General features: G+C 73.7%; 49 protein-coding genes and 3 pseudogenes (2 of these 52 cut by a window edge). 28 read left to right on the top strand and 24 right to left on the bottom strand.

Going from position 1 to position 57,671, the window contains the following annotated elements:
• Both J1792_RS23605 and J1792_RS23610 read right to left on the bottom strand, forming a co-directional pair.
• Nucleotides 1-648 carry the 5' portion of a hypothetical protein gene (locus J1792_RS23605; protein WP_086568094.1) on the bottom strand. Its footprint begins 135 nt before the window's first position, so 648 of the gene's 783 nt are visible here — the first part of the coding sequence; its start codon is at nucleotides 646-648; its stop codon lies off the left edge, out of view.
• 243 nt (nucleotides 649-891) lie between these two features.
• Nucleotides 892-2,571 carry a PucR family transcriptional regulator gene (locus J1792_RS23610; RefSeq protein ID WP_086568082.1) on the bottom strand — a complete coding sequence of 560 codons (1,680 nt, stop codon included), beginning with the start codon at nucleotides 2,569-2,571 and terminating at the stop codon, nucleotides 892-894.
• 267 nt (nucleotides 2,572-2,838) lie between these two features.
• Between J1792_RS23610 and J1792_RS23615 the strand changes: the two genes are divergently transcribed.
• The 6 genes and pseudogenes from J1792_RS23615 (at nucleotide 2,839) to J1792_RS23640 (ending at nucleotide 11,097) form a co-directional block, all read left to right on the top strand.
• Complete coding sequence (locus tag J1792_RS23615; protein WP_086568083.1) at nucleotides 2,839-3,729, top strand: FAD binding domain-containing protein; 891 nt, start codon at nucleotides 2,839-2,841, stop codon at nucleotides 3,727-3,729.
• On the top strand, nucleotides 3,720-4,202 hold the full coding sequence (locus J1792_RS23620; RefSeq protein WP_086568085.1) for a (2Fe-2S)-binding protein: 483 nt from the start codon (nucleotides 3,720-3,722) through the stop codon (nucleotides 4,200-4,202). Before J1792_RS23615 ends, J1792_RS23620 begins: the two co-directional genes overlap by 10 nt.
• 3 nt (nucleotides 4,203-4,205) lie before the next feature.
• Nucleotides 4,206-6,583: pseudogene (gene pucD / locus J1792_RS23625) on the top strand (xanthine dehydrogenase subunit D).
• Between the two features lie 79 nt (nucleotides 6,584-6,662).
• Complete coding sequence (locus tag J1792_RS23630; RefSeq protein WP_086568088.1) at nucleotides 6,663-8,108, top strand: NCS2 family permease; 1,446 nt, start codon at nucleotides 6,663-6,665, stop codon at nucleotides 8,106-8,108.
• 35 nt (nucleotides 8,109-8,143) lie between these two features.
• Complete coding sequence (locus tag J1792_RS23635) at nucleotides 8,144-9,262, top strand: XdhC family protein (protein ID WP_086568095.1); 1,119 nt, start codon at nucleotides 8,144-8,146, stop codon at nucleotides 9,260-9,262.
• 41 nt (nucleotides 9,263-9,303) lie between these two features.
• Nucleotides 9,304-11,097: an FG-GAP-like repeat-containing protein gene (locus J1792_RS23640; protein WP_207248115.1), complete on the top strand. Its 1,794-nt coding sequence runs from the start codon at nucleotides 9,304-9,306 to the stop codon at nucleotides 11,095-11,097.
• 82 nt (nucleotides 11,098-11,179) lie between these two features.
• Here the strand turns inward: J1792_RS23640 and J1792_RS23645 are convergent, their stop codons facing one another.
• On the bottom strand, nucleotides 11,180-12,268 hold the full coding sequence (locus tag J1792_RS23645; protein ID WP_086568097.1) for an endonuclease/exonuclease/phosphatase family protein: 1,089 nt from the start codon (nucleotides 12,266-12,268) through the stop codon (nucleotides 11,180-11,182).
• A complete protein-coding gene (locus J1792_RS23650) occupies nucleotides 12,265-14,631 on the bottom strand; it encodes a collagenase (RefSeq protein WP_307843070.1) in 2,367 nt (788 codons plus the stop codon). Before J1792_RS23650 ends, J1792_RS23645 begins: the two co-directional genes overlap by 4 nt.
• A 305-nt stretch (nucleotides 14,632-14,936) precedes the next feature.
• On the opposite strand from J1792_RS23650, the gene J1792_RS23655 reads away from it, so the two are divergent.
• Nucleotides 14,937-16,151: a metallopeptidase domain-containing protein gene (locus J1792_RS23655; RefSeq protein ID WP_307843071.1), complete on the top strand. Its 1,215-nt coding sequence runs from the start codon at nucleotides 14,937-14,939 to the stop codon at nucleotides 16,149-16,151.
• A 74-nt stretch (nucleotides 16,152-16,225) separates the two neighbouring features.
• Here the strand turns inward: J1792_RS23655 and J1792_RS23660 are convergent, their stop codons facing one another.
• From J1792_RS23660 to J1792_RS23680, 5 genes and pseudogenes are all read right to left on the bottom strand, one after another.
• Nucleotides 16,226-17,206, bottom strand: a complete 981-nt coding sequence (locus J1792_RS23660; RefSeq protein ID WP_207248116.1) for an ABC transporter ATP-binding protein — start codon at nucleotides 17,204-17,206, stop codon at nucleotides 16,226-16,228.
• A pseudogene (locus J1792_RS23665) lies at nucleotides 17,203-18,143 on the bottom strand (ABC transporter ATP-binding protein). The gene J1792_RS23660 and the pseudogene J1792_RS23665 overlap by 4 nt, the downstream one beginning before the upstream one ends.
• Before the next feature lie 77 nt (nucleotides 18,144-18,220).
• The gene (locus tag J1792_RS23670; protein WP_086574564.1) at nucleotides 18,221-19,207 is read right to left on the bottom strand and encodes an ABC transporter permease; all 987 of its coding nucleotides are present in this window, start codon (nucleotides 19,205-19,207) and stop codon (nucleotides 18,221-18,223) included.
• Nucleotides 19,204-20,067 carry an ABC transporter permease gene (locus J1792_RS23675; protein WP_372446167.1) on the bottom strand — a complete coding sequence of 288 codons (864 nt, stop codon included), beginning with the start codon at nucleotides 20,065-20,067 and terminating at the stop codon, nucleotides 19,204-19,206. The genes J1792_RS23670 and J1792_RS23675 overlap by 4 nt, the downstream gene beginning before the upstream one ends.
• A gap of 88 nt (nucleotides 20,068-20,155) precedes the next feature.
• Nucleotides 20,156-21,901, bottom strand: coding sequence for an ABC transporter substrate-binding protein (locus tag J1792_RS23680; RefSeq protein ID WP_207248117.1), 1,746 nt, complete (start codon nucleotides 21,899-21,901; stop codon nucleotides 20,156-20,158).
• 164 nt (nucleotides 21,902-22,065) lie between these two features.
• Here J1792_RS23680 and J1792_RS23685 point away from each other — a divergent pair, with 164 nt between their 5' ends.
• From J1792_RS23685 to J1792_RS23720, 8 genes are all read left to right on the top strand, one after another.
• Nucleotides 22,066-23,436 carry an aminopeptidase P family protein gene (locus J1792_RS23685; RefSeq protein WP_242705320.1) on the top strand — a complete coding sequence of 457 codons (1,371 nt, stop codon included), beginning with the start codon at nucleotides 22,066-22,068 and terminating at the stop codon, nucleotides 23,434-23,436.
• 101 nt (nucleotides 23,437-23,537) lie between these two features.
• Nucleotides 23,538-24,695: an NAD(P)/FAD-dependent oxidoreductase gene (locus J1792_RS23690; RefSeq protein ID WP_086572976.1), complete on the top strand. Its 1,158-nt coding sequence runs from the start codon at nucleotides 23,538-23,540 to the stop codon at nucleotides 24,693-24,695.
• A gap of 47 nt (nucleotides 24,696-24,742) precedes the next feature.
• Nucleotides 24,743-25,054, top strand: a complete 312-nt coding sequence (locus J1792_RS23695) for a (2Fe-2S)-binding protein (protein ID WP_207248118.1) — start codon at nucleotides 24,743-24,745, stop codon at nucleotides 25,052-25,054.
• Nucleotides 25,035-26,576, top strand: coding sequence for an NAD(P)/FAD-dependent oxidoreductase (locus J1792_RS23700; protein WP_207248119.1), 1,542 nt, complete (start codon nucleotides 25,035-25,037; stop codon nucleotides 26,574-26,576). Before J1792_RS23695 ends, J1792_RS23700 begins: the two co-directional genes overlap by 20 nt.
• A gap of 49 nt (nucleotides 26,577-26,625) precedes the next feature.
• Complete coding sequence (locus J1792_RS23705; protein ID WP_207248120.1) at nucleotides 26,626-27,537, top strand: dihydrodipicolinate synthase family protein; 912 nt, start codon at nucleotides 26,626-26,628, stop codon at nucleotides 27,535-27,537.
• 29 nt (nucleotides 27,538-27,566) lie between these two features.
• On the top strand, nucleotides 27,567-28,571 hold the full coding sequence (locus J1792_RS23710; RefSeq protein WP_086574872.1) for a proline racemase family protein: 1,005 nt from the start codon (nucleotides 27,567-27,569) through the stop codon (nucleotides 28,569-28,571).
• On the top strand, nucleotides 28,568-29,938 hold the full coding sequence (locus tag J1792_RS23715; protein WP_086574874.1) for an aldehyde dehydrogenase family protein: 1,371 nt from the start codon (nucleotides 28,568-28,570) through the stop codon (nucleotides 29,936-29,938). The genes J1792_RS23710 and J1792_RS23715 overlap by 4 nt, the downstream gene beginning before the upstream one ends.
• Before the next feature lie 58 nt (nucleotides 29,939-29,996).
• Nucleotides 29,997-30,734 carry a GntR family transcriptional regulator gene (locus tag J1792_RS23720; RefSeq protein ID WP_086574876.1) on the top strand — a complete coding sequence of 246 codons (738 nt, stop codon included), beginning with the start codon at nucleotides 29,997-29,999 and terminating at the stop codon, nucleotides 30,732-30,734.
• A gap of 259 nt (nucleotides 30,735-30,993) precedes the next feature.
• Here J1792_RS23720 and J1792_RS23725 read toward each other — a convergent pair.
• From J1792_RS23725 to J1792_RS23750, 6 genes and pseudogenes are all read right to left on the bottom strand, one after another.
• Nucleotides 30,994-31,281 (bottom strand): annotated as a pseudogene (locus J1792_RS23725) (histidinol-phosphate transaminase); the annotation flags it as partial.
• Complete coding sequence (locus J1792_RS23730) at nucleotides 31,278-32,069, bottom strand: alpha/beta fold hydrolase (protein WP_086574878.1); 792 nt, start codon at nucleotides 32,067-32,069, stop codon at nucleotides 31,278-31,280. The gene J1792_RS23730 and the pseudogene J1792_RS23725, both read right to left, overlap by 4 nt.
• A 110-nt stretch (nucleotides 32,070-32,179) precedes the next feature.
• The gene (locus J1792_RS23735; protein ID WP_207248121.1) at nucleotides 32,180-32,647 is read right to left on the bottom strand and encodes a phytanoyl-CoA dioxygenase family protein; all 468 of its coding nucleotides are present in this window, start codon (nucleotides 32,645-32,647) and stop codon (nucleotides 32,180-32,182) included.
• Nucleotides 32,648-32,722: 75 nt separating this feature from the next.
• On the bottom strand, nucleotides 32,723-32,938 hold the full coding sequence (locus J1792_RS23740) for a DUF6243 family protein (protein WP_086574882.1): 216 nt from the start codon (nucleotides 32,936-32,938) through the stop codon (nucleotides 32,723-32,725).
• 298 nt (nucleotides 32,939-33,236) lie between these two features.
• On the bottom strand, nucleotides 33,237-34,391 hold the full coding sequence (locus tag J1792_RS23745) for a magnesium and cobalt transport protein CorA (protein ID WP_207248122.1): 1,155 nt from the start codon (nucleotides 34,389-34,391) through the stop codon (nucleotides 33,237-33,239).
• A gap of 84 nt (nucleotides 34,392-34,475) precedes the next feature.
• Nucleotides 34,476-35,090: a TetR/AcrR family transcriptional regulator gene (locus tag J1792_RS23750; protein WP_207248123.1), complete on the bottom strand. Its 615-nt coding sequence runs from the start codon at nucleotides 35,088-35,090 to the stop codon at nucleotides 34,476-34,478.
• 66 nt (nucleotides 35,091-35,156) lie between these two features.
• On the opposite strand from J1792_RS23750, the gene J1792_RS23755 reads away from it, so the two are divergent.
• Nucleotides 35,157-35,633: a DUF1453 family protein gene (locus tag J1792_RS23755; protein ID WP_207248124.1), complete on the top strand. Its 477-nt coding sequence runs from the start codon at nucleotides 35,157-35,159 to the stop codon at nucleotides 35,631-35,633.
• Between the two features lie 65 nt (nucleotides 35,634-35,698).
• On the opposite strand, the gene lysA is transcribed toward J1792_RS23755, so the two are convergent.
• Nucleotides 35,699-36,982: a diaminopimelate decarboxylase gene (gene lysA, locus J1792_RS23760; protein WP_242705432.1), complete on the bottom strand. Its 1,284-nt coding sequence runs from the start codon at nucleotides 36,980-36,982 to the stop codon at nucleotides 35,699-35,701.
• A gap of 117 nt (nucleotides 36,983-37,099) precedes the next feature.
• The gene (locus J1792_RS23765; protein WP_307843073.1) at nucleotides 37,100-37,492 is read right to left on the bottom strand and encodes an SAV_915 family protein; all 393 of its coding nucleotides are present in this window, start codon (nucleotides 37,490-37,492) and stop codon (nucleotides 37,100-37,102) included.
• Nucleotides 37,493-37,844: 352 nt separating this feature from the next.
• Here J1792_RS23765 and J1792_RS23770 point away from each other — a divergent pair, with 352 nt between their 5' ends.
• Both J1792_RS23770 and J1792_RS23775 read left to right on the top strand, forming a co-directional pair.
• Nucleotides 37,845-39,539 carry an AMP-binding protein gene (locus J1792_RS23770; protein WP_086575076.1) on the top strand — a complete coding sequence of 565 codons (1,695 nt, stop codon included), beginning with the start codon at nucleotides 37,845-37,847 and terminating at the stop codon, nucleotides 39,537-39,539.
• A complete protein-coding gene (locus J1792_RS23775; protein WP_207248125.1) occupies nucleotides 39,536-41,182 on the top strand; it encodes an AMP-binding protein in 1,647 nt (548 codons plus the stop codon). The genes J1792_RS23770 and J1792_RS23775 overlap by 4 nt, the downstream gene beginning before the upstream one ends.
• Nucleotides 41,183-41,458: 276 nt before the next feature.
• On the opposite strand, the gene J1792_RS23780 is transcribed toward J1792_RS23775, so the two are convergent.
• From J1792_RS23780 to J1792_RS23795, 4 genes are all read right to left on the bottom strand, one after another.
• Complete coding sequence (locus J1792_RS23780; RefSeq protein ID WP_207248126.1) at nucleotides 41,459-42,169, bottom strand: hypothetical protein; 711 nt, start codon at nucleotides 42,167-42,169, stop codon at nucleotides 41,459-41,461.
• A 196-nt stretch (nucleotides 42,170-42,365) separates the two neighbouring features.
• Nucleotides 42,366-44,087, bottom strand: coding sequence for a glyoxylate carboligase (gcl, locus tag J1792_RS23785; protein WP_207248127.1), 1,722 nt, complete (start codon nucleotides 44,085-44,087; stop codon nucleotides 42,366-42,368).
• A complete protein-coding gene (locus tag J1792_RS23790; protein WP_207248128.1) occupies nucleotides 44,084-44,974 on the bottom strand; it encodes a 2-hydroxy-3-oxopropionate reductase in 891 nt (296 codons plus the stop codon). The genes gcl and J1792_RS23790 overlap by 4 nt, the downstream gene beginning before the upstream one ends.
• A gap of 64 nt (nucleotides 44,975-45,038) precedes the next feature.
• Nucleotides 45,039-45,863: a TIM barrel protein gene (locus J1792_RS23795; protein ID WP_086569271.1), complete on the bottom strand. Its 825-nt coding sequence runs from the start codon at nucleotides 45,861-45,863 to the stop codon at nucleotides 45,039-45,041.
• An 87-nt stretch (nucleotides 45,864-45,950) separates the two neighbouring features.
• Between J1792_RS23795 and J1792_RS23800 the strand changes: the two genes are divergently transcribed.
• The 8 genes from J1792_RS23800 to J1792_RS23835 all read left to right on the top strand — a co-directional run bounded on the left by J1792_RS23800 (nucleotide 45,951) and on the right by J1792_RS23835 (nucleotide 53,138).
• Complete coding sequence (locus J1792_RS23800) at nucleotides 45,951-46,229, top strand: thiamine-binding protein (protein ID WP_207248129.1); 279 nt, start codon at nucleotides 45,951-45,953, stop codon at nucleotides 46,227-46,229.
• Nucleotides 46,226-46,618 carry a helix-turn-helix domain-containing protein gene (locus J1792_RS23805; protein ID WP_086569267.1) on the top strand — a complete coding sequence of 131 codons (393 nt, stop codon included), beginning with the start codon at nucleotides 46,226-46,228 and terminating at the stop codon, nucleotides 46,616-46,618. The genes J1792_RS23800 and J1792_RS23805 overlap by 4 nt, the downstream gene beginning before the upstream one ends.
• Before the next feature lie 144 nt (nucleotides 46,619-46,762).
• Nucleotides 46,763-47,317 carry a 2-oxo-4-hydroxy-4-carboxy-5-ureidoimidazoline decarboxylase gene (gene uraD / locus J1792_RS23810; RefSeq protein WP_086569265.1) on the top strand — a complete coding sequence of 185 codons (555 nt, stop codon included), beginning with the start codon at nucleotides 46,763-46,765 and terminating at the stop codon, nucleotides 47,315-47,317.
• Nucleotides 47,314-47,664: a hydroxyisourate hydrolase gene (gene uraH, locus J1792_RS23815; RefSeq protein WP_207248131.1), complete on the top strand. Its 351-nt coding sequence runs from the start codon at nucleotides 47,314-47,316 to the stop codon at nucleotides 47,662-47,664. The genes uraD and uraH overlap by 4 nt, the downstream gene beginning before the upstream one ends.
• A gap of 3 nt (nucleotides 47,665-47,667) precedes the next feature.
• The gene (gene pucL, locus J1792_RS23820; protein ID WP_207248132.1) at nucleotides 47,668-48,546 is read left to right on the top strand and encodes a factor-independent urate hydroxylase; all 879 of its coding nucleotides are present in this window, start codon (nucleotides 47,668-47,670) and stop codon (nucleotides 48,544-48,546) included.
• Nucleotides 48,547-48,619: 73 nt separating this feature from the next.
• Nucleotides 48,620-50,014, top strand: coding sequence for an 8-oxoguanine deaminase (locus J1792_RS23825; protein ID WP_086569260.1), 1,395 nt, complete (start codon nucleotides 48,620-48,622; stop codon nucleotides 50,012-50,014).
• A gap of 127 nt (nucleotides 50,015-50,141) precedes the next feature.
• Nucleotides 50,142-51,527, top strand: coding sequence for a nucleobase:cation symporter-2 family protein (locus J1792_RS23830; RefSeq protein WP_372446160.1), 1,386 nt, complete (start codon nucleotides 50,142-50,144; stop codon nucleotides 51,525-51,527).
• Nucleotides 51,528-51,611: 84 nt separating this feature from the next.
• Nucleotides 51,612-53,138, top strand: coding sequence for a YfcC family protein (locus tag J1792_RS23835; protein ID WP_207248133.1), 1,527 nt, complete (start codon nucleotides 51,612-51,614; stop codon nucleotides 53,136-53,138).
• A gap of 54 nt (nucleotides 53,139-53,192) precedes the next feature.
• Here the strand turns inward: J1792_RS23835 and aceB are convergent, their stop codons facing one another.
• Both aceB and J1792_RS23845 read right to left on the bottom strand, forming a co-directional pair.
• On the bottom strand, nucleotides 53,193-54,791 hold the full coding sequence (gene aceB, locus J1792_RS23840; RefSeq protein WP_207248134.1) for a malate synthase A: 1,599 nt from the start codon (nucleotides 54,789-54,791) through the stop codon (nucleotides 53,193-53,195).
• A gap of 98 nt (nucleotides 54,792-54,889) precedes the next feature.
• Nucleotides 54,890-55,561, bottom strand: a complete 672-nt coding sequence (locus J1792_RS23845; protein WP_207248135.1) for a nucleotidyltransferase family protein — start codon at nucleotides 55,559-55,561, stop codon at nucleotides 54,890-54,892.
• A 178-nt stretch (nucleotides 55,562-55,739) separates the two neighbouring features.
• Here J1792_RS23845 and J1792_RS23850 point away from each other — a divergent pair, with 178 nt between their 5' ends.
• On the top strand, nucleotides 55,740-56,117 hold the full coding sequence (locus J1792_RS23850; protein WP_372446161.1) for a DUF5955 family protein: 378 nt from the start codon (nucleotides 55,740-55,742) through the stop codon (nucleotides 56,115-56,117).
• A gap of 20 nt (nucleotides 56,118-56,137) precedes the next feature.
• Here J1792_RS23850 and J1792_RS23855 read toward each other — a convergent pair whose 3' ends face one another.
• Complete coding sequence (locus tag J1792_RS23855; protein ID WP_086574763.1) at nucleotides 56,138-56,926, bottom strand: IclR family transcriptional regulator; 789 nt, start codon at nucleotides 56,924-56,926, stop codon at nucleotides 56,138-56,140.
• Nucleotides 56,927-57,130: 204 nt separating this feature from the next.
• On the opposite strand from J1792_RS23855, the gene allB reads away from it, so the two are divergent.
• Nucleotides 57,131-57,671, top strand: partial view of an allantoinase AllB gene (gene allB / locus J1792_RS23860; RefSeq protein ID WP_207248136.1) — the start only. Its footprint extends 779 nt past the window's final position; the window shows 541 of its 1,320 coding nt (coding positions 1-541); its start codon is at nucleotides 57,131-57,133; its stop codon lies off the right edge, out of view.

Here is a 57,671-nt window from a genome sequence, read left to right on the forward strand (position 1 = left end):
GGCCAGCGCCGGGGCGATACCCACCAGGTAGCCCAGCTCCTCCCGGATGCGCAGCGACTCGGCGAAGCCGTGCCGGGCGTCCGGCAGCCGGCCGTCGTGCTCGGCCATGGCCGCCACGTGCCGCCAGGTGGACGACAGCAGCAGCCGGTGGCCGTGCCTGGTCGCGCCCGTGTGGGCGCGCTGGAAGGCGGCGGTGGCGTCGGAGGGGTTGTCGGACAGGTGCTGGGCGATCAGGCCGCGCCGGAAGTCCAGCAGCGGTCGGGTCGGGGACTGCGGCGCCAGCAGCGCGGCCGCCCGCCCCAGCGCCGCCCGGGCCTCGTCGGCACGGTCGCGTACGCCCAGAAGAGTGGCGGCGTACGCGAGGTGGCCGCGCTCGCAGGCCGCCGCCCCGCGCTCCTCGTCATCGATGGCCAGGGCCTCCGCCGAGCGCAGCGAGTCCTCCGCCGCCTCCCAGCCCTCGCCGGTGAACACGCACCGCTCGACCAGCACCGCCGTGCGCCGCAGCGCCACCCCCGCCTCGGCGGCGGCCCGCGGGGCGAGCAGCGCGGCGGCGTCCTCCCAGCAGGCCCTCGAGCGCAGCCGCCAGACCGCGCGTTCGAGGGGGTCGCCCCCCTCGATATGTGGCTCCGACAACCCAGAATTCCGCATGGCGGTGTCCGCCACAGTGCCCTCCCCAAGCGCGCCGTCGAGCTGGAAGCCTGCTCCGATCTCAGCACGAGGACCCGGGCGCGGCCAAGGGTCAGGTGTGAACCGGTTCACAAACTCGGCACCGGGTGCGCGGCCCGCGACTCCCCCCGCGAAGATTACCGAAGAACTCCCGCTCCCTGAGCGGTAGTCCGCTCAGGTGATGAAGGGAAGGGCCCTCGGTCGCGAGGGGCGCGCCGGCGGCCGTCAGCTCATCCGCAGGGCCAGGAAGAAGTCGAGCTTGTCCTCCAAGCGCGACAGGTCGCGGCCCGTCAGCTGCTCGATGCGCCCCACCCGGTACCGCAGCGTGTTGACGTGCAGGTGCAGCCGCGTGGCGCAGCGCGTCCAGGAGCCGTCGCAGTCCAGGAACGCCTCCAGCGTGGGGATGAGCTCGGCGCGGTGGCGGCGGTCGTAGTCGCGCAGCGGGTCCAGCAGCCGGGCGGTGAAGGCGCGGCGGACGTCGTCGGGGACGAAGGGCAGCAGCAGGACGTGCGAGGCCAGCTCCTGGTGGCCGGCGGCGCACACCCGGCCCGGGCGGGCGGCGGCGACGCGGCGGGCGTGCCGGGCCTCCTCCAGGGCGCCGCGCAGGCCCTCCGCCGAGTGGACCGAGGCGCTGACGCCGAAGGTCAGCCGGCCGTCGTCGGCCAGGCCCGCGGTGAGCGGCTCGCGCACGGACGCCAGCAGGGCGTCGGCGTGCAGGCCGGCCGGCACGGACTCCTCGGTCCCGGTCAGCTCGGCCGGCAGCGGCACCAGGGCGACGGCCTCGTCGCCGGTATGGGCGACGGCGATGCGGTCGGAGGGCTCCGGGCCGGAGGCCCGCGGGTCGACCAGCACCTCCTCCAGCAGCGCCTGGGCCACCGGGCCGCCGGCGATGTCGCCGTCCTCCCACTCCACGCGGGCCACGACGACCTGCCAGTGCGGGGCCGTGCCCAGGCCCGGCAGCAGCACGGGGGCGGCCACCCGCAGCCGCGCCGCGATCTCGGCGGGCGCGGCGCCCGCCTGGACCAGCTCCAGGACCTCCTGGGCCAGCCGGCGGCGCACCGTACGGGCGGCGTCGCGCCGGTCGCGCTCGACGGCGATCAGCTGGGTGACGCCGTGCAGCAGGTCGAGGCGCTCCTCCGGCCAGTCGCCGGCGTCCGCCTCGACGGCCAGCAGCCAGTCGGAGAGCACCGTCTCGCGCACGTCCCGCGCGGAGGAGGCGCGGCCGCTGCTGCGAACGGGGAAGAGGGAGTACGTGCTGCCCGCCAGGCTCACCCGGTGCGGGCCGCGCCGGCCGCCGCGGGAGGCGGCCAGGTGCTCGCCGGCGAGGGCTGCGCCGACGGCGGCGGGCAGGTCGGGGCCCGCACCGGCCAGGGAGGAGCCGGCGATCTGCCGGCCGGTGGGGGAGAGCACCCAGGCCCGCAGGTCCAGGTCGGAGCCCAGCAGGTCCAGGACGACCTCGGGTCCGCCGCCCGCCGGGCCGCCCGTCATCAGCCGGCGGTGCCGGTCGACCACGGCCGCCAGGTCCCCGGCGCGCTCGCTGGAGACCTGCCGTACGACGTGCTCGGTGATGGAGGCGAAGGAGACCGTCTCGTGCACCGAGAACAGCGGCAGCCGGTGCCGGGCGCAGGCCTCGATCAGGTCGTCGGGGGTGGAGGCGATCTCCGCCTCGCCCGCGGCCAGCCCGGCCACTCCGGCGGACGTGAGGATGCGCACGAACCGCTCGGAGTCGGCCGGCTCCCGCCGCCAGGCGAGGCCGGTCAGGACCAGCTCCCCGCCGGAGAGGTAGCGGCTGGGGTCGCGCAGGTCGGTGGTCATCACGCCGCGCACCGTACGGTCCAGCTCGTCCTCGCCGCCGAGCAGCCGCAGGCCCAGCGCATCGGTCTCCAGCAGTGCGCGCAGCCGCATCGTGGGTCGCCGCCGATCTGTCTTCTTGTCACCAGTGGAATGCAGTGAGGTTTCTGAACCCCGTCTTTCGTTCGAATCTACAAGACGGGGGCCCTGGCCAGCCAACCGCTTCATGTTTTCGGTGACTGCACCGGTCGGGTGAGGCATCGCTGTACTGGCCGTGTGCCGCGCCGACAACGCCCCCGGACGCTCCCGGACGCCTCCGGGCCCCTTCGAGAACAGCCACGAGCGAGACCGCCCGCAGCCCCCCTCGAGAAGAGAACGCCCATGGACTTCCTGCGCCCCGCCGACTGGGAGGAGGCGCTGGCCGCCAAGGCCGCGCACCCCACGGCAGTGCCCATCGCGGGCGGCACGGACGTGATGGTCGAGATCAACTTCGACCACCGCCGGCCGGAGTACCTGCTCGACCTGAACCGCGTCGGCGAACTGTACGAGTGGCAGACCGACGGCCCCGACGTCCGCCTCGGCGCCGCCGTCCCCTACACCCGCGTCATGGAGCACCTGCGGGCCGAGCTGCCCGGCCTCGCGCTCGCCGCCCACACCGTCGGCTCCCCGCAGATCCGCAACCGCGGCAGCGTCGGCGGCAACCTCGGCGCCGCCTCCCCGGCCGGCGACAGCCACCCCGCGCTGCTGGCCGCCGGCGCCGACGTCGAGGTCCAGTCCGTGCGCGGCACCCGGCTGATCCCCGTCGAGGAGTTCTACACCGGGGTCAAGCGCAACGCCCTCGCGCCGGACGAGCTGATCAGGGCCGTACGCATCCGCAGGGCCACCGGCCCGCAGCAGTTCTCCAAGGTCGGCACCCGCAACGCCATGGTCATCGCCGTGTGCGCCTTCGGCGTCGCCCTGCACCCGCACGGCCGCACGATACGCACCGGCATCGGCTCGGCGGCGCCCACGCCCGTACGGGCCCGCGTCGCCGAGGAGTTCCTGGCCGCGGCCCTGGAGGAGGGCGGGCTGTGGGAGTCGGGGGGAGCCGTACCGCCGTCGGTGGCGGCCCACTTCGCCGAGCTCGCCGCCGGCGCCTGCAACCCCATCGACGACGTGCGCGGCAGCGCCGCCTACCGCAGGCGCGCCGTCGCCGTCATGGCCCGCCGCACGCTGGGCTGGGTCTGGGACGAGTACCGCCACAGCCAGGGAAGGGGAGCCCGGTGCGCGTGACCTTCACCGTCAACGGCCGCGAACAGGAGGCCGACGACGTCTGGGAGGGCGAGAGCCTGCTGTACGTGCTGCGCGAGCGGCTGGGCCTGCCCGGCTCCAAGAACGCCTGCGAGCAGGGCGAATGCGGCTCCTGTACGGTCCGCCTGGACGGCGTGCCGGTCTGCGCCTGTCTGGTGGCGGCGGGCCAGGCCGAGGGCCGCGAGGTCGTCACCGTCGAGGGCCTGGCGGGCCGCTCCGGGACGGCGGAACTCTCCGTCGTCCAGCAGGCGTTCGTCGACGCCGGCGCCGTCCAGTGCGGCTTCTGCACGCCCGGCCTGCTCGTCGCCGCCGACGACCTCCTCGAGCGCGTCCCCCAGCCCTCCGACGCCGACATCCGCGAGGCCCTCTCCGGCAACCTGTGCCGCTGCACCGGCTACGAGAAGATCCTCGACGCCGTGCGCCTGGCCGCCGCCCGCACCGGAGAGGGGGGCTGAGGCGTGCGCGACACCACCCCCGTCATCCCGGCCCAGGGCGGCCGCACCAGGGACGGCATCGGCGAGTCCACCCCGCGCCCCGACGGCGTCCCCAAGGTCACCGGCGAGTTCGCCTACGCCTCCGACCTGTGGCACGAGGACATGCTGTGGGGCTTCACCCTCCGCAGCCCGCACGCCCACGCCCGCATCCGCTCCGTCGACGTCTCCGCGGCCCTCGCCACGCCCGGCGTGCACGCCGTCATGACGCACGACGACCTGCCCGCCGCCACCCGCTACGGGCTGGAGATCCAGGACACCCCCGTCCTCGCCGACGGCGTGGTGCGCCACCACGGCGAACCCGTCGCCCTCGTCGCCGCCGACCACCCCGAGACCGCCCGCCGCGCCGCCGCCAGGATCAAGGTCGACTACGAGGAACTCCCCGTCGTCACCGACGAGAAGTCCGCCACCGCCCCCGGCGCCCCCGTCCTCCACCCCGGCCGCACGGACGCCCACGCCCCCATGTCGCGCACCCCAACATCGTCCACCGCCAGCCCGTCGTCCGCGGCGACGTGGCCGCCGCGAAGGCCCGGGCCGACGTCGTCGTCACCGGCGAGTACGAGATGGGCATGCAGGACCAGGCGTTCCTCGGCCCCGAGTCGGGCTTGGCCGTGCCCGCCGAAGACGGCGGCGTCGACCTCTACATCGCCACCCAGTGGCTGCACGCCGACCTCCGCCAGATCGCCCCCGTCCTCGGCCTGCCCGAGGACAAGGTCCGCATGACCCTCTCCGGCGTCGGCGGCGCCTTCGGCGGCCGCGAGGACCTGTCCATGCAGGCCCACGCCTGCCTGCTGGCGCTGCGCACCGGCCGCCCCGTGAAGATCGTCTACAACCGCTTCGAGTCCTTCTTCGGCCACGTCCACCGCCACCCCGCCAAGCTCGCCTACGAACACGGGGCCACCCGCGACGGCACGCTGCTCTACATGACGTGCCGCATCGTGCTCGACGGCGGCGCGTACGCCTCCTCCTCCCCGGCCGTCGTCGGCAACGCCGCCTCCCTCTCGGCGGGCCCCTACGAGATCCCCCACGTCCGCGTCGAGGCCCTCGCCCTCTACACCAACAACCCGCCCTGCGGCGCCATGCGCGGCTTCGGGGCGGTCCAGGCCTGCTTCGCCTACGAGGCCCAGATGGACAGGCTCGCGGCCGCGCTGGAGATGGACCCGGTGGAGTTCCGGCGCCGCAACGCCATGTCGCAGGGGTCGGTGATGCCCACCGGGCAGGTCGTGGACGCCCCCGCGCCCGTCGCCGAACTCCTGCGCCGCGTCAAGGCGATGCCCCTGCCGCCCGACCGCCAGTGGGAGAGCGCCGGCGGCGCCCCGGACGTACGGGCGCTGCCCGGCGGTCTGTCCAACACCACCCACGGCGAGGGCGTCGTGCGCGGGATCGGCTACGCCGTCGGCATCAAGAACGTGGGCTTCTCCGAGGGCTTCGACGACTACTCCACCGCCCGGGTGCGGCTGGAGACCACCGGCGGCGAGGCCGTGGCCACCGTCCACACCGCGATGGCCGAGGTGGGCCAGGGCGGCGTCACCGTCCACACCCAGATCGCCCGCACCGAGCTCGGCGTCGCCCGGGTCGTCCTCCACCCCGCCGACACCCGCGTCGGCTCCGCCGGCTCCACCTCCGCCTCCCGGCAGACCTACGTCACCGGCGGCGCGGTCCGGCGCGCGTGCGAGAAGGCGCGGGAGGAGGTGCTCGAGCGGGGCCGGGCGCGGTTCGGGACGTACCACCCGGCCTGGGCGACCGCCGAACTCCTGCTGGAGGACGGCAAGGTGGTCACCGACGGCGGCGAGGTCCTCGCCGACCTCGTCGACGTGCTCGGGGACGAGGCCGTCGAGGCCGAGGTGGAATGGCGGCACCGCCCCACCGAGCCCTTCGACCCGCACACCGGCCAGGGCTTCGGCCATGTGCAGTACTCCTTCGCCGCGCACCGCGCGGTCGTCGAGGTCGACACCGAGCTCGGCCTGGTCAAGGTCGTCGAGCTGGCCTGCGCCCAGGACGTCGGCAAGGCGCTCAACCCGCTCTCCGTCACCGGCCAGATCCAGGGCGGCACCACCCAGGGCCTGGGCCTCGCCGTCATGGAGGAGATCGTCGTGGACCCGGCGACCGCCAAGGTCCGCAACCCCTCCTTCACCGACTACCTGATCCCCACCATCCTCGACACCCCCGCCATCCCCGTCGACATCCTCGAACTCGCCGACACCCACGCCCCCTACGGGCTGCGCGGGGTCGGCGAGGCCCCCACGCTCTCCTCGACGCCCGCCGTCGTGGCGGCCGTCCGCCAGGCCACGGGCCTGGCCCTGACGCGGGTGCCGGTGCGGCCGGAACACCTCACGGGCACCTGACCCCACAGCGTCGTCATCCGTTTCGTCTCGGGCCGTCCCCCGGGTCGTGCAGCCCCCACCGGACCCTGGAGCAGGCACCATGACCCACGCACCCGCCCGGCACCCCACGGCGGCGGGCCCGCGCCCGTCCGCCGGACGGTCCCGGCTCGACCGGTACTTCCACCTCACCGACCGGGGGTCGACCGTCGCCCGCGAGGTGCGCGGCGGCATCACGACCTTCATGGCCATGAGCTACATCCTGCTGCTCAACCCCCTGATCCTGTCCGGCCCGGACGCCGCCGGGCGCACCCTCGGCCGGGCCGCCCTGATCACCGCCACCGCCTTCGCGGCCGCCCTCTCCACCCTGCTGATGGGCCTGATCGGCAGGGTGCCGCTCGCGCTCGCCGCCGGGCTGGGGGTCTCCGGGGTGCTCTCCACCCAGGTCGTCGCCCACCTGACCTGGCCGCAGGCGATGGGCATGTGCGTCCTGTACGGCGTGATCATCATGCTGCTGGTCCTCACCGGGCTGCGCGAGCGGGTCATGAACGCCATCCCGCAGGCGCTCAAGCACGCCATCACCATGGGCATCGGGATGTTCATCGCCCTGATCGGGCTGGTCAAGGCGGGCTTCGTGCACGCCGCGACGTCCGGCGGCCCGGTCACCCTGGGACCGGCCGGCGAGCTGGCGGGCTGGCCGGTGCTGCTGTTCTGCGTCACCCTGCTGCTGATCTTCATGCTGCAGGCGCGCGAGGTCCCCGGAGCGATCCTCATCGGCATCGTGGCCGGCACGGTCCTCGCCGTCATCGTCGACGCGGTGGCCGACCCCGGCCCGAAGACCTGGCAGAACGGCCGGCCCGCGCTCGAGGGAGGCGCGGTGTCCATGCCGGACTTCTCCCTCTTCGGGCAGGTGGAGTTCGGCGGCTGGGGCGCGGTCGGCGGGGTCACCGTCGCGATGACCGTCTTCACCCTGGTGCTGGCCGGCTTCTTCGACGCCATGGCCACGATCATCGGCGTGGGCACCGAGGCGGGCCTGGCCGACGAGCGGGGCCGGATGCCGGGCCTGAGCAGGGCGCTGCTCGTCGACGGCGCGGGCGGAGCGATCGGCGGGGCTGCGGGCGCCTCGGGCCAGACGGTCTTCGTGGAGTCGGCGACCGGGGTGGGCGAGGGCGCGCGGACCGGCCTGGCGTCCGTCGTCACCGGACTGCTCTTCACCGCCTGCCTGTTCTTCACCCCGCTCACCCGTATCGTGCCCGGCGAGATCGCGGCGGCGGCGCTGGTCGTCATCGGCGCCATGATGGCCGGCCAGGCCCGGCACATCGACTGGACCGACCGGGCGGTGTCCGTCCCGGTCTTCCTGACCGTGGTGCTGATGCCGTTCACGTACTCCATCACGGCCGGCGTCGGCGGCGGCGTCATCGCGTACACGGCCATCAAGGCGGGCCAGGGCCGGTGGCGCGAGCCCGGCGCCTTCCTGTGGGCGCTGAGCCTGGTCTTCGCGGGCTACTTCGCCCTGCACCCCATCGAGCACTGGCTCGGCGTGAAGTGACGCGAGCCCGCAGCGACATGAAGGAGAGCGACGCCGTGCTGGACATCGCCGAGGAACTGAGCCGCTGGTGCGCGGAGGGGCGCGACGCCGCCGTCGCCACGGTCGTGGCCGTACGCGGCAGCGCGCCCCGGCAGCCCGGCGCCGCCCTCGCCGTCGACGCGGGCGGCACGGCGATCGGCTCCGTCTCCGGCGGCTGCGTGGAGGGCGCGGTCTACGAGCTGTGCCGCGAGGCGCTGCGCACGCGACGGCCGGTGCTGGAACGGTTCGGCTACTCGGCCGAGGACGCGTTCGCCGTCGGCCTGACGTGCGGCGGGGAGATCGACGTCCTCGTGGCGCCGCTGGAGGCCGTGCCGGCCGCGGCGCTGCGCGCGGCGGCGCACGGCGAGCGGGTGGCGCTGGCCCGCGTGACGGCGGGCCCGCCCGGCAGGCTGGGGCGCGCCCTGCTCGTACGCCCCGACGGCACCGCGCACGGCACCCTGGGCCCGGCCGCCCTGGACCGCGCCGCGGCCGCCGAGGCCCGTGCCCTGCTGGACGCGGGCCGCACGGGCACGGTCGACCTCCGCGAGGACGGGGTGCGGCTGCTGGTCGAGTGCAGCGTGCCGCCGCCGCGCATGCTCGTCTTCGGCGCGATCGACTTCGCGGCCGCGCTGGTGCGGGCGGGGAAGTTCCTCGGCCACCGCGTCACCGTGTGCGACGCCCGCCCGGTCTTCGCGACGCCCGCCCGCTTCCCGGAGGCCGACGAGGTCGTCGTGGACTGGCCGCACCGCTACCTCGCCACCCAGGACCTCGACGCGCGCACGGCCGTGTGCGTCCTCACCCACGACGACAGGTTCGACGTACCCCTGCTGGAACGGGCGCTGCGGCTTCCGGTCGCGTACGTCGGCGCCATGGGCTCGCGCCGCACCCACGAGCGGCGGCTGGAGCGGCTGCGCGAGGCGGGCCTGGGCGAGGCGGAACTGGCGCGGCTGCGCTCCCCGATCGGGCTCGACCTGGGGGCCCGTACGCCCGAGGAGACGGCCCTGTCCATCGCCGCGGAGATCGTCGCGGTCCGGCGCGGGGGCGCGGGCGGGCCGCTCACCGGCGGGCGGACGCCCATCCACCGCGAACCGCGTCCGGCCGGGGCCCGCGGAACGGCCGTGGAGTGCCCTGTGTAACGATGCGTCGCACTCTTGTTCCCCTAGTTCAGAGAGTCACCTTGTCTCCTTCCAGATCCGGTTGGACCCGCACCCTCGCCGTGGCACTGGCCATGGCCGCGTGCGGCGGGACGGCCACCGCCACGGTGGCCGTCGCAGCACCACAGTCGACGGGCGACACCCGCGCGGCCGAGACGTACTGGACGGCCGAGCGCATGGCCGGGGCCAAGCCGCTCGAGGCGGGCCACACCACGCAGCCGGCGAAGCCGCGCTCCGGCATCACCGGTTCCCCGGGCCTCGCCGCCCCGTCCGGAACACCCAAGGGCTCCTACGGCGACGGCATACCCGCCGTCGGCACGTTCTTCAGCAGCTCCGGCCCGACCGGCGCCACCTACTGCACCGCCAGCGTCGTGCGGAGCGCGGGCCGCAACCTCGTGCTGACCGCCGGGCACTGCGCCAAGTCCCTGGCCGGCGGCGGCCAGCGCATCTTCGTCCCGCAGTACCGCAAGGGACTGGACGCGGCCCACCAGCCCTACGGCGTCTTCCCCGTCGACAAGGTCTTCACCGACCCGCGCTACACCCGCAACAGCAAGGGCGCCGACTCCGACCTCGACTTCGGCTTCGCCCGCCTGTCGCCCAACGCGCAGGGCGCCCAGGTGGAGGACCGCACGGGCGGCCTGCGGCTGACGGACACCCCCCGCTGGACCAGCACGGTCAACGTCATCGGCTACCCCGGCGCGTACAACCCCGACCAGCGGGCCATCGGCTGCACCGTGCCGTCCTCGCGGCTGCCGGGCTTCCGCCAGATGCAGATGAAGTGCGGCGGCTACTACGGCGGCGTCTCGGGCGGCCCGTGGATCACCAACTACGACGCCAAGACCCGCACCGGCGACATCATCGGCAACATCGGCGGCTACAACGGCGGCGGCGACACCGCCAACGACGACTGGCTCAGCTACTCCCCGGTCTACGACGGCGAGATCCGGGCCCTGTACGACGACGCCGTCGCCGACCGCACGCCGCAGCGCTCCGGCGCCTACACCGCGCCCTCGGACAAGGGCCGCCTGTCCGGCGCCGCCTCGACCTGGACGCACGCGAACCACCTCGCGTCCGGCGACTTCACCGGCGACGGCCACGACGACATGCTGACGATCTGGAGCGACGGCGAGGTCACCCTGTACACGGGCGACGGCGCGGGCGGCTTCGGCGCGGAGAAGCAGCTGTCCAAGGCGACCTACTGGCAGCGGGCCAAGGCGGTCACCGCCGGCGACTTCAGCGGCTCCGCGCTCCCGGACCTCATGGTGCGCTGGGACACCGGCAAGCTCAGCTACTACGAGGACGTCAAGCCCTCCGGCTTCGGCAAGGAGTACACGCTCGCGAGCGCCGGCTCCGCGTGGAAGGACGCCGCGCAGATCACCGCGGGCCGTTTCAACTCCACCTCCAAGGCGAACGACCTCGTCGTGCGCTGGGCGGACGGCAAGGTCACCCTGCACTCCTCGGTGACCTCCTCCGGCCTCGGCACCGAGCGCACCCTGGCCGCCTCCGGCTCGTTCTGGAAGAACGCCGGAGCGCTGACCAGCCTGCGCCCGGCCGGCCAGGACACCTCGAACGTGGTGGTGCGCTGGGCCGACGGCTCGCTGGGCAGCTTCGCCCTCACCTCCGGGGGCGGCCTGTCCGGCACCCGGCTGCAGGGCCCCAACGCCTCCTGGACGCCCACGGTCATGGTCGCCGGCGACTTCGACGGCGGCGACCGCCCCGACGACCTCGTCGTGCGCTGGTCCAACGGCGAGACCTCGCTGTACGGCGGGACGCGGAGCGACGCCCTGGGCACGTGGACGGCGCTGGTGCAGCCGTAGCGTCCCCTGCCGGGCCCGGGTGCCGGACGGACCGCGAGAGCGCGGCCGCCCGGCACCCGGGCTCTTTCGCGACCGGCCGCCGTCACAGCTCCAGGTCGGCGAAGAGGGAGGCGTGGTCGGAGGCCTGGTCCTGCGGTCCGTGGACGGTGTCGAACGTGACGGCGGACTCGGCGATCCCGCGCGTCTCCACCCGCACCTTGGTCACCTTGCCGAACAGCTCCGGCGAGAACATCACGTAGTCGATCTTTTCATCTGCCGTGCACTTGCCGTGGGTGCCGGGCGGCCCCTGGTAGCTGCCGTGGGTCATCGCGTCCTGCAGGCCGGCGCCCAGGAGGAACCCGAGCGCCTCGCTGTCCGGGGTGTCGTTGAGGTCCCCGGCGACCACGACACGGTCCGAGCGCCCGAGGGCGTCCCGGTAGATCTGGGCGACGCGCTCGCCCTGCAGCTTGCGCTTGTCCGCACCACCGCCGCCGCGCTTGCTCTTGAAGTGGTTCCCCAGCAGCCACAGCGGCTTGCCGCCGACGTCGATCTCGAACTCCGGGCAGTCCCGGCTGAAGATCTCCCGGCCGTTCTTGGTGTCGAAGATGTGCGAGCGCACCGAGGTGATCGGGTGCCGGCTGAGCAGCCCCACGTCGATGCCGCGGATGTCGTTGCCGTCGATCAGCAGGTTGAACGGATAGGCCGGCGCGCCGAGCTGACCGTGCAGCACCTGCTGGTTGAAGCGGTGCAGGGTGAGCCGGTCCTCGACCTCGACGGTGAGCAGTATGTCGGCGTTCACCTCGGCGATCACCTTGGCGGTGTTCCTCAGGGCGTCCAAGGTGAGGTCACCCCGGACCAGCTCGGCCCAGCCGACCCAGGTCGTCCGCCCGGTGACCTCGGCTCTGACCTGGATGTTACGGCCCTCGCCCTTGAGGAGCCTGGCCATGCCCTTGGGCTCGTTCACCAGGATCGTCTGGGTGGAGATCTCCTGGGAGACGTCGACGCTGTGCGCGAGGAGGATCGTGATGATGTCCTCTTTGTCATGCTCCGAGTACGCGTCCTGTTCGAGGATCTCGACGAGTCTTCGGAAGGCGTCGAGCACTTCGTCGCGTTTCCCGGCGTCCTGGATGCCGAAGACGACGGGCCGCCGGAAGAGGTTCTCGGCGTTGAAGGTGGCGATGCGCAGGGTCATGGTGCGCCTCCTCCCACGCCTCCCATTGTCCGGGCGCGCCTCGGCGCTGTCGAACGGAGGAGCGGGCCCTCGCAGCGGAAGTCCGCCGTTCCGGCCGGGCGGTCGGACCAGACGTCGACCTTGCCGAAGGAGCAGTTCATGTCGGCGAGGTTGTTGGAGGCGCCCTTGGTGCGGTCGAGTATGAAGTAGTCGACCGTCTCGGACATGTCCTTGAAGACCAGGTCGGCGTTGCCGGGGCTGCTCAGGTTCGCGGTGATGCGGCCCGTGCAGACGAAGCGGGGGCGGTCGGTGGTGCGGGCGGTGCCGCACTCGGGACTCTGGCCCGTCGCCGCGGCGAAGGACGAGCGGACCTGGTCGGCCGTGGCCTGCTGCAGGCGGTTGACCGGCGTGTACGTGGTCTCCGGCACGTACAGGTCCTTGACCTTGGCGATCTGCTTGTCGAGGAAGGCGTTGTAGTCCCCCTGCACGTTCCCGTCCCGGCCCATGCGGTTGCGCCAGGCGTCGAAGCCGGACACGTCGTTCGCCCGCAGGTAGCCGTACATCTCCCTGAGAGCCGAGGGGCGTTCGGTCCACAGGAACTCGAAGAAGGTGCCCGCGTACGAGTAGAACCGGAAGCCGTCGCGGTCGTACTCCGCGTGCAGCAGCTGGTCGACGGTCATCCGCGGCTTGTTGCCCGCCGTGTCGTTGATGACGCTCTGCACCAGGGACTTGCGGACCCTGATGCCGTCGTCGCGGGTGGCACCGTCGAAGAACTCGGCCGTGCCCTCGTCCATCGCGGTGGTGCGGTCGTTCTGGTACCAGGGGCCCTCGCCGAAGCTGCCGGGCACCGCCCAGCGGCCGTTGAGGTAGTGGGTGTACTCGTGGCGGAACAGCTCCTCCAGCGTGAGCGTGGAGTCCTGCGGTACGCGGCGCTCGTACGTGTAGAAGGTGGCGCCCTTCTCGATGTAGATGCCGCCGTTGTTGGTGGCCATGCCCGTCAGCAGCGGGTGGTAGATCTCGTAGTCGGCGCGCGAGGCGTACAGCACGATGTTCAGCGTGGTGTTGGTGTCGCCGGCCAGCGGCTGCTCGGTGCCCAGGACGCGGTGGTACTGCGCCTTGACCTGCTTGCTCGCGTAGTAGAGGCGGTCGACGGTGGTGCGCGGCAGGGCGGTGCGGACCTTGATGCCGCCGTTGTCGTACGTGTAGGTGTACGGGAAGATGCGGTTCTCGATGTCCGCCTTGCACACCCCGTACTGCTTGCACATCTGCAGTTCGTTCAGCCAGTTGACGATCTTGCCCCAGGGGGCGCTGCCCTGGCCGAAGTTGCGGGAGACGGTGTCCAGCACTCCGCCCAGCGAGGAGCTGATCTCGCTCTTGACCGCGGCGACCTGGCTGAGCCGGCCGTACTCGTTGAGCGCGTCGCGCACCACCCACTCGTTCTCGCCGCCCTTGAGGTGGGTGTGGCCGGCGAAGGCCTTGAGGGCGGCGCGGTAGGCGGGGTCGGCGGCCACGGCCGCGTCGAAGGCGGGGTCGTCGTTGTAGACGCCCAGGTAGCCCACGGACAGTGCGCCCAGCGCGGCGCCGCCCCAGGCCCGGTCCTTCGCGGTGTCGGGGTGGGAGGCGTCCATCGTGCCCAGGACCCGCTTCAGCAGCGGCAGCTGGTGGTGGCGCAGCCCCGGGGAGCTGGCGGCGTAGAGGGCTTCGCGCAGGGTCTCGCCGTTGGTGCGGGTGGCGTCGAAGGTGCGTGCCGCGCTGCCGAAGTAGTACACCGCGCGACGGACGGCCTCCACGGTCTGCGGGTCCGTGTGGTCGATCTCGTCGTGCGAGAAGTCGTGGTAGGCGGCGGCGTGGAGATAGGTGAACATCTCCAGCACGTGGGTGGTGTTCTTCCCGTCGTGGGAGTAGCCGTACCGCTCGGCGCGCTGGGCGACGGCCCGCACGTGCTCCTTCGTCATGACGCGGGCCAGCCGCTGGTCCCAGGTCCACAGGATGTCGCGCAGACAGCCGTCCGCGGTGACGGCCGGGTCGGCGAGGAATTCGGCGAACTGCTCGGGGCCGAGCCGGCTGACGCCGTCGAGCGTGCAGGGAACGCTGGTGCCGCCCACCTTGGCGCGCGGGGCGAGGGACTTCGCCTTGCCCTTGTCCTTGGCGTCCCCGCTCCCCTTGCCCTGCGGCGTGGCCGGGCCCGGCACACGGGCCCGCGTCAGGTCGCCCGGCCCCGCCTTGGACAGGTCGGCCGGCTTGGGGGCCTTGGCCAGGCGGGTGACCTCGTCGAAGGGGTTGGGGGCGGGGTGTCCGTCCGCGCGGCCGCCGGGGCGGGCGTGGCGGACGAGGACGCCGGCGCGGGGGAGTCCGCGAGGCCGGGCTGCACGACGGTGGCGCACAGCGTCGCCGCTATCGCGGCGGTGAGCAGGGATCTGCGCAGGGTTCTGGAGTGGTTCACCGATGACTCCTGTGGGTGGGAGGTGTGTGTGATGCGCACGCGAATTGGGGGGTGCGGGCGTGCGGGTTCACGGCGGCGCGGCGGGGGTTCCCCAACTGCCGCCTGGCGGGCGGTGCGTGAGGGGCCGCTGCGGCGCCATGTGATGCGTAACGTAGTAATGTGAAATGTTACTGACAACCCCTTAGATGTTTTGGATTTTGTCCGGCAGCAAGGGGAAGGCCATCGACGCAGGTCAACGGGGGTCCGGTGAACACCAAGCAAAAAAGCGTTATTTCAGGGCCGGGAATACCGTCTCTGGCGGCGCTGCTCGCCGCCGTCCTGCTGCTCCTCTGCACCCCGCCACCCGCCGAGGCGGCCGGCCGGGCCGCGACGCGGGACGACCCCGCCCGGTGCGCCCTGCCCGGCACCACCGGCTGGACCGACGAAGGACACGACACCGACGACACGGTCTTCCAGCGGCCCCTGGGGACCATCGCCGTCGGCATGATCTTCGTGGACTTCCCCGACGCGCCCGCCACCGAGTCGCCCGGCACCGACAGCGCCCGGATCACCCCCGGCGCCGACTGGCTGTGGTTCGCCTCCCACGGCAAGACGTGGCTGTCCATCAGCGAGCACCGGCGCTGGGTACGGATGCCGCACCGCTCCACCGACTACGGCTTCGCCCGCGGCCTCACCCACGAGACGCACGAGGCGTACATCGCGGACGCCGTGCGCGCCGCCGACCCGTCCACCGACTTCTCGCGCTACGACATGCTCTACGTCGTCCCCACCCGCAACGCCGCGGCCATCTCCTTCACCCCCACCTACCTCTACGAGCCCGGCACGCCGGGCGTCGTCGCCGACGGCAACCGCCTCAGGTGGGCCGTGACCTTCGGCCAGGACATGTGGCACTGGGACGAGCGGCTCGTGGGCCACGAGACCGCCCACACCTTCGGCCTGCCCGACCTGTACGCCTTCGACGCGGGAAGCGACGCCCACCGCTTCGTCGGCGGCTGGGACGTGATGGGCCTGATCAGCGGTGCCGGACCGCAGTATCTGGCCTGGCACGCGTGGAAGCTCGGCTGGACCGACGACGGCCAGGTCGCCTGCCGGGCCTCCACGGGCGCCGACACTGTACGCCTGACCGCCGTCGAGTACGGCGGCGGCACCGCGATGGCAGTGGTGCGCACCGGCCCCACGAGCGCTTACGTCGTCGAGTCGCGGCGGGCGGTCCGGGCGGACGAACGGGCCTGCGGGACCGGCGCGCTGGTCTACAAGGTCGACTCGTCCGTACCGACCGGCAAGGGCCCGGTCCGGGTGATGGACGCCAGGCCCGATGCCACCCCGCCGAGCGGCTGCCGCCCGCTGGACGACGCCCCCTACCGGGCGGGCCAGTCCTTCACCGACGCGGCGGCCGGCGTCCGTATCGACGTGCTGAGCTCCGACGGCCTCGGCGACACGGTCCGCGTCACCAAGTCCTAGAAACCAGCGATCGGTACGATCCGGTGGTGCCCTGAATCCCCCCATGGAGTCAGGGCACCACCGCGACGGCGGCCTCAGGCCGCCGTTCCCGGGAAGTGGCACGCCACTTCCCGCGCCTCACCCGGAGCGGCGACGCGCAGCAGCGGCGCCTCGGTCCGGCAGATCTCCTGGGCCTTGGGGCAGCGCGGATGGAACGTGCAGCCCGGTGGGGGAGCCGCCGGGCTCGGCGGGTCGCCCGCCAAAGTGATCCGCTCACGGGCCCGCTCGGCGGCCGGGTCCGGCAGCGGAACGGCCGAGAGCAGGGCCTGGGTGTAGGGGTGGGCGGGGGCGGCGTACACCCGCTCCTTGGCGCCGATCTCCACGATCCGCCCCAGATACATCACCGCCACCCGGTCGCACACCCGCTTGACCACCGACAGGTCGTGGGCGATGAAGAGGTAGGCCAGCCCCAGCTCCCGCCGCAGCCGTTCCATCAGGTTGACGATCTGGGCCTGGACGGAGACGTCGAGGGCGGAGACCGGTTCGTCGGCGACGACCAGACGGGGGCCGGTGGCGAGCGAACGGGCGATGCCGATGCGCTGGGCCTGGCCGCCGGAGAACTCGTGCGGATAGCGGTCGAGATGCTCGGGGATCAGCCCGACCAGCTCCATGAGCTCCGCCGCCCGCCGGCGCGCCTCGGCCTGCGACGTGCCCTGCACCAGCAGCGGGTCGGCGATGATCCGGGACACCGTCTGGCGGGGGTTGAGGGAGGAGTGCGGGTCCTGGAAGACCATCTGCAGCTCCCGGCGCAGCGGCTTCAGCTCGCGCCGGCCCAGCCGGCTGATGTCGCGGCCGTCGTAGGTGATCGATCCGGCCGTCGGCTCCAGCAGCCGCACGATCATGCGGCCGGTGGTGGACTTGCCGCAGCCGGACTCCCCGACCAGCCCCAGGGTCTCGCCCGGGGCGATGTCGAAGCTGACGCCGTCGACGGCGCGTACGGGCGCCGAGCGGCGGCGGCCGGGGAAGGTCATCCTCGCGTCCCGTACGGACAGCAGGGGAGCGGCGGTCGCGGTCATGGGGTGCCTTTCCGGGCCGGGGCGGGGGTGTGCAGGGGCAGGTGGCAGGCGACCAGCCGCCCGCCGGCCGCGGCGGGCCCGGGCCGCTCCCGCGCGCAGCGCTCGCGCTCGGCCGGGGCCGCGGCGGCCGCGCGCGGGCAGCGGGGCGCGAAGGCGCAGCCGGGGGCCGGGGCCAGCAGCGAGGGCGGGCTGCCGGGGATCGCGCGCAGGGGCGCGTCGTCGGCGTCGTCGAGGCGGGGAGGGAGTCGAGCAGACCGCGGGTGTAGGGGTGGGCGGGGTCGGTGAACAGGGCGTCCACCGGCGCCTGTTCGGCGGCCCGCCCGCCGTACATCACCAGCACGTCCTGGGCGACGCGGGCGATGACGCCGAGGTCGTGCGTGATCATGACGACGGCCAGTCCCCGGTCCTGCTGCAGGCGGACGATCAGATCCAGGATCTGCGCCTGGACGGTGACGTCGAGGGCGGTGGTCGGCTCGTCGGCGATGAGCAGGTCGGGTTCGCAGGCGAGCGCCATGGCGATCATCGCGCGCTGGCGCATGCCGCCGGAGAACTGGTGGGGGTACTCGCCCGCCCGCCGCGCCGGCTCCGGGATGCCGACCTCGCCGAGCATCTCGACGGCCCGCCGGCGGGCGGCGGCCCGGCGGGAGCCGAAGTGGACGCGGTGGTGCTCGGCGATCTGCTCGCCGACGGTGTAGTAGGGGTGGAGGCTGGAGAGCGGGTCCTGGAAGATCATCGCCATCCGGCGGCCGCGCAGCCGGTTCAGCTCGCCCTCGGCCAGCCCGACGAGCTCCCGCCCGTCCAGGGCGATGGAGCCGGTGACCTCGGCGCCGGTGTGCAGGCCCATCACGGCCAGGGAGGTGACGGACTTGCCGGAACCGGACTCGCCGACGATGCCGAGCGTGTGCCCGCGGCGCACCGAGAAGGCGAGCGAGTCCACGGCCCGCACCGGCCCGCGGCCGGTGCGGAAGGTGACGGTCAGGTCCCTGACCGACAGCAGGGGGGCCTCGTCGGCCATCAGAACCTCACCCTCGGGTCGACGACGGCGTAGAGCAGGTCGACGGCCAGGTTGGCGACGACGATGAAGGTGGCGGCCAGCAGGGTGACGCCGAGGATGACCGGCTGGTCGCCGGTGGACAGCGCGCCGTAGAACAGCCGACCGATGCCCGGCAGTCCGAAGATGGACTCGGTGATGACCGCGCCCGCGAGCAGGCCGCCCAGGTCCATGCCGAAGATGGTCAGGATGGGCGTCATGCCCGCGCGCAGGGCGTGCTTGACCACGACGGTCCGGCGCGGCAGGCCCTTGGCGCGGGCGGTGCGGATGTACGGCTCCGCCAGCGTCTCGATCATCGAACCGCGGCTCTGGCGCGCGTACATGGCGGCGTACAGGACGGCCAGGGCGAGCCACGGCAGGAGCAGGTTCGACGCCCAGTCGGCGGGGTCGTCGGCGAAGGGCACGTACTGCGGGTAGGGCAGCAGGCCGGCCACCCGGATCAGGCCGTAGATCAGCATCATGGAGGTGAAGTAGACCGGCATGGACGCGGCGGCGACGGCGCCGACCATCAGGGCCTTGTCGGTGAGGGTGTCCTTGCGCAGGGCCGCGGCGACGCCCGTGCTCAGGCCGAGCAGCAGCCACAGCACGGCGGCGCCCAGGGCCAGCGAGGCCGAGACCGGCAGGCGGTCCATCAGCAGGTCCCAGACGGCCTCGGAGTTCTCGTACGAGTAGCCGAGGCAGGGGAAGTCGCAGTGCAGGGCGTACTGCCCGCTGCCCATGGTGCGGCCGGTGAAGACGCCGGTGACGAAGTCCGCGAACTGCCGCCACAGCGGCTGGTCCAGGCCCATATGGGCGCGGATCGCCTCCAGCCGTTCGGTGCTGCAGGACTTGCCGCAAGCGGCGGCCGCGGGGTCGGAGGGCAGGACGTAGAAGACGGTGAAGGTGACGGCGGCGATGGCCAGGAGGACGCCGGCGACGCCGAGGAGCCGGCGGGCGGTGTAGAGGATCACGCGCGGCCGCTCCTCGGGTCGAGGACGTCGCGCAGCGCGTCGCCGAGCAGGGTGAAGGCGAGCACGGTCAGGAAGAGACAGGCGCTCGGGATGACGAAGTACATGGGGTCCGTGTCGTAGAAGGCGACGCTCTCGGCGATCATCTGGCCCCAGGAGGGGGTGGGCGGCCGGACGCCGACGCCCAGGTAGCTCAGAGCCGCCTCGGTGGCGATCATGCCGGGGATGATCAGCGTGGTGTAGGCGATGACGGGGCCGGAGACGCCCGGGAGGATGTCGCGGGTGAGGATGCGCCAGGGGCCGGCGCCGCCGACGCGGGCGGCGTCGACGTACTCGCGGTGCTTGAGGGACAGCGCCTGGCCGCGGACGACGCGGGCGACACCGGGCCAGCCGAACAGCCCGATGACGGCGGTCATCAGCGCGACGCGGTTGACGTCCTTGGCCACCGACATCATCGCGATCATGAAGATGAGGGAGGGGAAGGACATGGTGAGGTCCATCAGGCGGGAGAGCACGGCGTCGGTGCGGCCGCCGAAGTAGCCGGCCGCGATGCCGGCCGCCGTCCCGGCGACGACGACGATCGCGGTGGCGGTGAGCGCGATGAACAGCGAGACCTGCGCGCCGTGGACGACGCGGGCGAAGAGGTCGCGGCCGGTGACGGGCTCCACGCCGAGCCAGTGGTCGGCGGAGATCCCGCCGAGCGGGCCGAGTGGCCGGCCGCCGAGGTAGGGGTCGACGGCGGTCTTGTCGAACTCCTCGGGGGACCAGCCGCCGAGCGCGCTCAGCAGCGGGGCGGACGCCGCCACGATCAGGAAGAGGGCGACGACGGCGAGGGAGATCCGTACGGACGCGCGGCGGCGCAGTTCCGCGCGGGCCAGGCGCCAGGGGCCGGCGGCGGGGGGCGGGGGTCGTCTGCGGGGCGGGTGCGGTGGTGGTCATGGCGGGCGGCCCTCAGCCCTGGCCCTTGGCCGGGTCCTTGAGCCCGACGGTGGCGTAGTCGAGCTGGCCGCCGAAGGAGGTGTGCCCGTAGGCGCCGGCGATGTTGGTGCCCAGGACCAGCGGCCACCGGCGGACGAGCACGGGGACGGCGGGCGCCTTGGCGAGGATCTCGCCGTCGAGCTTCCGCCAGGCTCCGGCGGCCTCCTTGGAGTCGGTCATGGCGGCGATCTCGTCCATCCGCTTCATGGTCGCGTCCTCGCGGAAGAGCGAGTGGTTGCCGGAGTTGCCCTTCTCCTTGATGAAGCGGCCGTCGAAGACGAAGGGCAGGAAGGTCGAGCCGGAGGGGTAGTCGGGGCACCAGCCGGTGTACACCAGGTCGGTGCGGTTCTTGGTGTCGCCGATGGTGGCGTAGAACGCGGACGGGTCCACGGTCTCGATGGTGACCTTGATGCCGGCCTTGCCGAGGGACTGCTGTATCGCCTCGGCCCTGCCCTTGTCGCCGGAGGAGACGGTGAGCTTGGTGGAGAGGCCGTCCGGCTTGCCGGCCTCCTTCAGCAGCCGCTTGGCCCTCTCGGTGTCGCCGGTGGCGGGGATCTTCAGGGTGTCGGGCTGCCTGCCGCCGAAGAGCGTGGCCGGCATGTAGGCGGTCGACGGGTCGTTGAGGGCGGGGCCGCCGGAGGCGGTCAGGACGGCGTCCCGGTCGAGGGCGTACTGCACGGCCTGGCGCACCCTGACGTCGTCGAAGGGGGCCCGGCCGGTGTGCATCTGGAGCATGTCGGTGCAGTTCTGGGACTCGGCGAGCAGCCGTGAGCGCACCTCGGCGCTGGGCAGCACCTTGGCCGCGCTCTCCGGCCGCAGGGCGTACCAGGGGACGGCGGAGGCGTCGGCGCCCTGGCTGGCGATCATGCGGTCGTCGATCTGGTTCGCCTTGAGGCCCATGACGACGACCAGCTTGTCGGGGTAGGCCTTGCGGACCTCGTCCGTCTTCGGATCCCACTTGTCGTTGCGGACCAGGACCAGCTTCTTGCCCCGGTCGTAGGAGTCGATCTTGTAGGGGCCGGAGGAGAAGGGCCTGTTGTCGTACTGCGGGCCCTTGTCCCGCGCCTGCGGTACGGGCGCGAAGGTGGGCATGACCGTGGCGTAGGGGAACTCGGCGAAGGGCTTGCGCAGTTCGAAGACGATGGTGCGGTCGTCCGGCGTCTTGACCGAGTCCAGGTGCTTGCCCTGGGCGGGGCCCTGGTAGCCCTCGGCGCCCGCGAGGTAGCGGGCCGCGTAGTCGGCGCCGCCGGGCAGGTCGGGGGAGAAGGACCGTTCCACGTTGTACTTGACGTCCTGCGCGGTGACGGGCGAGCCGTCCTCGTACGTCACCCCCTGCTTGAGGTGGAACGTCCAGGTCCTGGCGCCGTTCGAGGGGGTGCCGAGGTCGGTGGCGAGGTCGGGGACCAGCGTGCCGCCCTCGTTGCCGGGCGCGCCCTTGTAGGTCACCAGCGTGCGGTAGAGCAGCCGGGTGCCGAAGTCCATGTCGCTCATGACCCAGTTGCGGGCCGGGTCGAGGTGGGTGAAGTCCTGGTTGGACAGCACGGTGAGGGTACCGCCCTTGTGCGGGGTGCCGCCCAGCACGGCACCGGCGTTGGCGGCGACGGGATTTCTGCCGCCTCCGCTCCCGCCCGCCCTCCGTTCGCCCGAGCAGCCGGCCGCGCCGAGCGCGAGGGTGGCCGCCAAGGTGGCGGCGAGGGCGGTACAGGTGCGCTTGTTCATCAGTGGTCACTCCGTGAACAGGTCGGGCAGCCAAGGGAGTCCTGTGAGCGCCAGGCGCTGGCTGAAATGTGACCCGTAACATAGTAATGTGAAATTGCACTGACAAGGCATCAGCAGTGGCATCAGTAGTTCCGTTACCCACCTGTGTCCGAGGAGGAGTCCCCGTGAACGACACCACAACCGCCGCAATCCGGACGGTAAGTCACGACCTGCCCGTCTCTCCGGAGTTCGAGGACTTCATGGCGGGCGGCTGGGCGGCCACCCCGCTGCCCGGCGACATCCGGCTGCCCGCGGCGGACCTCGCCGCCGCCCGCCGCGCCCGGCTGTCCGCGCGCTTCCCCGGCGAGCGGCTGATCGTCCCGGCGGGGGAGCTGAGGGTCCGCTCCAACGACTGCGACCACCGCTTCCGCCCGCACAGCGCGTACGCCTGGCTGACCGGCCTCACCGGCGAGGACCAGGTGGGCCACGTCCTCGTCCTCGAGCCCGACGGCCCGCACGCCCACGAGGCGGTGCTGTACGTGCGCCCCCGCTCGCCCCGCGTCGGCACGGAGTTCTACCGCGACCGCCGCCACGGCGAGTTCTGGGTCGGCCGCCGCCCCGACCTCGCCGAGGCCGAGCGGATGACCGGCGTGCGCTGCGCGCACCTCGACGACCTCGGCGCGCTCCCGCCGGGGCGCGACGCCTCCCAGGACGCGGAGCTGGCCTCCGTGCTGAGCGAACTGCGCCTGGTCAAGGACGCCTGGGAGGTCGGCCAGCTGCAGCTGGCCGTGGACCACACCGCCGCCGGGTTCGAGGACGTCGTCCGCGCGCTGCCCCGCGCCCTGACCCACCCGCGCGGCGAGCGCTGGATCGAGGGCGTCTTCGCCCTGCGCGCCCGCGCCGAGGGCAACGGCACCGGCTACGAGACCATCGCCGCCTCCGGCGCGCACGCCTGCGTCCTGCACTGGATACGCAACGACGGCCCCCTGAACCCCCAGGAACTGCTCCTGCTGGACGCCGGTGTGGAGACCGACACCCTCTACACCTCGGACATCACCCGCACCCTGCCCCTCTCCGGCCGCTTCTCCCCCGTGCAGCGGCAGGTCTACGAACTCGTCCTCGCCGCCCAGGAGGCGGGCATCGCCGCGCTCAAACCCGGCGCGAGCTTCCGCGACTTCCACCGGGCCGGCATGCGGGTCATCGCTGAGGGCCTCGCGGAGTGGGGCATCCTCAAGAGCGCCGAGGGCGACCTCCATCGCCGCTACACCCTGTGCAGCAGCGGGCACATGCTCGGCCTCGACGTCCACGACTGCGCCCAGGCGCGGGCCGAGGCCTACCTCGACGGCGTCCTGGAGGAGGGTCAGGTCCTCACGGTCGAGCCCGGGCTCTACCTCCAGCCCGACGACGAGACGCTGCCGCCCGAACTGCGCGGCATCGGCGTGCGGATCGAGGACGACCTGGTCATCACGGCGGAGGGGGCGCGGCTGATGTCCGGGGCGCTGCCGAGGACTCCGGACGCGATCGAGGCGTGGATGGGCGAGCTGATGGAGAAGTAGCCGGTGGAGAAGCGGTCGATGGGGAAGGGGCCGATGGAGAAGTAGAAGTCGCAACGGAACGGCTCTTGGCACGCTCAGTGCAATGTGAAATATTACTGACTGTGCCCCAGAGCAACTCCTCGGACGTCGCCGACGTCATCGTCGTCGGAGCGGGCGTGGTCGGCGCCGCCTGCGCCTACTACGCCGCACGCTCCGGCCTGTCCGTCACCGTGGTCGACCGCGGCCCCGTCGCCGGCGGGACCACGGGAGCGGGCGAGGGCAACCTCCTCGTCTCCGACAAGGGCCCCGGCCCCGAACTCGAACTGGCCCTGCTCTCCACCCGCCTGTGGCGGGAGATGGAGGACGGCGTCCCGGCGGCCAGCGAGTACGAGCCCAAGGGCGGCCTGGTCGTCGCCTCGTCCGGCACGGCCATGGACGCCCTGCGGCACTTCGCCCGGGCCCAGGCCACGGCGGGCGTCACCGCCCACGAGATCGAGGCGGACCGGCTGCGCGAGAAGGAACCGCACCTCGCGCCCGGTCTCGCCGGCGGCTTCCACTACCCCCAGGACGCCCAGGTCCAACCGGCCCTCGCCGCCGCCCGCCTGCTGCGCGCCTCGGGCGCCCGCGTCCGCACCGGCAGCGAGGTCACCGCCGTCCTCACCGGCCCGGGCGGCGAGGTGCGGGGCGTACGGACGCCCAGCGGCGACCTGCACGCCCCCCACGTGGTGAACGCGGCCGGCACCTGGGGCGGCGAACTGGCCCGCCTCGCCGGCGGCGACCTGCCCGTCCTGCCCCGCCGCGGCTTCGTGCTCGTCACCGAACCGCTGCCGCGCGTGGTCCGGCACAAGGTCTACGCGGCCGACTACGTCGCCGACGTGGCCAGCGACTCCGCGGCCCTGCAGACCTCCGCCGTGGTCGAGGGCACCCCGGCCGGCCCGGTCCTCATCGGCGCCAGCCGCGAACGCGTCGGCTTCGACCGCACGCTGTCCGTCGAGGCGCTGCGCCGCCTCGCCCAGGGCGCCACCGCGCTCTTCCCCCTGCTGGCCGGGGTGCGGGCGACGCGCGCGTACGCGGGCTTCCGCCCGTACCTGCCCGACCACCTGCCCGCGATCGGCGCCGACCCCCGCGTGCCCGGCCTGCTGCACGCCTGCGGGCACGAAGGCGCCGGCATCGGCCTCGCCCCGGCCACCGGGCTCATCGTCGCCCGCCTGCTGACCGGCGCCGAACCGCCGCTCGACGTCAAGCCGTTCGACCCCGGCCGCTTCCCGGCCGCCGCCTGACGGGGCCCGCCCGCCCCGTCCCCGACCCACCCGAGAGGAAGCCCGCAGTGGCCCGTACCCCCGCCGAGCTCGCCGGGGCGGAGCCGGACCCGCCGTTCGAGATCACCTTCGACGGCCGTACGGTCACCGCCCTGCCCGGCCAGTCCCTGGCCGCCGCCCTGTGGGGCGCGGGCATCCTCGCCTGGCGCACCACCCGCGCCGGCGGCCCCCGCGCGGCCTTCTGCGGCATCGGCCAGTGCTTCGACTGCCTCGCCACCGTCAACGGCACGCCCAACCGGCGGGCCTGCCTCGTGCCCGCCCGCCCCGGCGACGCCGTCACCACCCAGGAAGGACACGGCCATGGCCCGCTCGGCGTCTGAACCCTACGACCTCGCCGTGCTGGGCGCGGGCCCCGCCGGGATCGCGGGCGCCGTCGCGGCATCCGAAGCGGGCCTGTCCGTCGCCCTGCTGGACGCCTCCGACCAGACCGGCGGCCAGTACTTCCGCCACCCCGCCCCCACCCTGCGCGCCCGCCGGCCGCACGCCCTCCACCACGACTGGCCCGCCTTCGCCCGCCTGCGCGGCCGCCTGGAGGCGAGCACCGCCGACCACCTCCGCGCCCACCACGTGTGGACGGTGACGCGCGAGAGCGCCGACGCCTGGACCGTGCACGCCCTCACCGGCGCCGACGGCGACGGCGAACACCCGGTCCGGATACGGGCCCGGGCCGTCCTGCTCGCCACGGGCGCCTCCGAGCGGCACCTGCCCTTCCCCGGCTGGACCCTGCCCGGCGTCGTGGCGGCCGGCGGCGCCCAGGCGATGCTCAAGTCCGGCCTCGTCCTGCCCGGCCGGCGGATCGTCGTCGCCGGCAGCGGACCCCTCCTGCTCGCCGTCGCCTCCTCGCTGGCCGCCGCCGGGGCCCACGTCCCCGCCGTCGTCGAGGCCTCCGGCTACCTCGGCTACGCCCGGCACCCGCGCGCCCTCGCCACCAACCCGCACAAGCTCCTCGAAGCCGCCGCCCACGGATCGGTGCTGCTGCGCCACCGCGTCCGGCCGCTCACCCGCAGCGCCGTCACCGAGGCCCACGGCACCGACCGCGTGGAGGCCGTCACCGTCACCCGCCTCGACCGCCACTGGCGGCCGGTGCCGGGAACGGGCCGCCGCATCGCCTGCGACGCGCTGGCCGTGGGACACGGCCTCGTCCCGCAGACCGAGCTCGCCACCGGCCTGGGCTGCGCCACGCGACGCACCCCCGACGGGACGACCGCCCTCGCCCTGGACGGACTCCAGCGCACCTCCGTGCCCGGCCTGTGGGCCGCGGGCGAGACCGGCGGCGTCGGCGGCTGGCTCCTGGCCCGCGTCGAGGGCGAACTCGCCGGCCTCGCGGTGGCCGCCCAGCTGCGCGGCCGGCCCGCCCCCGGCGGGCGCGTGGCGGAACTGCGCCGCCGCCGGGACCGCATGCGGGCCTTCGCCGACGCCATGGCCGCCGCCCACGCGCCCGGCCCCGGCTGGACCGGCTGGCTCACCGACGACACCGAGGTCTGCCGCTGCGAGGAGGTGACCGCCGGCCACGTCCGCGAGGCGGTCTCCGGCCTCGGCGCCCGCGACGCGCGCACCGTCAAGCTCCTCACCCGGGCCGGCATGGGCTGGTGCCAGGGCCGGATGTGCGGAGCGGCCGTGGCCTGCCTCGCGGCGGCCGGTACGGCGGAGGGGACCGTACCGCCGTCCGCCGAGCGCAGGCCGCTCGCCGTCCCCGTACCGCTCGGCGTCCTCGCCGCCCAACCCGAGGCCGCCCAACCCGAGGCCGCCCAACCCGAGGCCGTCCAACCCGAGGCCGCCGAACCCGAAGCCACCAGACCCGAGGGCGGCGCCGGACCCCACGGCCGCGCCGACCCCGCGTGACACCCCCACCACTTCACTCCACTCCACCCACCGAAGAAGGGCCACCGGCATGACCACCACCACCTCCTGGCACGGCGACCGTCCCTGGCGGGGCATCATGGTCGCCACCGCGCTCCCGCTGCGCGAGGACCTCTCCGTCGACTACGACGCCTACGCCGAACACGTCCGCCACCTCCTGGACAACGGCTGCGACGGCGTCGTCCCCAACGGCTCGCTCGGCGAGTACCAGACCCTCACCGCCGACGAGCGCGCCCGCGTGGTGCGCACCGCCGTCGAGGCGGCGGGCGACGGCGCCCGCGTGATGCCCGGCGTCGCCGCCTACGGCAGCTCCGAGGCCCGCCGCTGGGCTGACCAGGCCGCCGAGGCCGGCTGCGGCTCCGTCCTGCTGCTGCCGCCGAACGCCTACCGCGCCGACGAGCGGGCCGTCCGCGAGCACTACGCCGCGGTGGCCGCCGCCGGGGTGCCGGTCGTGGCGTACAACAACCCCATCGACACCAAGACCGACCTGACCCCCGCCCTCCTGGCCCGGCTGCACGCCGACGGCGCGATCGTCGCGGTCAAGGAGTTCAGCGGCGATGTCCGGCGCGCCTACGAGATCGCCGAACTGGCCCCCGAGCTCGACCTGCTCGTCGGCGCCGACGACGTCCTGCTCGAACTCGCCCTCGCCGGGGCCGTCGGCTGGATAGCCGGCTACCCCAACGCCTTCCCCGCCACCTGCGCCGAGCTCTACCACGCGGCCGTCGCCGGCGACCTCGAGACGGCGCTGCCCCTCTACCGCTCGCTGCACCCGCTGCTGCGCTGGGACTCCAAGACCGAGTTCGTGCAGGCCATCAAGCTCTCCATGGACATCGCCGGCCGGCACGGAGGCCCCACCCGGCCCCCGCGCCTCCCGCTCGGCGGGGAGACCGAGGCCGCGGTGCGCGCCGCGACCGAGAAGGCCGTCGCCGACGGCCACCGCTGACCTGCGGCCGACCGCGGAAAGGACCGCCTGTGCGCACCCGTCATGTCTTCCATGCCGTCGACTCGCACACCGAGGGCATGCCCACGCGCGTCATCACCGGTGGCGTCGGAGTGATCCCCGGCGCCACCATGGCCGAGCGCCGGCTGCACTTCATCGAGCACATGGACCACCTCCGTACGCTGCTGATGTACGAGCCGCGCGGCCACGCCTCCATGAGCGGCGCGATCCTGCAGCCCCCCACCCGCCCCGACGCCGACTACGGGGTCCTCTACATCGAGGTCTCCGGGCTGCTGCCGATGTGCGGGCACGGCACCATCGGCGTCGCCACCGTCCTCGTCGAGACGGGCATGGTGCCGGTCGCCGAGCCCGTCACGACCGTACGCCTGGACACCCCGGCCGGCCTCGTCGCCGTCGACGTACGGGTCGAGGACGGGGCGGCCAAGGCCGTCACCTTCACCAACGTCCCCGCCTTCTGCGTGGGCCTGGACCGCAAGATCGACGTGCCCGGCTACGGGACGGTCACCTACGACCTCGCCTTCGGCGGCAACTTCTACGCCTTCGTGGAACTCGAGGAGCTGGGGCTGCCGTTCGAGCGGTCCCGCAAGGACGACCTGCTGGCCGCAGGGCTCGCGATCATGGACGCGATCAACGCCTCCCCGGACCGGCCCGTCCACCCCGAACGCCCCGAGATCGGCGGCCTCAAGCACGTCTACCTCGCCGCCCCCGGCTCCGACGCCCACCGCTCCCGGCACGCCATGGCCATCCACCCGGGCTGGTTCGACCGGTCGCCGTGCGGCACCGGAACCTCCGCCCGCATGGCCCAGCTGCACGCCCGCGGCCTCCTGCCGCTCGACCGGGACTTCGTCAACGAGTCCTTCATCGGCACCGAGTTCACCGGCCGCCTGGTGGGGGAGACGCGGGTCGGCGGTCTCCCGGCGGTCGTCCCGGCCATCACCGGACGCGCCTGGATCACCGGCACCGCGCAGTACTTCCTCGACCCGGACGACCCCTTCCCTGGAGGTTTCCTGCTGTGACCGCCGCCCCGACACCGATCGTCTCGCGCAACCCGGCCGATCCGGCCGACGTCGTCGCCGAGGTCGTCGCCGCCGGCGCCCCGGCCGCGGCCGCGGCCGTCGAGCGGGCCCGCGCCGCGCAGGCGGGCTGGCTCGCCGGCGGCGCGGCCGCCCGGTCCGCCGCCCTCTCGGCGGTCGCCGGGGCCCTCGAGACCGCGACGGAGGAGCTCGCTCACCTCGCCGTGCGCGAGGTGGGCAAGCCCCTGACCGAGGCCCGGGCCGAGATGGCCCGTACCGTCGCCATCTGGCGCTACTACGCCCAGGCCCCCTACGAAGCCTCCGGCGCCGTCCACGAACCGGCCACCGGACCCGGGCTGCTGCTCACCCGCCGCCGCCCGCACGGCGTCGCGGGCCTGATCACCCCGTGGAACTTCCCCTTCGCCATCCCGTCCTGGAAGGCCGCCCCGGCGCTGGCGGCCGGCAACACGGTCGTCCTCAAGCCCGCGCCCGAGGCCACCGCGTGCGCCCTGCGGCTGGCCGGGATCGTGCGGGAGGCGGTGCCCGAGGGGGTGTTCACCGTCGTCGCCGGCGGCGCCGCCGAGGGCGGTGCCGTGGTGGGCTCGGCCGACGTCGTCTCCTTCACCGGCTCCACCGGCGTCGGCACCGCGGTCGTCCGCGCCGCCACCGCCCGGGGCGTGCCGGTGCAGGCCGAGATGGGCGGGCTCAACGCGGCGATCGTCCTGCCCGACGCCGACATCGGCCGGGCCGCCGCCCACATCGCCGCCGCGATCGCCGGGTACGCCGGCCAGAAGTGCACCGCCACCAGCAGGGTGATCGCCGTCGGCGCCGCCCTCGACCCGCTGCGCGAGGCCCTCGCCGACGCCCTGCGCGCGGTGCCGGTGGGCGACCCGGCCGACCCCGCCACGGTGTGCGGACCGCTGGTCTCGGCCCCGGCGCGCGACCGGCTGGCGCCGGCCCGGGAGGGCCTGTCCGTGGTCGCCGCGGGAGCCGCCCCCGACGGCCCCGGCTGGTACGCGCCCCCGGTGCTGGTGGAGAAGGTGCCGGCGGGGCACGCCCTGCTGCGCGAGGAGGTGTTCGGGCCGCTGGCGGCCCTGCTGCCGGCCGACGACCTGCCCCATGCCGTGCGCCTGGCCAACGAGGTCCCGTACGGGCTGGTCACCTCGGTGCACACCGCCGACCTCGGCGCGGCGCTGCACGGTCTCGACCACCTCGACACCGGCATGATCCGCGTCAACGCCCCGTCCACGGGCGTCGACTTCCACCTGCCCTTCGGCGGCGCCAAGGCCTCCGCCCACGGGCCGCGCGAACAGGGCCGGGCGGCACTGGAGTTCTACACTTCCAGCCGTACCTACACGCTGATGCCCTGAATCACAATGTGACATTGTACGCTGGTGGTCCAGTCCAGCGGGGCACGAAAGGGACACCATGGGGCACCTCAAGCAGCGCAACCTCGTCACCGCCAGTGAGCGACTGCGCGATCAGGTGGCCCATGCCCTGCGGGCCGCGCTCATCTCCGGCGAACTGAGCCCCGGCGAGGTCTACTCGGCGCCGGGGCTCGCCGAGGACTTCGGCATCTCCGCGACCCCCGTGCGCGAGGCGATGCTCGACCTGGCCCGCGAGGGCCTGGTCGAGCCCGTCCGCAACAAGGGCTTCAGGGTGACCGAGGTCAACGAACGCGACCTCGACCAGTACACCGAGATCCGCACCCTGATCGAGGTCCCCATGACGGGCCGGATCACCCGCACCGCCACCCGCGAGGAGCTCGAGGCCCTCCGCCCGGTCGCCGAGGAGATCGTGCGCGCCGCCCGCGACCACGACCTCATCGGCTACCTCGAGGCCGACCGGCAGTTCCACCTCACGCTGCTGGCCCTCTCAGGCAACGAGCGCCTCGTCGAGACCGTCAGCGACCTGCGCAAGCGCTCCCGCCTCTACGGCCTCACCACCCTGGACGAGCGCGGCGAGCTGATCCACTCGGCCGAGGAGCACCTCGAGCTGCTGGACCTCATGCTGGCCGGCGACGTCAAGGGCGCCGAGAAGTGCATGACCCGCCACCTGGGCCATGTGCGCTCCCTGTGGGCGAAGAACGAGCAGGCGGAGAAGGCCGGCAGGGGCGGGCGCCGTCCGGCCGCCGGCGCGCGCGCCGGGGCCGGCCGCGGCGCCTGACGGGCCGCGGCCGCCGGCGCCGCTCAGGCGGTGTTGCCCTCGACCGGCTGGGGGCGCTGCTCCGCCACCGTCACCACCGCCGTCGGCGGCGGCTTCTCGTCCCCCTCGGGGATGTGGCGCATTGCGCGTCACCCACCAGGCGGCCGCGAGCCCCACGGCGACCAGGAACGACCACGGAAGCCAGGCCATGTCCTGGGCCCGGCCGAGGTCGGCCAGATAGCCGACGAGGAAGTTGCCGCCCCGGGCGGTGCTCTGCGATGGCCGCCCGCGCGGCCCACACGTGCCGCTCGTCCAGGGGGTGGCCCGTGCTGCGGGTGAGGTAGCCGGCGAGCGCCGCGCGCAGCGCGTTCGCGTCGCGGTCCGGGTAGCGGTTGAGGTCGCCCACCGCCTCCCCGGCCCGCTCGGCGATCCGGTCGGCCAGCCACGCGGGCGGGGCGTAGGGGTTCTCGTTGACGTTCAGACGCACCGGGACGTCCAGCTCGGGCGCCCCGTAGGGGGACCTGCCGCGCAGTTCGTCGCGGACGGGAAGGTCGTCCATGCGGGTCATGCCTGCCGCACCTCACGATCGAGGAAGTCGAGGACGAGGGATCCGGCGGTCTCGCGGAACTCCTCGAAGTAGGCGTGCCGGGCCCCGGGGATGATCTCCATCCGCGCGTGCGGGATGCGGCCGGCGAGCAGGGGCGCGTTGGCGGCGGGGTTGAGGAGGTCGTCGCCGCCGTGCAGCACCAGCGTGGGCGCCGTGATGCCGGGCAGCGCGTCCCACGCGTCGTGGCCGTCGCTCGCGGCCAGGTGCTGCCGCCGGGCGTGCGGGGACATGGAGGGATCCCCCAGCACCCGGTACGGGCCGGGGTGCGAGGCGAGCCAGCCGGGCGTGTACATGAGCTCCAGCAGCGCCTGCCGCGACGCCCGCGGGTCCGGGCCGGCCAGCGACCGGCGGACCTCCCGGTCGCGTTCGACGCCGTGCCGCCCTCCGGGCGAGGTGCAGCCGAGCACCAGCGACCGCACGCGCCCGGGGTGGTCGACGGCCAGGCGCTGGGCCACGCGCCCGCCCATGGAGGTGCCGTAGACGTCCGCGCGGTCGATGCCGAGTTCGTCGAGCACGGCGACGACGTCCCGGGCGAACAGCGCGGTGCTGTACGGCGTGGACGGGGCGTCGCTCGCGCCGGTGCCGCGGTAGTCGATCGTCAGGGTGCTGCGGGCGACGTGGAAGTCGTCGCGGACGCCGTCCCACCAGTGGTGGTTGTTCGCCTGGCCGGCGAGGAGGACGAGCGGGGCTCCGTCACCGCGGAGCTGGTAGGCGATGGCGACCCCGTCGGGGGTCTTGGCGTGGGGCACGGCGAACGTCCTTCCAGGGCCTGGCACGACGAGAGCCGGCGGCCGCCCAGGGTGTACGGCGGCCGCCGACCCTCACAGGAGAGATCGTCGAAGATCCTCTCCCAGGGGCCCTACTTCTTCTCGTGGGCGAAGTACCCGGTCGACGACTTCCGGCCACCCTTGACGTGGGAGCCCTCCTGGATCTCGTACAGCGAGTTGAACTCGGCCGCGGCGATCGGCAGCCGCCACTCGCCGCCCTCGCTGCGCGCGGTCTTCGCCGGCGCTCCCCGGAGCAGCTTCGCGCCCGGCTCGTTGTGCGCGGCGTGCGGGCCGTAGTAGATGGGGAAGGCGTCCGCGGCGCGGTAGGCGGGGATGAACACGCGCCGGTACATGTCCGACAGGTTCTTCTCCGACGAGTGGATCACCAGCGGGTGCAGGAAGACCACCGAACCGGCGGGCCCCTCGCAGTCGACGACCGTGGAGGCGTCCACGCCCACGCCCTCCAGCGACGTGGTCTTCCCGGCGAAGAAGCCGTCCACCTCGTGGCTGGCGAGCCCCTGCCGGTGGGAGCCCGCCGCCACCCGCAGGCAGGCGTTCAAACGGGGGCAGGGCCCGGAGCGCGTGTTGCGGTCCGGGCCCTGCCCCGTGCGGTGCCGCCCTGGGGCGGAGGTGCGTCAGCTCTGTGCGGTGTCGTCGCTCGCCTGGCCGGCGGCCTCGGCTGCGCGTGCCTTCTCGCGCATCTTGCGCACCAGCTCGGCCTTCTGGTCGGCGGCATTCTGGCGGTCGCGGTTGCGGTGCGGACCGTTGTTCTGCCGCTCGGCGCGGGACAGCTTCTTGCGCTGGCCGCCGCCCTGGCCCACGGGGTTGTTGATGTTCTTGCTGTCGGTCACGGGTTCTCCCGGTGATGATGTGAAGTGATCTACGGATTCATCGGTGGGGGACGGGCGCGGCGACGTCGAAGGGCGTCAGCAGGGGCCCGTCACGCTCTCACTCGTAAATCGGTGTCTGGAAGAACATGACAATGACGTTACCCGGTTCCGTCGGCCCCGCGCGCCAGGGTTTTCCCGCCCCGGCGTCGGCCGGGCTTCCGGCGAGCGCCCCGGGTCGGCCCGGCTACGACCGGGGCCTGCGCGGTGGGTGATCCGGCGCACAGATGCTGTGCGCATTCTCACCGGATTCTTGTGCTGCCTACAGCCAGTCGCGCTTCTTGAAGATGAAGTACAGGCTCGTGCACACCACTGCCATCAGCAGGATCGCGAAGGGATAGCCGAACGCCCAGTGCAGCTCGGGCATGGCGTCGAAGTTCATGCCGTAGATCGTTCCCACCAGCGTGGGCGCGAAGAGGATGGCCGCCCAGGAGGAGATCTTCTTGATCTCCTCGTTCTGCTCGAAGCCCGCCTCGGCCAGGGCGCGCATCTCGGCGTTCTGCTGCTGGGTGACGAGGGTGGCGTTGACCTGGAGGATGTCGGTCAGGGCGGAGCGGAAGCCGTCCACGCGTTCGCTGGTGTGGGTGACGTGGTCGGCGACGTCGCGGAGGTAGCGCTGGAGTTCGTCGTCGGTGCCGTATTTGGCGAAGCCGGCCATCAGGCCGTGCAGCATGCCGACCAGGGGGCGGGTGGCGCGCTGGAACTCGACCATCTCGCGGGCGAGTTCGTAGATGCGGCGGGAGACGGCCGGGTCGCCGCCGAAGACCTCGGTCTCGATCTCGTCGATGTCGTTCTGCACGCCCGCCACGACCGGGGCGTAGCCGTCGACGACGGCGTCGAGGATCGCGTAGAGCACGGCCTCCGGGCCCAGCGCCAGCAACTCGGGGGTGGCCTCCATGCGGCGGCGGACGGCCGAGAGGTCGGGGGCGGCGCCGTGCCGGACGGTGATCACGAAGTCGGGGCCGACGAAGACGTGGAGCTCGCCGAAGTCGACCTCCTCGGGGGCGTCGAGGTAGCGGGCGGCCCGCAGGACGACGAAGAGGGTGTCGCCGTAACGTTCCAGCTTGGGGCGCTGGTGGGCCTCGAGGGCGTCCTCGACGGCGAGCTGGTGGAGGTCGAACTCCTCGGCGAGGGAAACGAGTTCGTCCTCGGTGGGGCGGTACAGCCCGATCCAGGCCATGCTGTCGGGCTGTTCGCGCAGCTGGCGGTAGGTGTCGGCGAGCGAGCCCGGCGTGGCCACGCGGTGGCCGTCGCGGTAGACGGCGGCCTGGACGACGCTGCCCTGGTCGGGGGCCTGGCCGTCGGCGGTGCCGGGGCCGGGCTCGGGGGCCCGGCCGTCGGCGGGGCGGCCGTTCGGGCGCAGCCAGGAGTGCTTCCTGGGTGAGGACGACCGGTGGCGGGGCGGGCGCTCGGGCATGGTTCTGTGTCCCTCTCGCTCGTCACTGGCTCGCAGAACAGGATATACGGCCCCAAAAGAAACCCCCGGGCCGGGGCGGGCGCGTCAGGCGCCCCTCAGGGACCTCAGGTGCAGGCGGAGGACCCGCCACATGTCGTCGGGGGTGATCCGGTCGGGCTGGAGCACGGCGGTGAGGGCCAGGCCGTCGAGCAGCGCGACCAGCCGCAGGGTTTCGGCGGGCACGTCGAGGTCCTCGGGGAAGCCGCCCTGGCGCTGCCCCCCGCGCAGGACCTGCTCGACCATCTCGCGCATGCCGGTGTGCAGTTCGTCCGCGCGGGGCCGCAGCTCGGGGCGTACGCGGGCCGCCGTGGTGAAGGCCAGCCACAGCACCGCCTCGTCGTGGCGGGCGGCGTCCAGGGGCAGGAGTTCGGCGAGCAGCTCCTCGACGAGGGAGGCGCGGTCCGGGCCGCCCGGGGCGGCGAGCAGGGGCTCGACGCGGCTGCGGACCCGGACCTCGACGCGGCGGGTGAGTTCCCGCATGGCGAAGAGCATCAGCTCGGAGTGGCTCGCGAAGTAGTGCCGGACCGAGCCGACGGCCAGCCCGGCCTCGTCGGCGACGTTGCGCAGGGACGCGTTCTCCAGGCCGTCGCGCCGGGCCACCCGGAACACGGCGTCGGCCACCGCTCTGCGGCGGGCCTCGGGATCGACGATCTTTGGCATGTTGCCGTTATAGCACGGGCGGGCTAAATTCGTTTTGGCACAACCGAGCTATTTAAGGAGCGAGAAGTGAACCCCTGGCTGCTGGCCGGCGTCGTCGCCGTGGTCGCCGTCGTTGTCGTCGTCAAGAGGCTGGCCGGTGAACCGCTCAACGTGCGCGACCTGTTCGCGCCGCCCCTCGTGCTCGTCGGGATCGGCGCCTGGGCGCTGAAGGACGCCCGGGGGCTCGGGGGCGCGGACTACGTCTGGGTGGCCGCCGGCCTGCTGCTGGGCGTGAGCCTCGGCGTGGTGCGCGGGATGACCATCCACGTCTTCGAGAAGGAGGGCGTGCTGTGGCAGCGCTACACGGCCCGGACGTTCGCCGTGCTCGTGGGGTCGGCGCTGATCTCGATCGGCTTCGCGATGCTCGCGAGCCGCATGGGCATGCATCCGCAGGCCCGCCCGACCCAGCTCTCCATCGGCGTCGGCTTCCTCGGCGAGGCCCTGGCGGTCGGCGCGCGGGGCCTGACGAGCGGCATCCCCTTCGCCCCGGAGCGCAAGCGCTAGCCCGCAGCCGGACCGGCGGAACCGCCGGCCGCGCGTCCGCTCCCACCAGAGCCCCTCGGCTCCCTTCAGACCGTGACCTCCCTGCTCCACAGGTCCGCCAATGTCTCCCGGCGCACCAGCAGGCGCGCCCGGCCGGCGGCCACGGCGGCCACCGGCGGGCGCCCGACGAGGTTGTACGCCGAGGCCATCGACAGGTGGTACGCGCCGGAGGCGGGCACCGCGAGAACGTCCCCCGGACGGATGTCGCCCGGCAGCTCCACGTCCTCCGCCAGCACGTCCCCCGCCTCGCAGTGGCGCCCCACCACCGTCACCGGCCGGGCCGGCAGCACCGAGGCGCGCCCCGCGAGGCGGACGGTGTAGCGCACCCCGTACAGCGCGGGGCGGGGGTTGTCGCTCATGCCGCCGTCCACGGCGACGAACGTCCGGCCGCCCGTGGACTTCACCGCCAGCACGCGGTACAGCGCCACTCCGGCCGGTCCCGCGATCCAGCGGCCCGGCTCCACGGTCAGCCGTGGCACCGGCAGGTCCGCGTGGGCGCACCGCAGCGCCAGTTCGGCGCTCACGCGGCGGGCGTACTCGCCCGGGTCGAGCGCGTCCTCGTCGTCGCGGTAGGCGATGGCGAAGCCGCCGCCCAGGTCCAGCTCGGGGAAGGTGAGCCCGTGGAGGTCGCGCAGGGTGGAGAGGAAGGGCACCAGGCGGCGCACGGCGGCCGTGTAGGGGTCGACGGAGGCGATCTGGGAGCCGAGGTGGCAGTGCAGGCCCATGAGTTCGAGGCGGGGCTGGCCCAGGACGCGGGCCACCGCGTCCGCCGCCTCGCCGCGGTCGAGGGACAGCCCGAACTTCTGGCCGTCGACCCCCGTCCGTACCGCCCGGTGCGCCCCGGCCTCGACGCCGGGCACCACCCGCACCAGCACCCTCTGCCGGGTGCCGGGCGGCACCAGCGCCGCGAGCCGGGCGATCTCGCCGGTGCTGTCGATGACCACGCGGCCCACGCCCAGCCGCAGCGCGGTGCGCAGGTCGTCGGGGCTCTTGGCGTTGCCGTGCAGGATGACCCGTTCGACGGGGAACCCGGCGTGGGCGGCGAGTTCGAGCTCGCCGGCCGAGCAGACGTCGAGCCAGAGCCCCTCCTCCCGGACCCAGCGGATCATCGCCCGGGTGAGGAACGCCTTGCCGGCGTAGGCGACGCGGCCGTCCGGCAGGGCGGCGCGCCAGGCCCGGGCCCGCGCCCGGACCTCGTCCTCGTCGACGACGTAGCAGGGGGTGCCGAAGCGGTCGGCGAGCTCGGCGAGGGCGACCCCGCCCACCGCCAGGCCGCCCGAGGGCAGGACGCGGACGGAGGCGGGCCACACCGGGCCCGGGACGCTCTCCCCGGGCAGCGGCGGGAGGGCGGCGGGGAGGGGGCGGCCGCGGGGACGGCGGGAAGGGACACGGTGATCTCCTTCGGGGGATCGGCGGGGCGCGAGGAGTCAGCCGGGGAAGGCGGGCAGCACCGGCGGGGCGTCCTCGTCGGAGGGCCGCGCGGCCGGGGCGGTCAGCTGCGGGTCGACGCGCACCCGGCTGACGCCCAGCGGCGCGGCCAGGGCCCGTACGGCGGGCAGGGCGAGGCGGACGGAGGGCACGTCCCGGCCCAGGCAGTCGGTCAGCAGCCGCCGCGAGGTGAAGGCGACGGCCGTGCGGCCGCCGAGCGGGGTGCGGAAGACGCGCAGCACGAAGCCGCAGGGGCAGGGCCGGACGGGGACGTACAGCGTGTCCGCCCGGCCTGGATGGGAGGGTTCGCCGTCGTCGGCGGGGAGGAACTCGTGGCCGGGGGCGCCGGTCACGGCGGCGACGGCGGCGGCTTGCGCGGGGGTACGGCTCACATGCATGACGGTCCTCGGGAGGAGTCGGGTGATGCGTCGGTCACGCTATGCCCGGTCCGCGTCCGCTCGAGTGTCTCTTTGACAGCACATTGACCCCGTCCGCCGGACCCTTGACGGCCCGTTGACGGCCACGCCCCGCGGGCCTCCCGGCAGCGGAGGGGGAAAGCGCTGGTCAAGGCGGTGGTCCCGGACGTCGCCCGGTCCCCGCCGCCGTCCGCGCGCGGTGCGCGCCGGGGCACGTACGCACATACGGACGAGGGTCCTCCTTCTTTGGGGCTGGCCCGGGACGGGATCACCGTCGCACGATGCTTACCGCAGCGGGTCGGCGGCGGCCCGGCAGTCTGGAGGAGACGTGAGGGCGACGAACCCGACCGGCACGACCGGTCAGGCGAGCGGATTCCGGGCGGCGCGGGACTTCCTGCTCGCCCACCGCGAGGACTACGACCGGGCCCGCGAGGGCTTCACCTGGCCACGGCCCGACCACTTCAACTGGGCGCTCGACTGGTTCGACGCGATCGCCCGCGACAACGGGCGCACCGCGCTGTGGATCGCGGAGGAGGACGGCACCGAGGCCCGGCTGTCCTTCGACGAGCTGCGCCGCCGCTCCGACCGGGTCGCCAACTGGCTGCGCGAGCAGGGCGTACGGGCCGGCGACCGCGTCGTCGTCATGCTCGGCAACCAGACCGAACTGTGGGAGACCGCGCTCGCGGCGATGAAGCTGCGTGCCGTGGTCATCCCGGCGACCCCGCTGCTGGGCGCCGCCGACCTCGCCGACCGCATCGAACGCGGCCGCGCCGCCCATGTGATCGTACGGGCGGAGGACACCGGCAAGTTCGCCGGCGTGCCCGGCGACTACACCCGCATCGCGGTCGGCGGCACGAGCGAGCCGGGGTGGCTGGCCTACGAGGAGTCGGCCGGGGCCGGCGAGGACTTCACCCCGGACGGGCCGACCCGTGCCGACGAGCCCCTGCTCCTCTACTTCACCTCCGGCACCACCGCACGGCCCAAGCTCGTCGAGCACACCCACACCTCATACCCCATCGGTCACTTGACGACCATGTACTGGATCGGGCTGCGCCCGGGGGACGTCCACCTCAACATCTCCTCCCCGGGCTGGGCCAAGCACGCCTGGTCCAACCTCTTCGCCCCCTGGAACGCCGAGGCCACCGTCTTCGTCCACAACTACACCCGCTTCGACGCCGCCCGCCTCATGGCCGAGATGGACCGCTGCGGCGTCACGAGCTTCTGCGCCCCGCCCACCGTCTGGCGGATGCTCATCCAGGCCGACCTGGGCGCCCTGCGCACCCCGCCGCGCGAGGTGGTGGCCGCCGGCGAACCCCTCAACCCCGAGGTCGTCGAGGCCGTCCGGCGGTCCTGGGGGGTGGCCGTCCGCGACGGCTTCGGGCAGACCGAGACCTCCGTCCAGGTCGCCAACCCGCCCGGCCGGCCCCTCAAGGCCGGTTCCATGGGCCGCCCCAGCCCCGGCTTCCGCGTCGTCCTCCTCGACCCGCACACCGGCGAGCCCGCCGACGAGGGCGAGATCGCCCTCGACCTCGCCGAGCGCCCCGTCGGCCTGATGACGGGCTACGCCGGCGACCCCGAGCGCACCGCCGAGGTGATGGCGGACGGCTACTACCGCACGGGTGACATCGGCCGGCGCGATGAAGACGGATATGTCTTCTATATCGGTCGAAGCGACGACGTCTTCAAGTCCAGCGACTACAAGATCTCGCCCTTCGAGCTCGAGAGCGCCCTCCTCGAGCACGAGGCCGTCGCCGAGGCCGCCGTCGTGCCCGCCCCCGACCCGCTGCGGCTGTCCGTGCCCAAGGCCTACGTCGTCCTCGCCGAGGGCTGGGAGCCGGGCCCGGACACCGCCAAGGCCCTCTTCGCCCACTCGCGCGCCGTACTCGCCCCCTACAAGCGCGTCCGCCGCCTGGAGTTCGCCGAGCTGCCCAAGACCGTCTCCGGCAAGATCCGCCGCATCGAGCTGCGCGAGCGCACCGCGCAGGGTGGCGGCCACGAGTACCGAGAGGAAGACCACCGGTGAGCGCACTCTCCCCCTCCCACACCTCGGGCCCCACCGACACCCCGCTGCTCGAGCACACCATCGGCGCGGACCTGGCCCGCACCGTCGAACGCTTCGCCGACCGCGAGGCCCTCGTCGACGTGCAGGGCGGCCGCCGCTGGACGTACGCCGAGTTCGGCGCGGCCGTGGCGGAGGTCGCCCTCGGGCTGCTCGCCAAGGGCGTGCGCAAGGGCGACCGGGTGGGCATCTGGGCCGTCAACTGTCCCGAGTGGGTGATGACGCAGTACGCCACCGCCCGCATCGGCGCGATCATGGTCAACGTCAACCCCGCCTACCGCGTCCACGAACTGGCCTACGTCCTGCGGCAGGCCGGGATCGGCGTCCTGATCTCCTCCACGGAGTTCCGCACCAGCGACTACCGCGGCATGGTCGAGGAGGTGCGCGCCGACTGCCCGGACCTGCGCGACGTCGTGTACATCGACGACCCCGGCTGGGAGGAGCTCACCGCCCTCGGCGCCCGCACCGACCCCGCGCTGCTCACCGCCCGCGAGGCGCTGCTCGGCTGCGACGACCCGGTCAACATCCAGTACACCTCGGGCACCACGGGCTTCGCCAAGGGCGCCACCCTCTCCCACCGCAACATCCTCAACAACGGTTACTTCGTGGGGGAGCTGCTCGGTTACACCGAGGAGGACCGCATCGCCCTGCCCGTGCCCTTCTACCACTGCTTCGGCATGGTGATGGGCAACCTCGCCGCCACCTCCCACGGCGCCTGCGTGGTCGTCCCGGCCCCCGTCTTCGACCCCACCGCCACCCTCCACGCCGTCGAACGCGAGCGCTGCACCTCCCTCTACGGCGTCCCCACCATGTTCATCGCCGAGCTCGGCCTGCCCGACTTCGCCACCTACGACCTCTCCTCGCTGCGCACCGGCATCATGGCCGGCTCGCCCTGCCCGTCGGAGGTCATGAAGCGGGTCGTCGCGGAGATGCACATGTCGGAGGTCGCCATCTGCTACGGGATGACCGAGACCTCCCCGGTCTCCACCCAGACCCGCCGCGACGACGACCTCGACCGCCGCACCGGCACCGTCGGCCGGGTGCTGCCGCACATCGAGGTCAAGGTCGCCGACCCCGGCACGGGAACGCCCGCCGGGCGCGGCGAGACGGGGGAGCTGTGCACCCGCGGCTACTCGGTGATGCTCGGCTACTGGGACGAGCCCGAGCGCACCGCCGAGGCCGTCGACGCCGACGGCTGGATGCACACCGGCGACCTCGCGGTGATGGACGAGGACGGCTACGTACAGATCGTCGGCCGCATCAAGGACATGATCATCAGGGGTGGGGAGAACGTCTATCCGCGCGAGATCGAGGAGTTCCTCCACACCCACCCCAAGATCTCCGACGTCCAGGTCGTCGGCGTCCCCGACGAGAAGTACGGCGAGGAGATCATGGCCTGCGTCATCCTGTCCGACCCCGCCGAAACCCTCACCCGGGACGAGCTCGCCCGCTACTGCCAGGGGCGCCTCGCGCACTACAAGGTGCCGCGCCACCTGCGGCTGATGGAGTCCTTCCCCATGACGGTCAGCGGCAAGGTGCGCAAGGTGGAGCTTCGGGAGGAGGCGGCGACGCTGCTGAGCCCCACGACGGTCGTGCCGCGCTCCTGACGGTCGTCCCGCGCCCCTGACGGTCGTGCCGCGATCGCAGCCGGGGTGGCGGTACGCGTGCGGGGCGGGTCCGTGTCGCGGCCCGCCCCGCCATCCCCGTCGCGTCCCCCGTACCCCCGTGCTGTTCCCCGTTGTTTCCCCCGTGTCCCCGTGGACGGGCCCGCGTTCCCCGTGTTCCGCGGGGCCTGCGCCCAAGTCTGGGTCCGTCTGACGCCAACTCGCCATAGACCAGGGCATGTTCAGAGCAAGACTTGAGCTTGGCGCGGTGCGCCGGCCTCAGCCGCGGGCCCGCCCGGCCAGCGCGTCGGCCCATTCGTTCAGGGCCCGCGGGGTGCCGGTGAGGTCCATCACGAACAGCGGAAGCCGCAGGTCGTCGGCCCGGCAGCGGGCGTCGGGGGCGTAGCCGGCCAGGGAGAAGCAGGCCGCGTCGGCGGAGTCCAGCAGGCCGTGCAGCCACAGGCATTCGATGTCGCGCAGCGCGGTGGGCAGGGTGGTCGGGTCGACGCGGGCCACGAGGCCGGTGGCCCGCAGGTCCACGCCGGTCGCGGCGGGGGCCGGGCAGGTGCCGGGGCGGCGGACGTCGGTGAAGCCGAGCCAGCGCACATAGCGTTCGGCCGCCATCACGGCGTCGCGCTCGGTGCGGATGGCGACGGGCCGGAAGACCGCGCGGGAGGCGGCCCGGCGGCGCGGCGCGGGCTCGTCCGCCGGCTCCCGCTCCGGCTCGCGCACCGGCTCGACGGGCAGACGCACCACCGTGCCGCACGAGCAGCCGAACTCGGGCCGGGGCCACTGGCCCTGGCGGTCGCAGGACGGGCAGCGCACGGCCACCCAGGAGTCCCGCCAGGTGCGGTGTGCCAGTAACTCGGCCTCGGCCTCGGGAAGGACGGGCACGGTGAGCGGGGCGCCGCAGGCGCAGGGGAAGGTGGGCGGGGTGAAGGAGTGCTCCCGGTGACACGTGGGGCAGTGCACCGGCACGCTCTTGGCCATATTCGGCTCCAGCGAGTGGTCCGTAGGGGTGTGGGGTACCCCATCGTCCACGATGTGGGCGCGGCCCGGGTGCGAAACGCCAGAGCGCGAAGGCAGAGGTTCCGGGCGCCGGCGCCGGAGCGCGACGAGCGGTGGTGCCGGGGCGCGACGGGCGGTGGTGCCGCGCCGTCGCCCGGAGGCCGCCCGGGGCGCCCCCTCACGGAGACGGCTCGAACTCCCGTACGGAGTCGATGTCCTGGCCGTGCGGGGCGTTCGCCTCCCGTTCGATCATGATCTCGACCAGCGCCGGCCGGGACGTCGCCACGGCCTCCTTCCGCGCCCACTCGATGGCCGGCCGGATGTCCGCCGGATCGACCACGCGCCGCCCGGAGCAGCCGTAGGCGCGGGCGATGGCGACGTTGTCCGTGCCGAGCTCGTCGTAGTGGATGTCGACCTGGTAGTTCATGCCGTACCCGGCCGAGGCCTGCCGGATCAGGCCCAGGTACTGGTTGTTCAGCAGGATCAGGACGTACGGCACGGCGTACTGCACCGCCACCGCCAGCTCCTCGACCAGGTACTGGAACCCGTAGTCGCCGACGATGCCCACCACCTCGGTGTCGCCCCGGCCCATGCCCTGCAGCGCCTTCTTCACGCCGATCGCCGCCGGGATCTCCCAGCCGAGCGGCCCGGCCTGGCCGCACACCTGGTAGTGCCGGGGCCGGTGGGCTTTCTGATGCTGGCCGCCCCAGATCTGGTAGAGGCCGATGGCGGTGACGAAGTAGGTGTCCTCGCCGAACGCCTCGTTGATCTCCTTGTAGACGCGCGGGGCCTTGACCGGCACGGTGTCGAAGTCCTCGCGGCGGGTGAGGGTGCGCTTGAGGTGACGGCAGCGCGTCAGCCAGGCCTCCGTCCGGGGCCGGTCGGCACGGGCGCAAGCCTGCGCCAGCAGGGCGGCGAGGAACAGCCGGGCGTCGGAGACCACGCCGAGCTCCGGCTCGATCACCCGGCCCAGCTGGGTGGGCTCGATGTCGACGTGGACGAACGTCCGCCCGCCCCGGTAGACGCCGGTGTCCGCGCCGGTGTGCCGGTCGCCGAAGCGGGCGCCCACCGCGAGGACGAAGTCCGCCTCCAGGAAGGAGGCGTTGGCGTACCGCTGCGAGGTCTGGATGCCGGTGGTGCCCATGTGCAGCTCGTGGTCGTCCTCGATGACGCCCTTGCCCATGAGGGTGACCTGGAACGGCACCCGCAGGTACTCCACCAGCGCCCGCAGCTCGGCGGCCGCCTCGGCCAGGATCACCCCGCCCCCCGCGAGGACCAGCGGCCGCTCGGCCGCCAGCAGCAGGTCCAGGGCCGCCGCCACGCGCGGCGGGTGCGGCGCCACGGTCCGTACGGGCAGGGGCGCGTCCGTCGCCGCGTCGTAGCGGATCTCGCGCCGGCCGACGTCGAGCGGAATGTCGATCAGTACGGGCCCGGGGCGGCCCTCCCGCGCGGTGCGGAACGCCTCGCGGAACACCCAGGGGATCTGGGCCGCCTCCTTGACCTGCACGGCCCACTTGGTGACGGGCCGGGCGACGGCCACGATGTCGACCGCCTGGAACGCCTCCTGGTGCAGCTTTCCGGAGACGGCCTGGCCGGTGACGCACACCAGCGGTATGGAGTCGGCGAAGGCCGTGTACAGCCCGGTGACGAGGTTGGTGGCGCCGGGGCCCGAGGTGGCGACGGCCACGCCCACGCGGCCGTTGGTGCGCGCCCAGGCGTCGGCCATGTGCGCGGCTCCCTCCTCGTGCCGCACGATCAGGTGCTCGATGCCGCCGACGACCTCCATCGCCTTGTACAGCGGGAGGATCGCGGCCCCGGGGCAGCCGAAGGCGATGTCGACGCCCTCGTCCTTCATCACGCGCACCGCCGCCTCCATGGCCGGCATGGTGACGGCGGTCATGGCGTCACCGTTCCCGAGAGCCGTTCGACGCCGCGCAGCAGGGCGGAGTGGTCGAGTCCGCCGTCGCCCCGCGCACGGGCGGAGGCGACCAGCGTCGCCACGAGTGCCCCCAGCGGCAGCACGGCGCCCACCGCGCGGGCCGCCTCGGTGACGATGCCCATGTCCTTGTGGTGCAGCTCCATGCGGAAGCCGGGGGCGAACTCGCGGGCGAGGAAGTTGTGCCGCTTGCGGGTGAGCACGGCCGAGCCGGCGAGCCCGCCGGAGAGCACGTCGAGCGCGACGGTGAGGTCCACGCCCGACTTCTCCAGGAAGACGACCGCCTCGGCGCAGGCCTGCAGGTTGGCGGCGACGATCAGCTGGTTGGCCGCCTTGACCGTCTGCCCGGCGCCGTGCGGGCCGCAGCGCACGACCGTCGTGCCCAGCGCCCCGAGCAGCGGCCGCGCCTCCTCCACGTCGGCCGGCTCCCCGCCGGCCATGACCGAGAGGGTGCCCTCGACGGCCCCCGCCTCGCCCCCCGAGACGGGCGCGTCGAGCACCCGTACGCCCCGGCGCGCGCCGGCCGCGGCGAGAGCGGTGGCCGTGGCGGGGGAGACCGTCGACATGTCGATGAGCAGGGTGCCGGGAGCGGCGTTGGCCAGCACACCGTCGTCGCCGAGGGCGACGGCGGTGACCTGAGAGTCGGCCGGGAGCATGGTGACGACGACGTCAGCGCCGGCGACGGCCTCGCGCACCGAACCGGCGGGCCTGCCGCCCGCGGCGGCCAGCCGTTCCAGCCGGTCCGCCTCGAGGGTGTGGCCGGTGACGGTGTACCCCGCCTTGAGGAGGTTCTCGGCCATGGGCGCGCCCATGATGCCGAGCCCGATCCAGGCGACGTGGGGGAGTGGCATGAGGGTCCTTCCCAGGGAGTCAGGGAGCCGGTGAGCCGGTGAGCAAGGGGCGGGCGCGGCGGGGTCAGTGGTCGGCGAGCCAGCCGAAGCTCCGCGCGCTGCCGCCGTCGCCGGGCCGGTACTCGAGCCCGACCCAGCCGTCGTATCCCGTCCGGCGCAGCCGTCCGAGCAGGCCGGGGACGTCGAGCCGGCCGGTCCCGGGGACTCCGCGCCCCGGCGCGTCGGCGATCTGGACGTGGCCCGCCCGGCCGCCGTGGCGGTCGATGACCGCCGGCAGGTCCTCCCCGCCCACGGCCAGGTGGTAAAGGTCCATCAGGAAGCGGGTGTTGCGCAGACCCGTGGCCGCGTCGACCTTGTCCGCCACCGCGACGGCGTCCGCGGCCCGGGTGAGCGGATAGCGCGGCGACTCCACGGCGTTGAGCGCCTCGACCAGTACGACCGCCCCCGCCCGGTCCGCGGCCCGTGCCGCGAACGCGAGGTTCTCCAGCGCGAGCGCGTCCTGGACCCCCGGCGGGATCCCGTCCACGCGGTTGCCGTACAGCGCGTTGAGCGCCCGGCAGCCGGTGGACCGGGCGAAGCCGACGGCGACGTCCACGTTGGCGCGGAAGCGCTCCGACTCCTCGCCCGGGACGGACAGCGCGCCCCGGTCGGGGCCGGGCAGGCGGCCGGCGTAGAAGTTGAGGGCGACCAGGCGCGTTCCGGCGTCCCGCAACGCCTCCCGCAGCTCGGTCAGTTCCTCCTCGGGCGGCACCGGCGTCGCGGGCCACGGCCACCACAGCTCCACCGCGGTGAAGCCGGCCGCCGCGGCGGCCGCCGGGCGGCGTACCAGCGGCAGTTCGGTGAAGAGCATCGAGAGGTTCACGGCGAAGCGGCGCATCCCACTCCCCATCGTTTCCGTATGACGGAAAATCAATTCCATTACGGGGAAGGCTGCTCCCGTTCGGACAACCCTGTCAAGGCCCGGTACGTTGACCGCGTGCGATGGAGAGTGGAGTTCACGACCGAGCCCTTCGACCTCGACGAGCCCCCGCCCCACGCGGTGGCGGCCCGCGAGGCCGTACGCGGCGCCGACCTGGACGCCGTCGACGTCGGCCCGTTCGGCACGAGCGCCGAGGGGCGCGCCGACGCCGTGCTCGGCGCGGTGGACGACCTGCTGCGCGCGGCCGTCGAGGCCGGCGCCACGCGGGTGTCGCTGCAGGTCAGCGTGATCGAGGAGGCCGGCGCGGCGTGCACTGCGGCGGAGGCCGGCGCGTGAGCGAGCACCCGTTCCGCGCCGCCGTCCGCCCGCTCGTCGACGCCCTGGGCGGACAGCTGCTCGAGCCGGAGCAGGCCGGCGCGGACGACGTCGTGCTGTCCTGGGAGGGGTGCGAGGTCGTGGCCGTACGCCTGCCCCACCTGGCCGACTCGCTCGACCGCATCCTGGCCGACCTCGAACGCCGCCACGGCATGCCGCTCGCCCGACTGGACCGCAAGGCCAAGCAGTCGGTCGTACGGAACCTGGAGGCACGCGGCGCGTTCACGCTGCGCCACGGCGTCGAGACCGTCGCCGCGGCGCTCGGCGTCAGCCGCTTCACCGTCTACAACTACCTCAACCGGGAGAACGCGGAGCCGGGCGGCGCGCCGCCCCGCCCGGAGGGCGCGTAGGCGGCGCCGGCGTCCCGTCGGGGCCGGGCGCCGCCCCCGGGCCCCGGGATTTCAACAAACTGTTGACGCGGCCGCCCGTAGGGCGTTAGCTATGCGCATTCTCGTTTCCGAGCGCGTCCCCCCCCACGCGCCACGGAGGTTCCCGTGACTTCGAGTTCGACGCCGGGGCTCACCCGGTTCAACGCGGCCGAGGACGGCACGGCGCGGGCCGTACTGCACGACATCTGCGCGAGCGGCGCGTGGGCGCGGGAGATCCTCGCGCGGCGGCCCTACCGCGACGCCGAGGAACTGCTGACCGTCAGCGACGCCGCCGTCGCCCGGCTCGGCCCGGCCGACCTCGCCGAGGCCATGGCCGCCCACCCGCCCATCGGACGGCCCACGCCCGGCGACCCGGTCTCCTCCCGTGAGCAGCGCGGCATGGCGGACGCCCCCGCCGCCCTGCGGGCCGAGATGCTCGAACTCACCCTGGCCTACCAGGAGAAGTTCGGGCACGTCTTCCTCATCTGCGCCACCGGCCTCACCGCCGAACAGATGCGTGACGCCGTACGCCGCCGGATCGGCAACGCCCCGCACCACGAGCGCGAGATCGTCCGGCAGGAACTGGGCAGGATCAACCGCATCCGGCTGGCCCGCCTCGCCGTGACGCCCGCGACACCGCCCGCGACAACCCCCGCGACCGAAGGAGCCGCCCCGCCATGACCGCCGCCGCCACGGTCTCCACGCACGTCCTCGACACCGCCACGGGGCGCCCGGCCGGCGGCGTGGACGTGGAGCTGTCCGTCCGCGACGGCGCGGCCGGGACGTGGTCCGTGCTCGCGGCGGGGCGGACCGACGCTGACGGGCGCTGCGCGGGCTTCCCCCCGCTGCCGCCCCCCGCCGACCGGGTGCGCCTGCGCTTCGACGTGGCGATCCGCCGAGAACCTCCGGTCGGCGGGCCCGCCTTCTTCCCTGAGGTGGCGGTGACCTTCGCCGTCGCACCCGGCGAGCACCATCACGTCCCCCTGCTGCTCAGCCCGTTCGGATACTCCGTATACCGAGGGAGTTAGCACGTGATCCTGGGTCAGAACCAGTACGGCAAGGCCGAGAACCGCGTCGTGAGGATCACCCGCGACGGCACCACCCACCACATCAAGGACCTCAACGTCAGCGTCGCCCTCTCCGGCGACATGGAGGACGTGCACCTCTCCGGCTCCAACGCCGCCGTCCTGACCACCGACACCACCAAGAACACCGTCTTCGCCTTCGCCAAGGAGCACGGCATCGCCTCGGCCGAGGCGTTCGGCATCGCGCTCGCCCGGCACTTCGTCGCCGGCCAGCCGTCGATCCGTACGGCCAGGATCCGCCTCGAGGAGTACGCCTGGGCCCGCATCGAGACGCCCGGCCCCCGGCGGCACTCGTTCGTCCGCGAGAACCAGGAGACCCGCACCGCGCAGGTCACCTTCGACGGCACCGACTGGGAGATCGTCTCCGGGCTCAAGGACCTGGTGGTGCTGAACTCCACCGACTCGGAGTTCACCGGCTACCTCAAGGACCGCTACACCACGCTCCCCGAGACGCGCGACCGCATCCTCGCCACCCGCGTCCAGGCGTGCTGGCGGCACGCCTCGGCCGACGCCGACTGGGACCCGGTCTACCGGCAGGCCCGCGAGCACCTCCTGGGCGCCTTCGCCGGCACCTACTCCCTCTCCCTGCAGCAGACCCTCTACCGGATGGGCACGCGGGTCCTCGAGAACTGCCCCGGGATCGAGGAGATCCGCCTCTCCCTGCCCAACCAGCACCACTTCCTCGTGGACCTCGAACCCTTCGGGCTCACGAACGACAACGAGGTCTACCACGCGGCCGACCGCCCCTACGGGCTGATCGAGGCGACCATCCTGCGCGAGGGCGCCGAGCCCCGCATCCCGGCGGACATGACCACCCTCGCCTGACCGCCCGTTGCCCGACCCGCCCCACCGGACACGCCCCAAGGCCGACCCTCAAGGACCTAAGGACCTGGCGACCATGGCAGCACCCGCACCCCCCTTGCCGGCCCGCACCGTCATCGAGAACTGCGCCATCGCCACCGTCGACGCCGCCGGCACCGAACACGCCTCGGGCCACATCGTCGTCAGCGGCCACCTCCTCGAGTCCGTCGGCCCCGGGCCCGCCCCCGCGCACCTGGCCGGCGTCACCCGCCGCGTCGACGGCAGCGGTCACCTGGCCACCCCCGGGCTCGTCAACACCCATCACCACTTCTACCAATGGCTCACCAGGGGACTCGCCCGCGACAGCAACCTCTTCGACTGGCTCGTGGCCCTCTACCCCACCTGGGCCCGCATCGACGAGGCCATGGTCCACGCGGCCGCGCGCGGCTCCCTGGCCATGATGGTCCGCGGCGGCGTCACCACCGCCATGGACCACCACTACGTCTTCCCCCGGGGTGCGGGCGACCTCCTCGGCGCGGAGATCCGCGCCGCCCGCGAGATCGGCGTGCGGTTCAGCCCCACCCGCGGGTCCATGGACCGCGGCGAGTCGGCGGGCGGGCTGCCCCCGGACTTCGCCGTCGAGACCACCGAGGCCGCGCTCATCGCCACCGAGGAGGCCATCGACACCCACCACGACCCCTCCTTCGCCTCGATGCTGCGCGTCGGCGTCGCCCCCTGCTCGCCGTTCTCCGTCTCCACCGAGCTGCTGCGCGAGTCCGCCGCGCTCGCCCGCCGCAAGGGCGTACGGCTGCACACCCACGGCTCGGAGACGGTCGAGGAGGAGCGCTTCTGCGAGGAACTGTTCGGCATGGGGCCGACGGACTACTTCGAGTCCACCGGCTGGCTCGGCGACGACGTGTGGATGGCCCACTGCGTCCATATGAGCGACGCCGACATCGACGCCTTCGCCCGTACGGGCACGGGCGTGGCGCACTGCCCCTCCTCCAACGCCCGCCTCGGCGCCGGCACCGCCCGCGTCCCCGCCATGCTGCGCGCCGGCGTCCCCGTGGGCCTCGGCGTCGACGGCACCGCCTCCAACGAGTCCGGCGAACTCCACACCGAACTGCGCAACGCCCTCCTCGTCCACCGCCTCGCCGGCGGCGCGACGGCCCTCGACGTTCGGCAGGCGCTGCGGCTGGGCACGTACGGGGGCGCCCAGGTTCTGGGCCGGGCCGCCGAGACCGGCTCGCTCGAGGCGGGCAAGCTCGCCGACCTGGTGCTGTGGAAGCTCGACGGGCTCGGCCACTCCACCATCGCCGACCCCGTCGCCGCCCTCGTCCTCGGCCCGCCCGCGCCCGTCACCCTCTCCCTCGTCGGCGGCAGACCCGTCGTCGAGCACGGCCGGCTCGTCACCGCCGACGAGGAGGCCATCGCCCGCGAGGCCCGCGCCGAGGCCCGCCGCCTCGCGCGGCTCGCGGACGGCGCCGGCTGACGGCCCGGAGCCGGCCGCCGCGGACCCGCCGGGAGGGACGGCTCCCGGCCGGGGCCGGGCCGGGGCGCGGCACCACCCGCGCCCCGGCCCCACGCCCTCCCACGCCCACCGATCAGGAGGAACCGCTGTGGCCGTAGTGCCCGGGCCCGCCCGGCACCCCGCCGACGCGCCGGAACCGGCGGGGAACGACAGGCACCCCGTGGACCGGCTGCCCGGCCCCGGCAAGCTGCTCGCCGGCGGCTTCCAGCACCTGGTCGCCGCGTACGCCGGCGTGGTCGCGCCGCCCCTCGTCGTCGGCGCGTACGTCGGGCTCTCCCCGGCCGGGCTCACCTTCCTCGTGGGCGCGAGCCTGTTCACCGCGGGCATCGCCACCCTGCTGCAGACGATCGGCTTCTGGCGGATCGGCGCCAGGATGCCGTTCGTCAACGGCGTCTCCTTCGCGGGCGTCGCGCCGATGCTCGCCGTCGCCGACGCCCAGGGAGACCGGCGCGACGCCCTGCCCGTCATCTACGGGGCCGTCATCGTCGCGGGCGTGCTGGGCTTCCTGCTCGCCCCGGCCTTCTGCCGGCTCGTGCGCTTCTTCCCGCCCGTCGTCAGCGGAACCGTCATCACCCTGATCGGCATCACCCTCCTGCCGGTCTCCTTCGGCTGGATCCAGGGCGGCCATCCCGAGCGGCCCGCCGCCCCCGTCGACCTGGCCCTGGCGGCGGCGACCCTGGCGATCGTGCTGCTCCTGCGCAGGCTGCTGCGGGGCTTCCTGCGGCAGATCGCCATCCTGCTCGGCCTCGTCGCCGGCACCCTGCTCGCCCTGCCGGCCGGGGCCGTCGACACCACCGCCACCCGCCACGCCGCCCTCGCCGGCTTCCCCACCCCCTTCCACTTCGGCACCCCGCACATCGAGGCGGCGCCGGTGGTCTCCATGTGCGTGCTGATGCTGGTCTGCATGACCGAGAGCACCGCCGACATGCTGGCGCTGGGCGCGATCGTGGGACGCGAGGCGGACGAGAAGGTCATCGCGGCGGGGCTGCGCGCCGACACGCTCGGCACGGCCGTCAGCCCGCTCTTCAACGGCTTCGCCAACAGCGCCTTCGCCCAGAACATCGGCCTCGTCGCCGTCACCGGGGTGCGCAGCCGCTTCACCGTCGCCGCCTGCGGGCTGATGTTCGTCCTGCTGGGCCTGAGCCCGGCCTTCGCCTCGCTGATCGCGCTGGTGCCGCAGCCGGTCCTCGGCGGTGCGGGCATCGTGCTGTTCGGCACGGTCGCCGCCAGCGGGATCGGCGTGCTGCGCACGGCGGGGCTCGAGCGCGGCGACAATCTGCTGATCGCCGCGACCGCCCTGGGCGTGGGCATGATCCCGGTGGTCTCCAGGACCTTCTACGACGACGCCGGGATCCCCGCGACGCTGAAGGTCGTCCTGGACTCGGGCGTCAGCGCCGGCTGCCTGACGGCGGTCCTGCTCAACCTCGCCTTCAACCACCTCGGCGGCGGTGGCCGGCCCGAGCGTGGCGACTAGGGACGAGTGACGCATTGCGCGACAATCTCCCCCGAATCGCTCGTAGGTGTGAGAGCGCTCGAAGGTGTGAGAGAGGGCCGCCGCGTGGACCAGCAAGCCGAGGAGGAGCCGGCCCGCGAGGAACCTGAAGGCAGACGCGCCTTCGTCTTCCCCAGCGCACTGACGGTCCTCGCCGCGGTGACCGTCGCCGTCTGGATCCTCACCTTCGTCATCCCCTCCGGCTCCTACCGCCGCACCCCCGACGGCGACCCGATCCAGGGCACCTACCACCGCGAGCCCGCCCCCGGAGGCTTCCTCCACCGCCTCGGCGACCTCTTCCTCGCCCCCGTCAACGGCCTCTACGGCGTGCGGGACGCAAAGACGGGCGAGGTGGCGCCGGACGCCGTCGGCACGCTCTACGGCAGCGCCGGGGTCTTCCTCTTCGTGCTGGCCATCGGCGCGTTCATCACCGTGGTCTTCGCCACCGGAGCCCTGGACCGGGGCATCGAACGACTGGCCCACCGGCTGCGCGAGCGCGGGGCGCTGCTCATCGCCGGCGTGATGACGGTCTTCTCGCTGCTGGGCACCGTGGAGGGGTTCGCCGAGGAGACGCTGGGCTTCTACGGGCTGCTCGTCCCGCTGATGCTGGCGCTCGGCTACGACCGCATGGTCGCCACCGGCACCATCATCCTCGGCGCGGGCGTCGGCGTGCTCGCCTCCACCGTCAACCCCTTCGCCACCGGCGTCGCCTCCTCCGCCGCCGGCATCTCGATCGGCGACGGCATCGCCCTGCGCTTCGCGATGTGGGTGGTGCTCACCGCCGTCACCATCGGCTACGTCGTCCGGTACGCCCACCGGGTGCGCGCCGCCCCGGAGCGCTCGCTGGTGGGCTTCCTCGAGGGCGACCGCGAGCTCGCCGCCAAGGCGGCCGAGCCACCGGAGCTCACCGGGCTGCAGAAGGGGGTGCTCGTCCTCGTCGCCCTCGTCTTCACCTTCATGATCTTCTCGGTGATCCCCTGGGCGAGCGCGCTCTCGGGCCGGTCCGACGCCGTGCCCTACGACTGGGAACTGGGCTGGTCCTTCGCGCAGTTGGCCGCCCTGTTCATCGTCGCGGCCGTGCTCGTCGGGCTCGTCGCCCACCTGGGCGAGCAGAAGCTGAGCGCCACGATCATCCAGGGCGCCGCCGACTTCATCGCCCCCGCGCTGGTGATCGTCCTCGCCCGGGGCGTCACCGTCATCATGACCAACGCCAAGGTCATCGACACCGTGCTGCACGCCGTCGAGGGCGTGGTCTCGGGCACGCCGCCGGTGGCGTTCGCCGTCCTCGTCTACATCGTGAACCTGCCGCTGGCCTTCCTGATCCCCTCCACCTCCGGCCATGCGACGCTGGCGATGCCGATCCTCGCCCCGCTCGCGGACTTCGCGGGCGTCTCCCGGGCGGTGGCGGTCACCGCCTGGCAGTCGGCGAGCGGCTGGATGAACCTGTGGGTACCCACGACCGCCGTCGTGGTCGGCGGGGTGTCGCTGGCGAAGGTCGGCTACGACCGCTACCTGCGGTTCGTCTGGCCGCTGCTGGCCCTCCTGGCCGTGCTCATCTGCGGCTTCCTGGCGCTGGGCGCGGCCCTCGGCTGACGGGGGAGGGCCGCGCCCGGGCGCCGCCGCCCCCTGGGGCCGGCGGCTCGGGCGTCAGTCCAGCAGCTCGTACGCCGGCAGCGTCAGGAAGTCCGCGTAGTCCTCGTCGAGCGCCACCCTCAGCAGCAGGTCGTGGGCCTCCTGCCAGCCGCCGGGCTCCCCGCGGACGGCGGCGAGCTCCTGGCGCGCCACCTCGCGCACCAGCGCCGCGGTGACCTGCCGGCCGTCCTCGAGGACGACGCCCGCGTCGACCCACTGCCACAGCTGCGAACGGGAGATCTCCGCCGTGGCCGCGTCCTCCATGAGGCCGAAGATGGCCACCGCGCCCACCCCCCGCAGCCACGCCTCGATGTAGCGCAGGGCGACCTGGACGGCGTTGCGCAGCCCTTCGTACGTCGGCCTCGCCTCGAGGGTGTCCACGGCGACGAGCTGAACCGCCGTCACCCGGACGTCCTCGCGCAGCCGGTGCTTCTGGTGCGGGCGGTCGCCGAGGACGGCGTCGAAGCAGGCCCGGGCGACCGGCACCAGGTCGGGGTGGGCGACCCAGGAGCCGTCGAAGCCGTCGGCCGCCTCGCGGTCCTTGTCGGCCCGGACCTTCGCCAGCGCGGCCTCGTTGGCCTCGGGGTCCTTGCGGGAGGGGATGAACGCCGCCATGCCGCCGATCGCGTGCGCCCCGCGCCGGTGGCAGGTGCGCACGAGCAGTTCGGTGTACGCGCGCATGAACGGCGCGGTCATGGTGATGGCGTTGCGGTCGGGCAGGACGAACTTCTCGCCGCCGTCACGGAAGTTCTTGACGATGGAGAAGAGGTAGTCCCAGCGGCCGGCGTTGAGACCGGAGGCGTGCTCGCGCAGCTCGTAGAGGATCTCCTCCATCTCGTACGCGGCCGTGATGGTCTCGATGAGGACCGTGGCGCGGATGGTGCCCCGGGGGATGCCGAGGTGGTCCTGGGCGAAGACGAACACGTCGTTCCACAGCCGGGCCTCGAGGTGCGACTCGGTCTTGGGGAGGTAGAAGTAGGGGCCCTTGCCCAGCTCGAGCAGCCGCCGGGCGTTGTGGAGGAAGTAGAGGCCGAAGTCGGTCAGGGCGCCGGGGACGGGACGGCCGTCGACGGTCAGGTGACGCTCGTCGAGGTGCCAGCCGCGCGGCCGCATCACGACGGTGGCGAGCTCCCCGGCCGGCCGGAGCGCGTACGCCTTGCCCCCGGGGGCGGTGAAGTCGATGCGGCGCGCGTAGGCGTCGATCAGGTTGAGCTGGCCGTGGACGACGTTGTGCCAGGTGGGCGCGGAGGCGTCCTCGAAGTCGGCGAGCCAGACGCGGGCGCCGGAGTTGAGGGCGTTGACGGTCATCTTCCGGTCGTCGGCGGGCCCGGTGATCTCCACCCGCCGGTCCTCGAGCGCGGCGGGCGCGGGCGCCACCCGCCAGTCGGGGTCCTCGCGGACGGCGGCGGTCCGGGGGAGGAAGTCCAGGGTGCCGGTGCGGGCGATCTCCGCTCGGCGGGCGGCTCGGCGGGCGAGCAACTCGTCGCGGCGCGGGGTGAACCGGCGGTGCAGGGCGGCGAGGAAGGCGAGCGCCTCCTCGGTCAGCACCTCTTCCTGCCGTTCCACGGGCCGGGCGCGGACGACGGCCGGCGAGGACGGCGAGGGTGCGGACATGGGCGGTCACTCCTCTTCAGCGGGCGGGCATGAGGGCGGCGCATGCCGAACTGACCTTGTGGAGAATAGTTTTCTCATCGTGGAAGTTCAATGGCGCGTTATTCCCGTGGCATTCCCCAGCAGCCCGTTGTTCCGGCAGTGCGTCGTTCCAGCAGCGCGAGATCGTCCGGGGTGTCCACGTCGTCGGGCGCCGCCACGTCCGAGCACTCCACGAGCCGTACGGCCGCGGCGTGCCGGCGCAGATACGCACGGGCCCCCAGATCACCCTCGGACGCCGCCGCCACGCCCGCCCAGTGCTCCCGCCCCAGCAGCACCGGATGCCCCCGCTCGCCCCCGTAGGACGCCGCCGCAAGGCTCGCCCCGGCCCGGTGCGCGGCCAGCACGCGCGCCACGGCCGCCGCGCCCACGCGCGGCTGGTCGACCAGCGCGACCACCGCCGCCGAGACGCCCGGGACCGCCGCCAGCGAGGCGAGCCCGGCCCGCAGCGACGAGCCCATGCCCCGCTCCCAGTGCGGGTTGTCCACGAGCACCCGGCCCGCCGCCGGCGGCCCGAGCCGGGCCCGCACCTCGGCCGCGCCCGCGCCCAGCACCACATGCACCGGCCCGCAGCCGCCCTCGGACAACTGTCGTATCGCGTGCTCCACCAGCAGACCGCCCCGGTGCGCCAGGAGCGCCTTGGGGCGCCCGCCGAGCCGTCGCCCGCCGCCGGCCGCCAGCAACAGCCCCGCCACGCACGCGTGTTTCGCACCCGTGTCCGCCGTTCGCGCCATAGCCCCTGCATACCGCATACCTGGGCGGATGTGCGCCGGACGTCAGTTCGTCACTCGTACGTGAACGCTCGGCCTGAATTTCGCTGTGCGTGTGGCGCGTCGCACGGAAACTGGCGTTAACTGATCCGCGCGAGCGAGTACGGGAGGGGGACAAGTCGTGGCGGAAGGCGCCGTAGTGGTGGAAGAGGGGCGAACGGGACGTTTCGGCGAGGAGACGGACCCGAGAATCGACGAGCTGGGCGCCGCCGTGTCCCGGCTGCGCCGCGAGCTGGCCGGGCACCCCGCCCCCTTACCGGACCGGGACGCCGCCGAGGACGAGCTGGCCGCCCTGGACGCCATGGCCCGCGCCGGCGCCCCCGACGTCTCCCGGCTGCGCCGCTCCCTGTTGCTGGTGGCGGGCGCCGTGGGCTCGGTCAGCGCCCTGGCCCCCGCGCTCGGCGCCGTCCGCGCCGCCGTCGACCGCTTCGGCGGTCTCCCGGACGCCCCGCCGGCCGCACGGCCCGAGGGCGCGGCGGAGCCGGACGCGGCGGACGTGCCGCGCCCCCGCGAGGGCTGAAGCCCCCGCCGGGGCGGCGATCAGGCGGTGACGGTGGTCGCGGCCAGCGACTTCGAGAGCTCCGCGGCCACGACCTGCAGCAGCGGGACGATGCGCTCCGTGGCGGCCTCGGTGACCCGGCCCGCCGGACCCGAGATCGAGATGGCCGCCGACGTGGGCGAGTCGGGCACCGGCACCGCCAGGCAGCGGACGCCGATCTCCTGCTCGTTGTCGTCCATCGCGAAGCCCGACTCGCGCACCCGCGCCAGCTCCGCGAGGAAGCCGTCGGGCGTGGTGATCGTCTTCTCGGTCGCGGCCGGCATGCCCGTGCGCGCCAGCAGCGCGCGGACCTCGTCGTCGGCGGACTGGGCGAGCAGCGCCTTGCCGACGCCCGTGGTGTGCGGCAGCACGCGCCGCCCGACCTCGGTGAACATCCGCACCGAGTGGCGCGAGGGCACCTGCGCCACGTACACGACCTCGTCGCCGTCGAGCAGCGCCATGTTCGCGGTCTCGCCGGTCTCCTCGACCAGGCGGGCCAGGTGCGGCCGGGCCCAGGTGCCCAGCAGCCGGGCCGAGCTCTCCCCGAGCCGGATCAGCCGGGGGCCGAGGGCGTACCGGCGGTTGGGCTGCTGCCGTACGTATCCGCAGGCCACCAGCGTGCGCATCAGGCGGTGAATGGTGGGCAGCGGCAGGCCGCTGCTGGCGGACAGCTCGCTGAGTCCGACTTCACCGCCCGCGTCGGCCATCCGCTCGAGCAGGTCGAAGGCACGCTCGAGGGACTGGACGCCGCCACTGCTTGCGGCGGTTCGGGGCTCGGCGGACGAGGGCACGGCGCTCCTTCCGGGGTGGGGGGTGGCAGCAGCCTACCGGCCGCCGCGGATGTCACGTGCGCGTTTCTGATGCGTGAAACAGGCGTTCCGATATGTGAAAGGTCTTGACCTCCGCCGGTCCCGGTTGAAGACTGCCCTCCGTCGCCACGCTTCAACAGAATGTTGAAGTGATGAACGGGGTTCGGGCCGGCGGGAGGCCGAGGAGTGGACCTGATACTGCGCTCGACGCGGGTCGTGACACCGGACGGCGTCCGCGCCGCCCGCGTCGCCGTCACCGGCGGCCGGATCGAGGCGGTCCTGCCGTACGAGGCCGGACCCGCCGCCGACGCCGTCGAGGACCTGGGCGACGACGTCCTGCTGCCCGGCCTCGTCGACACCCATGTGCATGTGAACGATCCCGGCCGCACGGAGTGGGAGGGCTTCGCGAGCGCCACCCGGGCCGCGGCGGCCGGCGGCGTCACCACGCTCCTCGACATGCCGCTCAACAGCCTCCCGCCCACCACGACCGTGGCGAACCTGCGGGCCAAGCAGGCCGTGGCCCGCGACCGGGCGTACGTCGACGTGGGCTTCTGGGGCGGGGCGCTGCCCGGCAACCTCGCCGACCTGCGGCCCCTGCACGAGGCCGGGGTGTTCGGCTTCAAGGCCTTCCTCTCCCCGTCCGGCGTCGAGGAGTTCCCGCACCTGGCCCCCGCCGACCTCGAGGCCGTGGCCACGGAGATCGCCGGCCTGGGCGGGCTGCTGATCG

The organism is Streptomyces triculaminicus (assembly GCF_017349075.1).
GTDB classification, from domain to species: Bacteria; Actinomycetota; Actinomycetes; order Streptomycetales; family Streptomycetaceae; genus Streptomyces; species Streptomyces triculaminicus.

Excerpts from the sequence above, each read along its gene's own strand:
- J1792_RS23630 (WP_086568088.1), top strand. The coding sequence starts at position 6,663 with ATGACCCACGCACCCGCCCGGCACCCCACGGCGGCGGGCCCGCGCCCG.
- J1792_RS23610 (WP_086568082.1), bottom strand. The coding sequence starts at position 2,571 with ATGCGGCTGCGCGCACTGCTGGAGACCGATGCGCTGGGCCTGCGGCTG.
- J1792_RS23750 (WP_207248123.1), bottom strand. The coding sequence starts at position 35,090 with ATGCCAAAGATCGTCGATCCCGAGGCCCGCCGCAGAGCGGTGGCCGAC.
- J1792_RS23795 (WP_086569271.1), bottom strand. The coding sequence starts at position 45,863 with ATGGGGAGTGGGATGCGCCGCTTCGCCGTGAACCTCTCGATGCTCTTC.
- J1792_RS23790 (WP_207248128.1), bottom strand. The coding sequence starts at position 44,974 with ATGCCACTCCCCCACGTCGCCTGGATCGGGCTCGGCATCATGGGCGCG.
- J1792_RS23825 (WP_086569260.1), top strand. The coding sequence starts at position 48,620 with ATGGCAGCACCCGCACCCCCCTTGCCGGCCCGCACCGTCATCGAGAAC.
- J1792_RS23780 (WP_207248126.1), bottom strand. The coding sequence starts at position 42,169 with ATGGCCAAGAGCGTGCCGGTGCACTGCCCCACGTGTCACCGGGAGCAC.
- J1792_RS23660 (WP_207248116.1), bottom strand. The coding sequence starts at position 17,206 with ATGACCGCGACCGCCGCTCCCCTGCTGTCCGTACGGGACGCGAGGATG.
- J1792_RS23645 (WP_086568097.1), bottom strand. The coding sequence starts at position 12,268 with ATGACCCTGCGCATCGCCACCTTCAACGCCGAGAACCTCTTCCGGCGG.
- J1792_RS23700 (WP_207248119.1), top strand. The coding sequence starts at position 25,035 with ATGGCCCGCTCGGCGTCTGAACCCTACGACCTCGCCGTGCTGGGCGCG.
- J1792_RS23845 (WP_207248135.1), bottom strand. The coding sequence starts at position 55,561 with ATGGCGCGAACGGCGGACACGGGTGCGAAACACGCGTGCGTGGCGGGG.
- J1792_RS23680 (WP_207248117.1), bottom strand. The coding sequence starts at position 21,901 with ATGAACAAGCGCACCTGTACCGCCCTCGCCGCCACCTTGGCGGCCACC.
- J1792_RS23705 (WP_207248120.1), top strand. The coding sequence starts at position 26,626 with ATGACCACCACCACCTCCTGGCACGGCGACCGTCCCTGGCGGGGCATC.
- aceB (WP_207248134.1), bottom strand. The coding sequence starts at position 54,791 with ATGTCCGCACCCTCGCCGTCCTCGCCGGCCGTCGTCCGCGCCCGGCCC.
- J1792_RS23745 (WP_207248122.1), bottom strand. The coding sequence starts at position 34,391 with ATGCCCGAGCGCCCGCCCCGCCACCGGTCGTCCTCACCCAGGAAGCAC.
- J1792_RS23720 (WP_086574876.1), top strand. The coding sequence starts at position 29,997 with ATGGGGCACCTCAAGCAGCGCAACCTCGTCACCGCCAGTGAGCGACTG.
- J1792_RS23615 (WP_086568083.1), top strand. The coding sequence starts at position 2,839 with ATGGACTTCCTGCGCCCCGCCGACTGGGAGGAGGCGCTGGCCGCCAAG.
- gcl (WP_207248127.1), bottom strand. The coding sequence starts at position 44,087 with ATGACCGCCGTCACCATGCCGGCCATGGAGGCGGCGGTGCGCGTGATG.
- uraH (WP_207248131.1), top strand. The coding sequence starts at position 47,314 with ATGACCGCCGCCGCCACGGTCTCCACGCACGTCCTCGACACCGCCACG.